This is a genomic window from Rhodococcus sp. S3 (assembly GCF_058211795.1).
In genome coordinates, this window is record NZ_CM177074.1 from 3,276,789 (window position 1) to 3,334,459 (window position 57,671).

47 protein-coding genes and 3 tRNA genes (2 of these 50 cut by a window edge) are annotated in these 57,671 nt (G+C 68.1%); 15 read left to right on the forward strand and 35 right to left on the reverse strand.

From position 1 onward, the window contains the following. The 3 genes in view from cofC to AC0LPE_RS15360 are tightly spaced (at most 23 nt apart) and all read left to right on the forward strand, a layout consistent with a single transcriptional unit that may run on beyond the window. Positions 1 to 665 carry the 3' portion of a 2-phospho-L-lactate guanylyltransferase gene (gene cofC / locus AC0LPE_RS15350; protein ID WP_088897191.1) on the forward strand. Its footprint begins 37 nt before the window's first position, so the window shows 665 of its 702 coding nt (coding positions 38-702); the start codon falls outside the window, past its left edge; the stop codon is at positions 663 to 665. A gap of 23 nt (positions 666 to 688) precedes the next feature. Then, positions 689 to 2,857: an RNA degradosome polyphosphate kinase gene (locus tag AC0LPE_RS15355; protein ID WP_202399896.1), complete on the forward strand. Its 2,169-nt coding sequence runs from the start codon at positions 689 to 691 to the stop codon at positions 2,855 to 2,857. Positions 2,858 to 2,870: 13 nt separating this feature from the next. Beyond that, positions 2,871 to 3,827 carry an NUDIX hydrolase gene (locus tag AC0LPE_RS15360; protein WP_026061542.1) on the forward strand — a complete coding sequence of 319 codons (957 nt, stop codon included), beginning with the start codon at positions 2,871 to 2,873 and terminating at the stop codon, positions 3,825 to 3,827. 95 nt (positions 3,828 to 3,922) lie between these two features. On the opposite strand, the gene AC0LPE_RS15365 is transcribed toward AC0LPE_RS15360, so the two are convergent. The 3 genes from AC0LPE_RS15365 to leuC form a co-directional block, all read right to left on the reverse strand. Continuing rightward, positions 3,923 to 4,654 (reverse strand): HU family DNA-binding protein, encoded by a 732-nt coding sequence (locus tag AC0LPE_RS15365; protein WP_490604772.1) that lies wholly within the window; start codon positions 4,652 to 4,654, stop codon positions 3,923 to 3,925. A 148-nt stretch (positions 4,655 to 4,802) separates the two neighbouring features. Beyond that, on the reverse strand, positions 4,803 to 5,399 hold the full coding sequence (leuD, locus tag AC0LPE_RS15370) for a 3-isopropylmalate dehydratase small subunit (RefSeq protein ID WP_016935315.1): 597 nt from the start codon (positions 5,397 to 5,399) through the stop codon (positions 4,803 to 4,805). Between the two features lie 28 nt (positions 5,400 to 5,427). Further along, positions 5,428 to 6,855 (reverse strand): 3-isopropylmalate dehydratase large subunit, encoded by a 1,428-nt coding sequence (gene leuC / locus AC0LPE_RS15375; RefSeq protein WP_088897188.1) that lies wholly within the window; start codon positions 6,853 to 6,855, stop codon positions 5,428 to 5,430. Positions 6,856 to 6,971: 116 nt separating this feature from the next. On the opposite strand from leuC, the gene AC0LPE_RS15380 reads away from it, so the two are divergent. Continuing rightward, entirely contained in the window at positions 6,972 to 7,673 is a 702-nt protein-coding gene (locus AC0LPE_RS15380) for an IclR family transcriptional regulator (protein ID WP_026061810.1), read from the forward strand. Between the two features lie 68 nt (positions 7,674 to 7,741). Beyond that, positions 7,742 to 8,254: a pyridoxamine 5'-phosphate oxidase family protein gene (locus tag AC0LPE_RS15385; RefSeq protein WP_088897289.1), complete on the forward strand. Its 513-nt coding sequence runs from the start codon at positions 7,742 to 7,744 to the stop codon at positions 8,252 to 8,254. 53 nt (positions 8,255 to 8,307) lie between these two features. Here AC0LPE_RS15385 and AC0LPE_RS15390 read toward each other — a convergent pair. The 5 genes from AC0LPE_RS15390 to AC0LPE_RS15410 form a co-directional block, all read right to left on the reverse strand. Beyond that, positions 8,308 to 8,380 (reverse strand) — tRNA-Glu (locus AC0LPE_RS15390). Between the two features lie 83 nt (positions 8,381 to 8,463). Further along, a tRNA-Glu gene (locus AC0LPE_RS15395) sits at positions 8,464 to 8,536 on the reverse strand. A gap of 86 nt (positions 8,537 to 8,622) precedes the next feature. Next, positions 8,623 to 8,694: transfer RNA gene (locus tag AC0LPE_RS15400), tRNA-Gln, on the reverse strand. Between the two features lie 205 nt (positions 8,695 to 8,899). Next, positions 8,900 to 10,372, reverse strand: a complete 1,473-nt coding sequence (gene gltX / locus AC0LPE_RS15405; RefSeq protein WP_088897187.1) for a glutamate--tRNA ligase — start codon at positions 10,370 to 10,372, stop codon at positions 8,900 to 8,902. Positions 10,373 to 10,438: 66 nt separating this feature from the next. Then, positions 10,439 to 11,215, reverse strand: a complete 777-nt coding sequence (locus tag AC0LPE_RS15410; protein WP_060651453.1) for a fumarylacetoacetate hydrolase family protein — start codon at positions 11,213 to 11,215, stop codon at positions 10,439 to 10,441. Between the two features lie 110 nt (positions 11,216 to 11,325). Between AC0LPE_RS15410 and AC0LPE_RS15415 the strand changes: the two genes are divergently transcribed. Beyond that, positions 11,326 to 12,522, forward strand: a complete 1,197-nt coding sequence (locus tag AC0LPE_RS15415; RefSeq protein WP_088897186.1) for an MFS transporter — start codon at positions 11,326 to 11,328, stop codon at positions 12,520 to 12,522. Between the two features lie 76 nt (positions 12,523 to 12,598). Here the strand turns inward: AC0LPE_RS15415 and AC0LPE_RS15420 are convergent, their stop codons facing one another. The 6 genes from AC0LPE_RS15420 to AC0LPE_RS15445 all read right to left on the reverse strand — a co-directional run bounded on the left by AC0LPE_RS15420 (position 12,599) and on the right by AC0LPE_RS15445 (position 20,795). Continuing rightward, positions 12,599 to 13,609, reverse strand: a complete 1,011-nt coding sequence (locus tag AC0LPE_RS15420; protein WP_026061914.1) for a 3-isopropylmalate dehydrogenase — start codon at positions 13,607 to 13,609, stop codon at positions 12,599 to 12,601. Between the two features lie 80 nt (positions 13,610 to 13,689). Continuing rightward, complete coding sequence (gene serA / locus AC0LPE_RS15425) at positions 13,690 to 15,282, reverse strand: phosphoglycerate dehydrogenase (RefSeq protein ID WP_088897185.1); 1,593 nt, start codon at positions 15,280 to 15,282, stop codon at positions 13,690 to 13,692. 128 nt (positions 15,283 to 15,410) lie between these two features. Then, a complete protein-coding gene (locus AC0LPE_RS15430; protein ID WP_490604773.1) occupies positions 15,411 to 17,183 on the reverse strand; it encodes a SulP family inorganic anion transporter in 1,773 nt (590 codons plus the stop codon). A gap of 119 nt (positions 17,184 to 17,302) precedes the next feature. Further along, positions 17,303 to 18,304 (reverse strand): ketol-acid reductoisomerase, encoded by a 1,002-nt coding sequence (ilvC, locus tag AC0LPE_RS15435; RefSeq protein ID WP_016691198.1) that lies wholly within the window; start codon positions 18,302 to 18,304, stop codon positions 17,303 to 17,305. A gap of 50 nt (positions 18,305 to 18,354) precedes the next feature. Beyond that, positions 18,355 to 18,858 (reverse strand): acetolactate synthase small subunit, encoded by a 504-nt coding sequence (gene ilvN / locus AC0LPE_RS15440; protein ID WP_006554535.1) that lies wholly within the window; start codon positions 18,856 to 18,858, stop codon positions 18,355 to 18,357. Beyond that, a complete protein-coding gene (locus AC0LPE_RS15445; protein WP_026060943.1) occupies positions 18,855 to 20,795 on the reverse strand; it encodes an acetolactate synthase large subunit in 1,941 nt (646 codons plus the stop codon). Before AC0LPE_RS15445 ends, ilvN begins: the two co-directional genes overlap by 4 nt. A 266-nt stretch (positions 20,796 to 21,061) precedes the next feature. Between AC0LPE_RS15445 and AC0LPE_RS15450 the strand changes: the two genes are divergently transcribed. Next, positions 21,062 to 21,583, forward strand: a complete 522-nt coding sequence (locus tag AC0LPE_RS15450) for a PH domain-containing protein (protein ID WP_088897182.1) — start codon at positions 21,062 to 21,064, stop codon at positions 21,581 to 21,583. A gap of 140 nt (positions 21,584 to 21,723) precedes the next feature. Next, positions 21,724 to 23,565, forward strand: coding sequence for a dihydroxy-acid dehydratase (gene ilvD, locus AC0LPE_RS15455; protein WP_016691195.1), 1,842 nt, complete (start codon positions 21,724 to 21,726; stop codon positions 23,563 to 23,565). Positions 23,566 to 23,644: 79 nt separating this feature from the next. Here ilvD and AC0LPE_RS15460 read toward each other — a convergent pair whose 3' ends face one another. Continuing rightward, positions 23,645 to 24,403 carry a DoxX family protein gene (locus tag AC0LPE_RS15460; protein ID WP_016691194.1) on the reverse strand — a complete coding sequence of 253 codons (759 nt, stop codon included), beginning with the start codon at positions 24,401 to 24,403 and terminating at the stop codon, positions 23,645 to 23,647. 77 nt (positions 24,404 to 24,480) lie between these two features. Between AC0LPE_RS15460 and AC0LPE_RS15465 the strand changes: the two genes are divergently transcribed. Next, on the forward strand, positions 24,481 to 25,626 hold the full coding sequence (locus tag AC0LPE_RS15465) for a PQQ-dependent sugar dehydrogenase (protein ID WP_088897181.1): 1,146 nt from the start codon (positions 24,481 to 24,483) through the stop codon (positions 25,624 to 25,626). On the opposite strand, the gene AC0LPE_RS15470 is transcribed toward AC0LPE_RS15465, so the two are convergent. The 7 genes from AC0LPE_RS15470 to AC0LPE_RS15500 all read right to left on the reverse strand — a co-directional run bounded on the left by AC0LPE_RS15470 (position 25,627) and on the right by AC0LPE_RS15500 (position 33,975). Next, positions 25,627 to 26,832: a cation:proton antiporter gene (locus AC0LPE_RS15470; RefSeq protein ID WP_490604774.1), complete on the reverse strand. Its 1,206-nt coding sequence runs from the start codon at positions 26,830 to 26,832 to the stop codon at positions 25,627 to 25,629. Positions 26,833 to 26,856: 24 nt separating this feature from the next. Next, the gene (gene gatB, locus AC0LPE_RS15475; protein ID WP_088897180.1) at positions 26,857 to 28,365 is read right to left on the reverse strand and encodes an Asp-tRNA(Asn)/Glu-tRNA(Gln) amidotransferase subunit GatB; all 1,509 of its coding nucleotides are present in this window, start codon (positions 28,363 to 28,365) and stop codon (positions 26,857 to 26,859) included. A 42-nt stretch (positions 28,366 to 28,407) separates the two neighbouring features. Continuing rightward, positions 28,408 to 29,436: a 6-phosphofructokinase gene (locus AC0LPE_RS15480; RefSeq protein WP_019288390.1), complete on the reverse strand. Its 1,029-nt coding sequence runs from the start codon at positions 29,434 to 29,436 to the stop codon at positions 28,408 to 28,410. 53 nt (positions 29,437 to 29,489) lie between these two features. Then, complete coding sequence (locus AC0LPE_RS15485; RefSeq protein WP_490604775.1) at positions 29,490 to 30,695, reverse strand: SNIPE associated domain-containing protein; 1,206 nt, start codon at positions 30,693 to 30,695, stop codon at positions 29,490 to 29,492. Further along, on the reverse strand, positions 30,692 to 31,960 hold the full coding sequence (locus tag AC0LPE_RS15490) for a hypothetical protein (protein ID WP_490604776.1): 1,269 nt from the start codon (positions 31,958 to 31,960) through the stop codon (positions 30,692 to 30,694). Before AC0LPE_RS15490 ends, AC0LPE_RS15485 begins: the two co-directional genes overlap by 4 nt. A gap of 96 nt (positions 31,961 to 32,056) precedes the next feature. Beyond that, on the reverse strand, positions 32,057 to 32,734 hold the full coding sequence (locus AC0LPE_RS15495) for a response regulator (RefSeq protein WP_016691187.1): 678 nt from the start codon (positions 32,732 to 32,734) through the stop codon (positions 32,057 to 32,059). An 11-nt stretch (positions 32,735 to 32,745) separates the two neighbouring features. Next, positions 32,746 to 33,975: a sensor histidine kinase gene (locus AC0LPE_RS15500; protein ID WP_490604777.1), complete on the reverse strand. Its 1,230-nt coding sequence runs from the start codon at positions 33,973 to 33,975 to the stop codon at positions 32,746 to 32,748. A gap of 104 nt (positions 33,976 to 34,079) precedes the next feature. Here AC0LPE_RS15500 and AC0LPE_RS15505 point away from each other — a divergent pair, with 104 nt between their 5' ends. After that, positions 34,080 to 34,691, forward strand: coding sequence for a hypothetical protein (locus tag AC0LPE_RS15505; protein WP_059380766.1), 612 nt, complete (start codon positions 34,080 to 34,082; stop codon positions 34,689 to 34,691). Further along, complete coding sequence (locus AC0LPE_RS15510; protein WP_490604778.1) at positions 34,688 to 35,968, forward strand: alpha/beta-hydrolase family protein; 1,281 nt, start codon at positions 34,688 to 34,690, stop codon at positions 35,966 to 35,968. The genes AC0LPE_RS15505 and AC0LPE_RS15510 overlap by 4 nt, the downstream gene beginning before the upstream one ends. A gap of 84 nt (positions 35,969 to 36,052) precedes the next feature. Here the strand turns inward: AC0LPE_RS15510 and gatA are convergent, their stop codons facing one another. Continuing rightward, on the reverse strand, positions 36,053 to 37,528 hold the full coding sequence (gatA, locus tag AC0LPE_RS15515; protein WP_088897174.1) for an Asp-tRNA(Asn)/Glu-tRNA(Gln) amidotransferase subunit GatA: 1,476 nt from the start codon (positions 37,526 to 37,528) through the stop codon (positions 36,053 to 36,055). After that, a complete protein-coding gene (gene gatC, locus AC0LPE_RS15520) occupies positions 37,525 to 37,824 on the reverse strand; it encodes an Asp-tRNA(Asn)/Glu-tRNA(Gln) amidotransferase subunit GatC (RefSeq protein ID WP_006554549.1) in 300 nt (99 codons plus the stop codon). Before gatC ends, gatA begins: the two co-directional genes overlap by 4 nt. 366 nt (positions 37,825 to 38,190) lie before the next feature. On the opposite strand from gatC, the gene AC0LPE_RS15525 reads away from it, so the two are divergent. Next, positions 38,191 to 38,841 (forward strand): ACT domain-containing protein, encoded by a 651-nt coding sequence (locus AC0LPE_RS15525; protein ID WP_088897173.1) that lies wholly within the window; start codon positions 38,191 to 38,193, stop codon positions 38,839 to 38,841. A gap of 23 nt (positions 38,842 to 38,864) precedes the next feature. Here the strand turns inward: AC0LPE_RS15525 and AC0LPE_RS15530 are convergent, their stop codons facing one another. From AC0LPE_RS15530 to AC0LPE_RS15550, 5 genes are all read right to left on the reverse strand, one after another. Further along, entirely contained in the window at positions 38,865 to 41,348 is a 2,484-nt protein-coding gene (locus tag AC0LPE_RS15530) for a LuxR C-terminal-related transcriptional regulator (RefSeq protein ID WP_490604779.1), read from the reverse strand. Positions 41,349 to 41,574: 226 nt separating this feature from the next. Continuing rightward, positions 41,575 to 42,966: a glutamate decarboxylase gene (gene gad, locus AC0LPE_RS15535; RefSeq protein WP_490604780.1), complete on the reverse strand. Its 1,392-nt coding sequence runs from the start codon at positions 42,964 to 42,966 to the stop codon at positions 41,575 to 41,577. Positions 42,967 to 43,020: 54 nt separating this feature from the next. Continuing rightward, the gene (locus AC0LPE_RS15540) at positions 43,021 to 45,006 is read right to left on the reverse strand and encodes a YhgE/Pip domain-containing protein (RefSeq protein WP_088897171.1); all 1,986 of its coding nucleotides are present in this window, start codon (positions 45,004 to 45,006) and stop codon (positions 43,021 to 43,023) included. Positions 45,007 to 45,009: 3 nt separating this feature from the next. Beyond that, complete coding sequence (locus AC0LPE_RS15545) at positions 45,010 to 45,885, reverse strand: hypothetical protein (RefSeq protein WP_490604781.1); 876 nt, start codon at positions 45,883 to 45,885, stop codon at positions 45,010 to 45,012. 58 nt (positions 45,886 to 45,943) lie between these two features. Next, positions 45,944 to 47,179: a metal-dependent hydrolase family protein gene (locus AC0LPE_RS15550; RefSeq protein ID WP_423661092.1), complete on the reverse strand. Its 1,236-nt coding sequence runs from the start codon at positions 47,177 to 47,179 to the stop codon at positions 45,944 to 45,946. A gap of 219 nt (positions 47,180 to 47,398) precedes the next feature. On the opposite strand from AC0LPE_RS15550, the gene AC0LPE_RS15555 reads away from it, so the two are divergent. Then, entirely contained in the window at positions 47,399 to 48,040 is a 642-nt protein-coding gene (locus AC0LPE_RS15555; RefSeq protein ID WP_490604782.1) for a hypothetical protein, read from the forward strand. 37 nt (positions 48,041 to 48,077) lie between these two features. Here the strand turns inward: AC0LPE_RS15555 and ligA are convergent, their stop codons facing one another. The 6 genes from ligA to AC0LPE_RS15585 all read right to left on the reverse strand — a co-directional run bounded on the left by ligA (position 48,078) and on the right by AC0LPE_RS15585 (position 55,517). Continuing rightward, on the reverse strand, positions 48,078 to 50,186 hold the full coding sequence (gene ligA / locus AC0LPE_RS15560) for an NAD-dependent DNA ligase LigA (protein ID WP_490604783.1): 2,109 nt from the start codon (positions 50,184 to 50,186) through the stop codon (positions 48,078 to 48,080). A gap of 37 nt (positions 50,187 to 50,223) precedes the next feature. Then, positions 50,224 to 51,249 (reverse strand): methionine synthase, encoded by a 1,026-nt coding sequence (locus tag AC0LPE_RS15565; RefSeq protein ID WP_490604784.1) that lies wholly within the window; start codon positions 51,247 to 51,249, stop codon positions 50,224 to 50,226. Then, positions 51,246 to 52,325, reverse strand: a complete 1,080-nt coding sequence (gene mnmA, locus AC0LPE_RS15570) for a tRNA 2-thiouridine(34) synthase MnmA (protein WP_229565128.1) — start codon at positions 52,323 to 52,325, stop codon at positions 51,246 to 51,248. The genes AC0LPE_RS15565 and mnmA overlap by 4 nt, the downstream gene beginning before the upstream one ends. Then, positions 52,322 to 53,557 (reverse strand): cysteine desulfurase family protein, encoded by a 1,236-nt coding sequence (locus AC0LPE_RS15575; protein ID WP_490604785.1) that lies wholly within the window; start codon positions 53,555 to 53,557, stop codon positions 52,322 to 52,324. The genes mnmA and AC0LPE_RS15575 overlap by 4 nt, the downstream gene beginning before the upstream one ends. A gap of 172 nt (positions 53,558 to 53,729) precedes the next feature. After that, a complete protein-coding gene (locus AC0LPE_RS15580; RefSeq protein ID WP_016696288.1) occupies positions 53,730 to 54,686 on the reverse strand; it encodes an electron transfer flavoprotein subunit alpha/FixB family protein in 957 nt (318 codons plus the stop codon). A 45-nt stretch (positions 54,687 to 54,731) separates the two neighbouring features. Beyond that, the gene (locus AC0LPE_RS15585; protein ID WP_016696287.1) at positions 54,732 to 55,517 is read right to left on the reverse strand and encodes an electron transfer flavoprotein subunit beta/FixA family protein; all 786 of its coding nucleotides are present in this window, start codon (positions 55,515 to 55,517) and stop codon (positions 54,732 to 54,734) included. A gap of 223 nt (positions 55,518 to 55,740) precedes the next feature. Here AC0LPE_RS15585 and AC0LPE_RS15590 point away from each other — a divergent pair, with 223 nt between their 5' ends. Continuing rightward, positions 55,741 to 56,541 carry a class I SAM-dependent methyltransferase gene (locus tag AC0LPE_RS15590; protein WP_229565131.1) on the forward strand — a complete coding sequence of 267 codons (801 nt, stop codon included), beginning with the start codon at positions 55,741 to 55,743 and terminating at the stop codon, positions 56,539 to 56,541. Between the two features lie 26 nt (positions 56,542 to 56,567). Continuing rightward, positions 56,568 to 57,671, forward strand: partial view of a glycoside hydrolase family 57 protein gene (locus AC0LPE_RS15595; protein WP_258261008.1) — the 5' portion only. Its footprint extends 417 nt past the window's final position; only the first 1,104 of its 1,521 coding nucleotides appear in the window; the start codon lies at positions 56,568 to 56,570; its stop codon lies off the right edge, out of view.

The window sequence follows — 57,671 nt, forward strand, 5'->3', positions numbered from 1 at the left end:
TCGGCCTGGCGAAGTCGCGGCTCTCGCACGTCCTCGACCCGGCGGCGCGGGAATCACTGGTGCTCGCGATGCTGCAGGACACCGCGACGGCGGCGCTGTCCGCCGGAGACGTGACGGTCACCGTCGTCACCGCCGACGAGCGGGTCGCGGCCGCGGCGCTGGACTGCGGCGCGGACGTCCTCCCCGATCCGGTCGGTCCCGACTCCCCCGACCCATTGAACTCCGCACTGCTCGCAGCGGCCCGCCGGGCGCGGGAGCATGCACCCGGCGCCGAACTCGTGGCACTGCAGGCCGACCTGCCCTCCCTGCGGCCCGAGGAATTCGCGCTCGCACGCGAGACTGCGCGGCGGACGGGAACGGCCGTGGTCGTCGACCACACGGCGAGCGGTACGACGGCGTTGCTGCACTGCGTGAGCGGCACCCTGCCGCCCCTGTCGTTCGGACCGGGATCGGCCGGTCGCCACATCGATGCCGGCGCGTATCCGGTACCTGACGCGCTCCCCGGACTGCGACTCGATGTGGACACACCGGACGATCTCGCCGCCGCACTGCGACTCGGCGTCGGACCGGCCACCGCGGCCGTGCTCGACACGGTCGAGTTCCCGCTGCGCCACCGGTGCGACAGCGCTGCAGGGAGCCGTCGCTCTGCCACAATGAACTGGTGACCAACGGCGATTCCCCCGATCCCATGAGTTCCGAGCACGCGGCACCGTCCGGCGTCGCCCGACCTGCCGGTCGCGTGGCGACCGCCACCAGCGCGCCTCCGGCCGCGACGGGACTGCAGTCGAGGACCGATCACGACAACACGCTTCCCGTCGACCGCTACCTCAATCGCGAACAGAGCTGGCTCGATTTCAACGCCCGCGTTCTCGCGCTCGCGGAGGACACCTCGCAGCCGTTGCTCGAACGCGCCAAGTTCCTCGCGATCTTCGCGTCGAATCTCGACGAGTTCTACATGGTGCGGGTCGCCGGGCTGAAACGTCGCGCCGAGACGGGATTGTCGGTCCGGTCCGCGGACGGACTGACCCCGCGTGCCCAGCTCGCGCTCATCGCGTCGAGCACGCGCGAACTCGCCGGTCGCCAGGCGCAGGTCTTCCTCGACTCGGTCATGCCGGCCCTGGCGGACGAAGGCATCTCGATCATCCGATGGGCGGATCTGACGGAGGACGAACGCCGACGACTGACACAGTATTTCGCCGACCAGGTCTTCCCGGTCCTGACGCCGCTCGCGGTCGATCCCGCACACCCCTTCCCCTACATCAGCGGCCTGTCCCTCAACCTCGCTGTCACGGTCAAGGATTCGCAGTCGTCCGGTGAGCACTTCGCGCGCGTGAAGGTGCCCGACAACGTCGAACGGTTCGTCCGGGTCGATCGCGCGGGTTCGTCGCACGGACTGCCGGCCTTCCTCCCGCTCGAGGAACTGATCGCCGCCCACCTCGACGTGTTGTTCCCGGGCATGGAGATCGTCGAGCACCACGCCTTCCGCGTCACCCGCAACGCCGACTTCGAGGTCGAGGAGGACCGCGACGAGGATCTCCTCCAGGCCCTCGAACGCGAACTCGCCCGGCGGCGCTTCGGTTCTCCCGTGCGGCTCGAGGTGTCGGACGACATGACCGAGCACATGCTCGACCTGCTGTTGCGCGAACTCGACGTCGACCGGGTCGACGTCGTCCAGTTGCCCGGCCTGCTCGATCTGTCGTCGCTGTGGCAGGTGCACGCCGTCGACCGTCCGGATCTGAAGGACGCCCCGTTCGTGCCGGCGACCCATCCCGCCTTCGGCGAGCGCGAGACACCGAAGAGCGTGTTCTCCACTCTGCGCGAGGGCGACATCCTCGTCCACCATCCGTACGACTCGTTCTCGACGAGCGTGCAACGGTTCATCGAGCAGGCCGCCGCCGACAGTCAGGTCCTCGCCATCAAGCAGACGCTGTACCGGACGTCGGGCGACTCCCCCATCGTCAACGCTCTGATTGCTGCTGCCGAAGCGGGCAAGCAGGTCGTCGCGCTCGTGGAGATCAAGGCGCGCTTCGACGAGCAGGCCAACATCAAGTGGGCACGCAAACTCGAACAGGCCGGTGTCCACGTCGTATACGGACTCGTGGGTCTCAAGACGCACTGCAAGACCTGTCTGGTCGTGCGGCGCGAGGGTTCGACGATCCGGCGCTACTGCCACATCGGCACCGGAAACTACAACCCGAAGACCGCTCGTCTCTACGAGGACGTCGGCCTGCTCACGTCGTCGCCCGAGATCGGCGCCGACCTCACCGACCTGTTCAACACCCTCACCGGGTACTCCCGGAAGGCGCAGTACCGCAATCTGCTCGTCGCGCCGCACGGAGTCCGCAAGGGCATCATCGAACGCGTCGAGCGTGAGATCGAGCACCACGAGGCCGGTCGCCCCAGCGGGATCCGGCTCAAGGCCAACGCCCTCGTCGACGAGCAGGTGATCGACGCGCTCTACCGCGCGTCGCGGGCGGGGGTGCGCACCGAGGTGGTCGTGCGCGGGATCTGCGCCCTCAAACCCGGCGTGCCCGGGCTGAGCGAGAACATCACGGTGCGCTCGATCCTGGGGCGGTTCCTCGAACACTCGCGGCTGTTCCATTTCCGGGGCAGCGACGAGTACTGGATCGGCAGCGCCGACATGATGCACCGGAACCTCGACCGTCGCGTCGAGGTGATGGTGCAGGTGAAGAACACCCGGCTCGCAGCGCAGTTGGACCGCATCTTCGATTCCGCGCTCGACCCGGTCACCCGCTGCTGGACGCTCGAGGGCGACGGCACGTGGACGGCGTCCCCCGAGCCGGGAACCGCTGCCCGCGACCACCAGGTCGAACTCATGCGTAGCCGCGCGTCCTGAGGTGGAGGGAACGTTGACCGAATCACGCGACAAGCCCGTGAAGGCCAACATCTTCGCGGCGGGCGCCGTCCTGTGGCGCCCTGCGGCCGACGACGCTCCGCACGATGCGCAGGTCGCGCTCGTGCATCGTCCGCGCTACGACGACTGGTCCTTTCCGAAGGGCAAACTCGACCCGGGTGAGACGGCGGTGGTCGCCGCGGTGCGGGAGATCGAGGAGGAGACCGGATTCCGCGCCGCGCTCGGCAGCAGTCTCGGGAAGGTCGTCTACCCCGTTCCGGGTCACCGCAAACTCAAGCGGGTGGACTACTGGGCCGCGCGGTGCCTCGACGGGCAGTTCGCGCCCAACGACGAAGTGGACGAATTGCGTTGGGTGTCCCCCGAAGAGGCATTCGACCTGTTGTCCTATCCGATGGACCGCAGTGTCCTCCGCCGCTTCCGCCGGGTGCCGCTGGACACGACCACGGCGCTGATCGTGCGGCACGCCAAGGCGGGTAGTCGGAAGAAGTACAAGGGCGACGACCGTTACCGGCCCCTCGATGCGTCCGGACGGGCGCAGGCGGAGGCTCTCGTTCCGCAGTTGACGGCGTTCGGCGGCGACAGTGTGGTGTCCGCCGACCGCACGCGGTGCATCGCGACGGTCGAGCCCTTCGCCTCCCGGCACGGGCTCGAGATCGCGATCGAGCCGTCGCTGTCGGAGGAGGAGTACCGGGCCGATCCGGACCGCGGCCGCAAGCGGGCGCTGGAGATCGCGTCGGGTCCCGGCACTCCCGTGATCTCCAGTCAGGGCAAGGTGATCCCGCCGCTGCTGGAATGGTGGGCCGAGCGCGACGGTCTCGTGCTGCCTCCGGCGCGGAACCGGAAGGCGAGCATGTGGGTGTTGTCGCTGCGCGGCGATCGCCTCATCGCGGCCGACCACATCGACAGCCCTCTTCCCACGGGCCGTCCGCCGGCGGACGACGAGAGCATCTGACCCGAGTACGCACGACGGCGGCCACCGGATGTCCGGTGGCCGCCGTCGTCTCACCTGTGCGGCTCGCACGTGGCGAGCCGCATCGCGGGTGGGTGTTACTTCTTGGTGCTCTTGCGGGCCGTGGTCTTCTTGGCCGGGCTCTTCTTCGCCGCGGTGGTCTTCTTCGCCGCGGTGGTCTTCTTCGCCGCGGTCGACTTGGTGGCGGTGGTCTTCTTCGCCGGAGTCGACTTGGCCGCCGTGGTCTTCTTGGCCGCGGTGGTCTTCTTGGCCGCGGTCGACTTGGTGGCGGTGGTCTTCTTCGCCGGAGTCGACTTGGCCGCCGTGGTCTTCTTGGCTGCCGTGGTCTTCTTCGCCGGAGTCGACTTGGTCGCCGTGGTCTTCTTCGCCGCCGTGGTCTTCTTCGCTGCGGTGGTCTTCTTCGCCGCGGTCGACTTGGTCGCTGTGGTCTTCTTCGCCGCAGTCTTCTTGGCCGCCTTCTTCGCTGCCGCGGTCTTCTTGGCCGCTGCGGCTGCACCGCGCTTCACGGCCGGACCCGAAGCCGGAAGCTTCTGGGTGCCCGCGATGATGTTCTTGAAGGACTGGCCGGGACGGAAGGCCGGCACCGAGGTCGGCTTGACCTTGACCGTCTCACCCGTGCGCGGGTTCCGCGCGACACGAGCGGCCCGGCGACGCTTCTCGAAGACACCGAATCCGGTGATGGTGACGCTCTTACCGTCGTGCACGGCGCGAACGATCGCGTCCACGATGTGCTCGACGGCCGCGGTGGCGGTGCGCCTGTCCGAACCGAGTTTCTCGGTCAGAACGTCGATCAGTTCTGCCTTGTTCATTGATTTCCTCCGCACATACACGGTCCACCGTCAGACCGACTCCAGTCCACGGTAGACCCGCAAACGGGCAAGAGTCTATGTGCCACGCGGATTCTCATGCAAATAACCTCCGGGCCCGGCCCGGAGAAGGCGCGTTCGAGGGGTGTTTTCAGGGCGCCGGAAGGGTACTCGGTTTCCATGACGGCCTTGACTTTTCGTACTCGGAAATCGCGTCTACCTGGCGCAATGTCAATCCGATGTCGTCGAGACCCTCCAGAAGACGCCACCTCGTGTAGTCGTCAATGGTGAACGGCACCACGGTGGTTCCGGCGGTCACCGTCCGGTTCTCGAGATCCACTTCCAGTTCGAGTCCGGGCTGCTGCTCGATGAGCTTCCACAGCAGTTCGACGTCGTCCTGCGAGACCTGAGCGGCGAGCAGACCGGCCTTTCCGGCGTTGCCGCGGAAGATGTCGGCGAAACGGGACGAGATCACGACCCGGAATCCGTAATCCGACAACGCCCACACGGCGTGCTCACGCGAGGAGCCGGTGCCGAAATCCGGTCCGGCGACGAGAACGCTGCCGCGGTCGAAGGGCGGAGTGTTGAGGACGAAGGACGGGTCGTTGCGCCATGCGGCGAACAGACCGTCCTCGAATCCCGTACGGGTGACGCGCTTCAGGTACACGGCCGGGATGATCTGGTCCGTGTCGACATTGGAGCGGCGCAGCGGGACGCCGATGCCCTTGTGAGTGGTGAAGGCTTCCATCGAAAATTCTCCTCGTCGGTCCTGTGGTCTAGTCCAGATCCGCCGGTGCGGAAAGCGTTCCCCGCACCGCGGTTGCGGCGGCCACGGCCGGCGAGACGAGATGCGTCCGTCCGCCCTTGCCCTGCCGTCCTTCGAAATTCCGGTTGGAGGTCGACGCGGAGCGTTCGCCCGGCGCCAACTGGTCGGGGTTCATGCCCAGGCACATCGAGCACCCGGCCTGACGCCACTCGGCGCCTGCGGCGGTGAAGATCTCGCCGAGACCCTCGTCCTCCGCCTGCGCGCGCACCCGCATCGAACCCGGCACGACGAGCATCCGGACGCCGTCGGCGACCTTGCGGCCCTTCAGGACATCCGCCACGGCGCGCAGATCCTCGATGCGACCGTTGGTGCACGAGCCGACGAAGACGGTGTCGATCTTCACATCGCGCAGCGGCATGCCCGGTTCGAGATCCATGTAGCGCAACGCCTTCTCCGCTGCAGACCGCTCGGTTTCGTCGGCGATCTCCGCGGGTACCGGAACCCTGGCCCCGAGCGGAGCGCCCTGGCCCGGGTTGGTGCCCCACGTGACGAAGGGCGTCAGAGCGCTGCCGTCGATGTGGACCTCGGCGTCGAAAACCGCGTCGTCGTCGGTCTTCAGCTGCTCCCAGGCCTCCACGGCGGCGTCCCAGTCGGCGCCCTTCGGGGCGTGCGGGCGACCCTCGATGAACTCGTAGGTGGTCTCGTCGGGGGCGATCATGCCGGCGCGGGCGCCCGCCTCGATCGACATGTTGCAGATGGTCATCCGCGCTTCCATCGACAGCGCGCGGATCGCCTCCCCGCGGTATTCGAGGACGTAGCCCTGTCCGCCGCCGGTGCCGATCTTCGCGATGATGGCGAGGATGAGGTCCTTGCTCGTCACTCCCGGCGCGAGAGTGCCGTCGACGTTGATGGCCATCGTCTTGAAGGGCCGCAGCGACAACGTCTGCGTCGCCATGACGTGTTCGACCTCACTGGTACCGATGCCCATCGCCAGCGCACCGAAGGCGCCGTGGGTGGAGGTGTGGCTGTCGCCGCACACCACCGTCATGCCGGGCTGCGTGAGACCGAGCTGCGGGCCGACCACGTGGACGATGCCCTGATCGAGATCGCCCATGGGGTGCAGACGGACACCGAACTCCTCGCAGTTGCGGCGCAGGGTCTCGACCTGCGTGCGCGAGACCGGGTCGGCGATCGGCTTGTCGATGTCCACCGTGGGGACGTTGTGGTCCTCGGTGGCGATCGTGAGATCGGGACGCCGCAGCCGGCGTCCGGCCAGCCGCAGACCGTCGAAGGCCTGCGGGCTGGTCACCTCGTGTACGAGATGCAGGTCGATGTAGATCAGGTCCGGCTGTCGCGCCGATCCCTGTCCTTCACCGCGCACGACCACGTGCTGGTCCCACACCTTTTCCGCCAGAGTCTTTCCAGCCATCTTCTCCACCTTGTCGTACGTGACGAACGCGGGATCCCGGGGGCTGTCCGGCCGCGTATGGCGTCGTCCCCACCGTTCTCGGCATGCGATATGCTTCCCATTATGCGAGACGGAGGTATCGACCTATGAGACAGCATAGCGGGATCGGAGTGCTGGACAAAGCGATGACAGTCCTCCATGCGGTTGCCGAACAGCCGTGCAACCTCAACGAGTTGTGCGCGCGGACCGGCCTGCCCCGCGCCACGGCGCACCGTCTCGCCGTGGGCCTCGAGGTCCACCGTCTCCTCATGCGCGACAGCGACGGACAGTGGCGTCCCGGCCCCGGTCTGGCCGAATTGTCCGCGGGCGCAGGCGACACCCTCGTCGAGGCCGCCTCGCTCGTCCTCCCCCGCCTGCGCGAAATCACCGGCGAGAGCGTGCAGTTGTACCGCCGCGAGGGCACCCAGCGGGTCTGCGTCGCGGCTCTCGAACCGCCGACCGGTCTGCGCGATACCGTCCTCGTCGGCGCGCGCCTTCCGATGACGGCCGGCTCCGGCGCGAAAGTTCTGCTCGCGTGGGCCGATACGGCGACCCAGCGCGCCATCCTTCCCGACGCCGCCTTCGGTGAACGCGTGCTCGTCGAGGTCCGCCGCCGCGGCTGGGCGCAGAGCGCCGCCGAACGCGAACCCGGTGTGGCGTCGGTCGCCGCACCCGTGCGCGACAGCACCGGTGCCGTGATCGCCGCCATCTCCGTATCGGGTCCCATCGACCGCATGGGCCGCCGACCGGGCGCCCGCTGGGCCGCCGACCTCCTCGCCGCCGCAGAAGCGCTCCAGAAGCGTCTCTGAGCCGACTGCCCGCAGGGCGGCGGGAGGAACACAGCGGCGTGGTCCCACGCTGTGCCAGAGTGCTTCGCATGGGAACCAACCGCCGCGCAGACATCACGATGACGGACTCGGAGATCGACGAGTTCCTCCGCCGCAGCCGGGTCGCGAACCTGGCGACCCTCGGACCGACGGGCACCCCGCATCTCGTCGCCATGTGGTACGCCGTGCTCGACGGGGAGATCTGGTTCGAGACGAAAGCGAAATCACAGAAGGTCGTCAACCTCCGGCGCGACGATCGCGTGACCGTCCTCGTCGAGGCCGGCGACACCTACGACCAGTTGCGGGGCGTCTCGATCGAGGGGCGCGCGGAGATCCTGGACGACCACGACCGCCTGTTCGAGGTCTGCCGAGACGTGTGGGAGCGGTACACCGCCCCGTACACCGACGAGGCGCTCCCTGCGGTGGAGCAGATGATGCACAAGCGGGTGGCCGTCCGCGTGGTGCCCGTCCGGGTGCGTTCGTGGGATCACCGCAAGCTCGGGATGCCCGCCATGGAGATCGGCGGCACGACGGCCGCCTACCTTCCGTCCGCCGCGCACTGACCGCACATACGCGAAAGGCGCTCCGATCGAGGATCGGAGCGCCTTCGTTGTTGTACCCCCGATGGGATTCGAACCCACGCTACCGCCGTGAGAGGGCGGCGTCCTAGGCCGCTAGACGACGGGGGCCTGGAACTTTCCGAGGAATCGACGAGTCGATGCCTCCGAGAGAAGAACACCCACCGACCCGGAGATCGATGGGTAGTCCGTTGTACCCCCGATGGGATTCGAACCCACGCTACCGCCGTGAGAGGGCGGCGTCCTAGGCCGCTAGACGACGGGGGCCTATGGAACTTCTTCTCTTCGCTTCCCGAAGGAAGCTCAGCCAGCATAGCTGGCTCAGACGTTGCGGGCAAACCGCCGCGTCTCAGCTGGGGTACCAGGACTCGAACCTAGAATGGCTGAACCAGAATCAGCTGTGTTGCCAATTACACCATACCCCAATGGTTTGTTCCTTCGGCCTGCCCTGCGGGCGTTGTGGCCTCCGTTCCGAACCGAGAAGAAGATTAGCACCAACCCCGCCACCAACTACAAATCGGCTGGTCAGAAGCATGAAATCGAGCTCGGGACGAGCTCGGCGGGTCTGAAATCGAGCTCGGCCCGTCACCGGCGGATGCCGACGACGGGCCGAGAGCGACCGGCGAAGGGTCAGGCGATACGCGCCCGCCCGGCACGCAGTCGCGCGAGGGTGCGCTCACGGCCGAGCAGTTCCATCGACTCGTAGAGCGGCGGGCTGATGTGCGAGCCCGTCACCGCGACCCGTACGGGAGCGAAGGCCTTCCTCGGCTTGAGTTCGAGCCCCTCGATCAGCGCGCTCTTGAGCGCCTCCTCGATCGACGGCGTGGTCCACTCGTCCAGGCCCTCGAGGACGGCGACGGACGCGTCGAGCACGGGCGCGGCATCCTCCTTGAGGTTCTTCGCCGCGGACGCCTCGTCGAGCGTGAAGTCGGCATCATCGACGAACAGGAACTTCAGCAGATCCCACGCGTCCCCGAGGACGACGATGCGGGTCTGCACGAGGTCGGCGGCCGTCCGGAAGAGCGCCTCGTCGACGTCGTCCCCGATCCGGCCGTGCTCGACGAGGTACGCCTTCAGCCGGGTCGCGAACTCGGCCGGCTCGAGCAGGCGGATGTGCTCGGCGTTGATGGCGTCGGCCTTCTTCTGGTCGAACCGGGCCGGGTTCGAGTTGACCTTGGAGATCTCGAAGGCCGAGACCATCTCGTCGAGGGAGAACACGTCGCGGTCGTCGGCGAGACCCCAGCCGAGCAGGGCAAGATAGTTGAGCAGGCCCTCGGGGATGAACCCTCGATCGCGGTGCAGGAAGAGGTTCGACTCCGGGTCGCGCTTGGAGAGCTTCTTGTTGCCCTGTCCCATCACGAACGGCAGGTGGCCGAACTCGGGCGTGAAATCGGTGACGCCGATGCGCTGCAGCGCCGCATACAGCGCGAGCTGACGCGGGGTCGACGACAGCAGGTCCTCACCGCGCAGGACGTGTGTGATCTTCATCAACGCGTCGTCGACGGGATTGACGAGCGTGTAGAGCGGGATGCCGTTGCCGCGGGTGAGCGCGAAGTCGGGCACCGAGCCCGCCTTGAAGGTGGTCTCGCCGCGGACGAGGTCGTTCCAGGTGAGGTCCTCGTCGGGCATGCGCAGTCGCACGACCGGCTTGCGGCCCTCGTCGAGGAAGGCCTGCCGCTGCTCCGGAGTGAGGTCGCGGTCGAAGTTGTCGTAGCCGAGCTTCGGGTCGCGACCGGCGGCCTTGTGGCGCTCCTCGACCTCCTCCGGCGTCGAGAACGACTCGTAGGCCTCACCGGCGTCGACGAGCTTCTGCACGACCTCGAGGTGCAGGTCGCGTCGCTGCGACTGCCGGTACGGCTCGTACGGTCCGCCGACCTCCGGGCCCTCGTCCCATTCGAGACCCAGCCACCGGAGGGCGTCGAGGATCGCCTGGTACGACTCCTCGGTGTCGCGTGCGGCGTCGGTGTCTTCGATGCGGAACACGAAGGTGCCGCCGTGATGACGCGCGAAAGCCCAGTTGAACAGGGCGGTGCGCACCAGACCCACGTGCGGGGTTCCGGTCGGTGACGGGCAGAAACGTACGCGTACTTCGCTGGTGGTCATGACTCGCTCAGGGTTGAGGATCGACGGGAGACCATCCCAGGCTATCCGCCCCGCTGCGAGCTCCGGTCAGGATCCCTTGGCGACGACGGGGTTCGTGAGCGTTCCGATGCCCTCGACGGTGATCGAGACGGTGTTGCCCGGCTCGATCGGCCCGACACCCTCGGGGGTGCCGGTGAGGATGATGTCGCCCGGCAGCAGCGTCATGACACCGGAGATCCACTCGACGAGCTTCGGGATGTCGTGCACCATCTTCGAGGTGCGGCTGCGCTGACGGGTCTGTCCGTCGACCTCCGCCGAGATCTCGAGATCGGAAGCGTCGATGTCGGTTTCGATCCACGGTCCGAGCGGGCAGAAGGTGTCGTGGCCCTTGGCCCGTCCCCACTGACCGTCCTTGCGCTGGTGGTCGCGCGCGGACACGTCGTTGGCGATCGTGTAGCCGAGGATCGCCTCCCGGGCCTTCGCGGCGGGGACGTCCTTGCAGGGGCGTCCGATGACCACGGCGAGTTCGGCCTCGTGGTGGACGAGCGAGGTGGTGGGCGGAATCACGATGGGAGCGCCCGGGCCCACGATCGACGTATTGGGCTTGAGGAAGATCATCGGCTCGTCGGGGACCTCGTTGCCCGACTCGGCGGCGTGGGCGGCGTAGTTGCGGCCCACCGCGATCACCTTGGTGGCGAGGATCGGAGCGAGAATCCGCACGTCGGCGAGGGGCCAGCTGCGACCTGTGAAGGTGGGGTTCCCGAAGGGATGCTCGGCGATCTCCTTCGCCGTCGCGGACTCCCCCTCCCCTTCGATGCTCACGAACGCGACACCATCCGGGCTGGCAATTCGACCAAGGCGCATGTCCGGAGTCTAACGGTGCGCGCTCACTGCGATCGACGCCCGGGTGCCGCGGGTATAGAGTCCGACTGGTATTTCACATAACGGTACGACTTTCTCAGATAGTGGGACTCATGGACACTCCGGACATCGGTCGGCGTCGATGGTTGATCCTGGCCCTCGGCGTCGTCGCACAGGCCTCCCAGGCCACCGTCATCAACGGCATCGCCTTCCTCATCCCGACGCTGAACCAGGAGGGCGGTTTCACCCTCGCCCAGGCCGGAACCCTCGCCGGCGCACCGATCCTCGGCGGCGTGTTCACGCTCGTCGTGTGGGGCGCGATCGCCGACCGGTTCGGCGAACGTCTCGCGCTGGCTGCCGGGCTCGGAATCGCGGCCGTCGCGATGGGGCTCGCGAGCGCGACCACCTCGCTGGACCTGTCCCCCACCGCCTCCGCCGCACTGCTCGGCCTGTTGCTGATGTGTGCGGGAGCCGGCGCCGTGAGCGCCAACTCGGCGAGCGGACGCGTGGTGGTCGGATGGTTCCCGCCGCACCAGCGCGGCCTCGCGATGGGCATCCGGCAGATGTCGGTGCCGCTGGGTGTCGCCGCGGGCGCACTCGTCATCCCGACGCTCGCGGGCGACCACGGGATCGCCTGGGCACTCGCGTTTCCCATGCTCGCGTGCGGGCTGGCAGCGGTCGCCTGCGCGGTCGGGGTGGTGGATCCGCCGCGACCCGGACGGGCGGAGGCCGAGCGCGCGGGCGTGCTCGGCAATCCCTACCGGAGTTCGATGTCGCTCACGCGGATCCATCTCGCGTCGATCCTGCTCGTGGTGCCGCAGTACGTCGTGTGGACCTACGCCCTGGTGTGGCTCATCGCCGACCGCGGCTGGGACGAGGTCGGTGCCGGTCTCGTCATCACCGCCGCCCAGATCCTCGGCGCCCTCGGACGTGTCGTCACCGGGGCCTGGTCCGATCGGGTGGGCAGCCGGCTGGGACCGATGCGCGTCGTCGCCGTATCTGTCGTCGTCTCGATGGTCGCGCTGTCCGTCACCGCGTGGACGGATTCGACGATCGCGGTGGGTGTTCTGCTCGTCGCGTCGATCCTGACCTCGGCGCCGAACGGGTTGGCGTTCACCGCCGTCGCGGAGATCGCGGGCCCGTTCTGGGGTGGTCGCGCACTCGGCATCCAGAACACCGGGCAGTTCGTGTTCGCCGCGGCCGTCGGACCGGTCTTCGGCGGGCTCATCGCCGCGGTCGGATTCCCCGCGGCCTTCGCCCTGGCCGCGATCGCTCCCGCCGCGGCGGTCCCGGTGGTGCCGAAGGACTGATACGCGAAACGCGCGTGGCGCCGGACGGGACGTACCCGCCGGCGCCACGCGCGTTCTGCGCCGAAGAACTCCGTGCTCAGAGAGAAGCAGCGATCCGATCGCCGATCTCGGTGGTCACGATCGGACCGGTGCCACGGTTGGCGAGGTCGGCCTCGACGGCCCGCTCGACGCGTGCAGCGTCCTCCTCGCGCCCGAGATGGCGCAGCAACAGGGCGGTGGACAGGATCGCCGCGGTGGGGTCGGCGATGCCCTTGCCGGCGATGTCCGGCGCCGAGCCGTGGACGGGCTCGAACATCGACGGGTTGGTGCCCGAGGCGTCGATGTTGCCGCTCGCCGCCAGGCCGATACCACCGGTCACGGCGCCGGCGAGGTCGGTGATGATGTCGCCGAACAGGTTGTCGGTGACGATGACGTCGAAGCGCGACGGGTCGTCGACCATGTAGATGGTCGCGGCGTCGATGTGGCAGTAGGCCGTGGTGACCTCGGGGAACTCCTTGCCCACGGTCTCGACGGCGCGGGTCCAGATGGCGCCGGCGTTCGATAGCACGTTCGTCTTGTGGATGAGCGTGACGTGCTTGCGGCGGGTCTGCGCGAGCTCGAAGGCGTAGCGGACCACGCGCTCGGCGCCGAACCAGGTGTTCACCGAGACCTCGGTGGCGATCTCGTGCGGGGTGCCGACGCGGATCGCTCCCCCGTTGCCGGTGTACGGGCCCTCGGTGCCCTCGCGGACGACGACGAAGTCGATGTCGTGGTCGGCGGCGAGCGGCGACTTCGCGCCCGGGTACAGGCGCGACGGACGCAGGTTGACGTGGTGGTCGAGCGCGAACCGCATGTTCAGGAGGAGACCGCGTTCGAGGACGCCGGGCGTGACCGACGGATCGCCGATGGCGCCGAGGAGGATCGCGTCGTGCTCGCGGATCGCGGCGAGATCGGCATCGGGCAGGAGTTCGCCGGTCGCGTTGTACCGGCGGGCCCCGAGGTCGTACTCGGTCGTCTCGAGATCCGGGACGAGGGCACGGAGCACCTTGAGCGCTTCCGCCGTGACCTCGACACCGATGCCGTCACCGGGGATGACCGCAAGTTTCATGAGCACTACTCACTTCCTGTGCGACGGTGGCCGCGACCGTGCAGACGGTCGCGGCCACCGGATGATGGAGAACCGAAGGATCAGGACAGGTCGACCTGGGCGACGCGCGCGTCGAGCGCCTCGGTGATCTGTCCGACCTCGGCGTCGCCGACGACGCGGTCGACACGCAGGATCACAGTGGCGCCGGGGCCCTCCGCGTCCTGGCTCAGCGCCGCGGCCTGGATGTCGATGCTCGCGTTGCCGAGCACGGTGCCGAGCGTTCCGAGGACACCCGGACGGTCCTGGTAGTGGACGATCAGGTTGTGGCCCTCGGCGCGGAGGTCGAAGCTGCGGCTGTTGATGTTGACGATCTTCTCGACCTGCTGCAGGCCGGTGAGCGCACCTGCGACGGAGGTGACGTGTCCGTCCGGCGCCACCGCGCGGACCTCGACGGCGCTGCGGTGCGTGGTGGCCTCGCTGACCTTCTCGACCTCGACGGTCACGCCGCGCTGCTCCGCGAGCTTGGGGGCGTTGACGAAGGTGACGGGCTCGTCGCTGCTCGCCGAGAACAGGCCGCGGAGGGCGGCCAGGCCGAGGATGTCGGTGTTCTCGGCCGAGAGCTCACCGCTGACGACGACCTGCACGTTCTGCACGGCCTCGGGCGAGAGGGTGCCGGCGAGCAGACCGAGCTTGCGGACGAGCTCGAGCCACGGTGCGACCTCCTCGCCGACGGGGCCACCGGAGACGTTGACGGCGTCGGGCACGAACTCACCGGCGAGGGCGAGCAGCACGCTCTTGGCGACGTCGGTGCCGGCGCGGTCCTGGGCCTCGGCGGTGGATGCACCGAGGTGCGGGGTGACGACGACGTTGTCGAGGTCGAACAGCTTCGAATCGGTGCACGGCTCGGTCTCGAAGACGTCGAGGCCGGCGGCGTGGACCTTGCCCTCGACGAGTGCGTCGTAGAGCGCGTCCTCGTCGATCAGGCCACCGCGGGCGGCGTTGACGATGATGACGCCGTCCTTGGCCTTGGACAGACGCTCGGCGTTGATCAGGCCGGCGGTCTCCTTGGTCTTGGGCAGGTGCACCGAGATGAAGTCGGCGCGGGCGACCAGCTCGTCGATGTCGACGAGCTCGATGCCGAGCTGTGCGGCGCGGGCGGCCGGCAGGTAGGGGTCGTACGCGATGACGTGGGTCTCGAACGCCGCGAGACGCTGGGCGAACAGCTGGCCGATGCGGCCGAGGCCGACGACGCCGACGGTCTTGCCGAGGATCTCGGTGCCGTTGAAGCTCGACCGCTTCCAGGTGCGCTCACGCAGGGTGCGGTCGGCGGCGGGGACCTGACGCGCCGCGGACATGAGGAGCGCGACCGCGTGCTCGGCGGCGGAGTGGATGTTGGAGGTGGGCGCGTTGACGACCATCACGCCGCGCTCGGTGGCAGCGGCGATGTCGACGTTGTCGAGGCCGACACCGGCGCGACCGACGATCTTGAGGTTGGGCGCCGCAGCGAGCACCTCGGCGTCGACGGTGGTCGCGGAGCGGACCAGCAGCGCCTGGGCCTCGGGCACGGCCGCGAGCAGGGCGGGGCGGTCGGGGCCGTCCACCCAGCGCACCTCGACACCGTCACCGAGCGCGTCGACGGTCGACTGCGCAAGCTTGTCGGCGATCAGGACTACTGGACGGCCATTCTGGCTCACGTGCGGACTCCCTGTGTCGTGAATGTGTGAGTGGTCGACGGCGCTCGCGCCCGACAGCATGCGTGGGCACCCGCGACCGCCCACAGTTTAGTGCCCCAGCCCTTCCCGCGGGGCCACCGGGATCGGGATCACGGTGGTGCGGGCCCATCCTTCCGCGGGGGCGGGACGACGTCCCGCGGGGGTGCGTCGAGCACACTGCGCTCGATGCCGGGCTGGTTCCGGTGCCGGAAGGCCACCACGGCGGTGCGGACGGTCGGGTGGAATCGACCGTCCCGGAAGCGATTCCCGGTCTGCATCCGGTGCAGCTTATCCTTGACCGGACCCTTCATCGCGGCGAAGGCGAGCCGTATCCCCCGGTGGGCGAGATAGTCGTCGAGACGTTCGATCTCCTCGACGGCGCTGATGTCGAGGTCCGTGATCGGTTCGGCCGCGAGGACCACCCACTCGATGCGGTCCTCGCGTTCGCGGACGAGTTCGCGGACGAACTTCGTGAGGATCACGCCGTTCGCGAAGAACAGCGGGGCGTCGAACCGCACGAGCACGAGACCCGGGATCCGGTGGCCCTCGGGATGCCGTTCCCGGTCGTGATATCCGGCGACGTCCTCGAGTTCGACGAGTTCGGTCCGGTGGGGTTGCCAGGCGCGTACGACGACGGCGGCCAGCGACAACGCGATCGCGACGAGCACACCCTTCAGCACACCCGCGAGGCCGACCGCCACGAATGCGGCGAAGGACAAACAGAATTCGATCTTGTTGACCCGCCACAGGCGACCGAGCGCCCTCACGTCGACGAGGGCACTCGCCGCGACGATCACGACGGCACCGAGCGCCGCCTGCGGCAGGTACGCCGTCGCTCCCGGGGCCACCAGCAGGAAGATCGCGACCGTCACCGCTCCGACGGCGCCCGCGAGCTGGGTACGCGCTCCGGCCTGTTCGAGGACGGGCGTGCGACTGCCGCTGCCGCAGATCGGGAATCCGCCCGTGGCACCGGCTGAGATGTTCACCACACCGAGGGCACGCATCTCGGAGCTGCCGTCCACGTCCTCGCCCCGTCGCAGCGCGAACGAGCGCGACAGCACCGCGGTGTCGGCGAACGCGATGACGGCGACGGCGACGGCGGGTGCGAGCAGTTCGATCACGTCTCCGCGTTCGATCCCACCGAGAACGGGTGCGGGGATCCCGGAGGGCAACGCCCCCACCATCTCCACGTGCTCGGTGAGCCCGAACACCGCGACCGCCGCGGAGGCGGCGATCACCGCGACGAGCACCGCGGGTATGCGGGGAACGACCTTCTGCAGCACGAGGATGAGGGCGAGGGTGCCGACGCCGACGAGGAATCCGGCCGGCTCGACACCGTCCTCGAAGACGTCGTCGACGATGTCGAGAACCTCGGCGACGACACCGGATTCGTCGGCCGACGTGCCGAGCAGGAGCGGAAGCTGCCCGACGATGACGATGATCGCGATCGCGTTGAGGAAACCGAGCCGGATCGGTGTGGAGAGCAGATAGGTCAGGAATCCGAGGCGGAGTATTCCGCCGACGAGAAGGATGGCTCCGACGAGGAGCGCGAGCACACCGGCGAGGGCGACCGCGCGCTGCGGATCACCGTCGGCGGCGAGCGGGATCACCGCGGCCGCGATGAGCGGGGCGAGCGCGGAATCCGGTCCGAGCACGAGGATCCGGGACGGACCGACCACCGCGTACACGAGCATCGGCACGACGGTCGCGTAGAGACCGGTGTAGGGCGGCAGTCCCGCGGCCTGGGCGTATCCCATGCCGGTGGGGACGAGCAGTGCACTGAGCGCGAGGCCCGCCGTGACGTCGCTCCGCAGCCACCCCCGCCGGTAGGACCGGGCGGTGGCGACACCCGGGAGCCGCCCGAACGCGGCGAGTGGCCACATCAGCCAAGTATCCTCCGCGGCCTCGGCTCGTGGATGCGACATCGCTCACGCCGCACCGACGACGACGGCCCGGCACCCCCGTAGGGGTACCGGGCCGCCGTGACCGGATCAGGTGATTATCAGGCCGTCTCGGTGATGGGGCGATCGACCCAGCTCATCAGGTCGCGCAGCTGCTTGCCGACGACCTCGATGCCGTGCTCGGCGTTCTGCTTGCGCAGACCCTCGAGCTCCTTGTTGCCGCCCTCGACGTTGGCGACGAGACGCTTGACGAAGGTGCCGTCCTGGATGTCCTTCAGGATCTCCTTCATGCGCTCCTTGGTGCCGGCGTCGATGACGCGCGGGCCGGAGAGGTAGCCGCCGAACTCCGCGGTGTCGGACACCGAGTAGTTCATGCGGGCGATGCCACCCTCGTACATGAGGTCGACGATGAGCTTGAGCTCGTGGAGAACCTCGAAGTAGGCCATCTCGGGGGCGTAGCCCGCCTCGACCATGACGTCGAAGCCGGTCTTGACGAGTTCCTCGGTGCCACCACAGAGCACGGCCTGCTCGCCGAAGAGGTCGGTCTCGGTCTCTTCCTTGAAGGTGGTCTTGATGACGCCGGCGCGGGTGCCGCCGATGCCCTTGGCGTAGGACAGCGCGAGCGCCTGGCCCTCACCCTTGGGATCCTGGTGGACGGCGATGAGTGCGGGAACGCCCTTGCCGTCGACGAACTGACGACGCACGAGGTGGCCGGGGCCCTTGGGGGCGACCATCGCGACGGTCACGTTCTCGGGAGCCGTGATGAGACCGAAGTGGATGTTGAGGCCGTGGCCGAAGAACAGCGCGTCGCCGTCCTTCAGGTTGGGCTCGATGTCGTTGGTGAAGATCGACGCCTGGGCGGTATCGGGAGCGAGGACCATGATGACGTCGGCCCACTCGGAGACCTCGGCGGGGGTGCCGACGGTGAGACCGGCTTCCTCGGCCTTGGCCCGCGACTTCGAGCCCTCCTTCAGACCGATGCGAACGTCGACGCCCGAGTCGCGCAGGCTCAGCGAGTGCGCGTGTCCCTGACTGCCGTAGCCGATGACGGCGACCTTACGACCCTGGATGATCGACAGGTCGGCATCGTCGTCGTAGAACATCTCGACTGCCACAGTGATTACCTCTTTCAGCAAGTATGGGTGTGTTAAGGCTAACGGGTAGCCGTGATGGACTTCGGACCGCGTCCGACGGCGACGACACCGGACTGGACGATCTCGCGGATTCCGTACGGTTCGAGCATGCGCAGCAGCGCGTCGAGCTTGGACCGCGTACCGGTCGCCTCGATGGTCAGCGACTCGGGCGAGACGTCGATCACCTTGGCGCGGAACAGATTCACCGTCTCGATGACCTGGGTGCGCACGCTTGCGTCGGCACGCACCTTGATGAGCACGAGTTCGCGGGCGACGGACGCCTCGTCCTCCTGCTCGACGATCTTGATGACGTTGACGAGCTTGTTGAGCTGCTTGGTGACCTGCTCGAGCGGGAACTCGTCGACGGTCACCACGATCGTCATCCGCGAGATGTCGGGCACCTCGGTGCCACCGACGGCAAGGGATTCGATGTTGAAGCCGCGTCGCGAGAACAGCGATGCGACCCGGGCGAGCACGCCCGGCTTGTCCTCGACGAGAACACTGAGGGTGTGGCTCGTGCTCACTTGGTCTCCTCCTCGGCCGCGGCGTTCTCGCTGCGGGCTTCGAGCGCGTCGATGGTCTCGTGGATGACGGCGGGGTCGTCGGCAGCGGCGTCGTCGTCGAACAGCGGCCGGATGTCGCGGGCCGCCATGATCTCGTCGTTGCTCGTGCCGGCGGCGACCATCGGCCACACCTGCGCGTCCTTGCCGACGATGAAGTCGATCACCACGGGACGGTCGTTGATCTCCTGCGCCCGGCGGATCGCCGGCTCGACGTCCTCCTCGCGCTCGACGCGGATGCCCACGCAGCCGAGGGCCTCGGCGAGCTTGACGAAGTCGGGGATGCGCAGCGAGTGCGTCGCCAGGTCGGTGTTCGAGTACCGCTCCTCGTAGAAGAGGGTCTGCCACTGCCGGACCATGCCGAGATTGCCGTTGTTGATGAGCGCGACCTTGATCGGCACACCCTCGACGGCACACGTCGCGAGTTCCTGGTTGGTCATCTGGAAGCAGCCGTCGCCGTCGATGGCCCACACCTCGGTGTCGGGGCAACCCATCTTGGCGCCCAGAGCCGCGGGCACCGCGTAGCCCATGGTGCCGAGACCACCCGAGTTGAGCCACGTGCGGGGCTTCTCGTAGTCGACGAACTGCGCCGCCCACATCTGGTGCTGACCGACGCCCGCGCAGTAGATCGCGTCGGGACCGGCGAGCTTGCCGACAGCCTGGATGACGTACTGCGGCGACAGGGTGTCGTCGGTGGGACGGTCGTAGCTCAGCGGGTAGGTGCGACGGATGTCGTCGAGGTAGGCCCACCATGCCGAGTAGTCGAGCTTCGTGCCGGTCGCCAGGTCGGCGCGGATGGCCTCGAGCAGCTCGACGATGACCTCTTTGCAGTCACCGACGATCGGCACGTCGGCGTGCCGGTTCTTGCCGATCTCCGCCGGGTCGATGTCGGCGTGGATGACCTTGGCGTCGGGCGCGAAGGAGTCGAGCTGACCGGTGACGCGGTCGTCGAAGCGGGCACCGAGGGTGACGAGCAGGTCGCTCTTCTGCAGGGCGGCCACCGCGGCGACGTTGCCGTGCATGCCGGGCATGCCGCAGTGCAGGTTGTGGCTGTCGGGGAACGCGCCGCGGGCCATGAGCGTCGTGACGACCGGGATGCCGGTCAGCTCGGCGAGCTCGAGCAGCTCGGCCGACGCCTCGGCCTTGATGACACCGCCGCCGACGTACAGGACGGGGTTCTTCGCGTCGGCGATCAGTCGCGCGGCCTCGCGGACCTGCTTGCCGTGCGGCTTCGTCACCGGGCGGTAGCCGGGCAGGTGCATCTCCGGCGGCCAGCTGAAGGTGGTCTGAGCCTGGAGGATGTCCTTGGGGATGTCGACGAGGACCGCGCCCGGGCGGCCCGAGGAGGCGAGGTAGAACGCCTCGGCCAGGATGCGCGGGATGTCGGCGCCGTCGGTGACCAGGAAGTTGTGCTTCGTGATCGGCATCGTGATGCCGGAGATGTCGGCTTCCTGGAAGGCGTCGGTGCCGATGAGCGGGCGACCGACCTGGCCGGTGATCGCGACGACGGGCACGGAGTCCATCTGCGCGTCGGCGAGCGGGGTGACGAGGTTCGTCGCGCCCGGACCCGAGGTGGCCATGCAGACGCCGACCTTGCCGGTGGCCTGGGCGTAACCGGTGGCAGCGTGCCCGGCGCCCTGCTCGTGACGGACGAGCACGTGGCGCACGCGTCGCGAATCGAAGAGCGGGTCGTAGACGGGCAGGATCGCGCCGCCTGGAATGCCGAATACCGTGTCGACCTCGAGTTCCTCGAGTGCGCGGACCACCGACTGGGCGCCGGTGACCCGCTCGGGGGCGACCTGGCGTCGGTTGGCGGGCTGCGTTGCGGCAGCTGCGGGAGTCGGGGTGGCGGACCCCGGCTTTCGCGGCGAGGGTTGAGGCCGTGCGGTTGGTGCGCTCACTGCGAATTCCTCTGATTCTGGCTCCGGGCAACAAAAAACCCTCGTCAGCAAGTCTGCTGTACGAGGGTGGCGCGTCGTGGGCGAGTTGCGAAATGCGGCTCAGGCGACGACGCGCCGGCCGATTACGAGCAACCCATTCTGATTCACGCGCTCGACGGTAGGCGCATGGTGTCCAGACAGTCAACTTGGTGCGGTCCACTGTCCCAGAATGTGAGATGCCGCGGCTGCAGTGCGAAGATGTAGAGGTGTCATCTTCCCAGCAGCCCGTGCCACCGATTCCATCATCCCACACGCCCGATTCGGCGACGCAGGTCATCCAGATCTCGCGACTGTCGTTCCTCGCGTGCGCTCTGCTCCTCCTCGCCCTCGCCTCCCCCGCGCTGGCGTGGCCGGAGGCCTTCGCATGGACGCTGATCATTCCGTTCCTCGTCGCCGCCTGGATCGTGCGGGTACGCACCGTCGTCGGCCCCGAGGGCATCGTCGCGCGGGCGACCTTCAAGACCACGAGTCTCGAGTGGGATCAGCTCGACGGCCTCCGGTTCCCGAAGCGGGGCTGGGCCCGCGCACGGCTCACCGACGGCAGCGAGGTCGCACTGCCGGTCGTCACCTTCGGCCGGCTGCCGCAACTGTCGGAAGCAAGCGGAGGCCGCATCCCCGATCCGTACGCGGCAGCACAGCGCGCGGAGGAGAAGGCACACCGCGAGGAGGCGGCCGCCGAAGCCGGTTCGGACGCCGAAACCACCGAGGACGCAATCACCGTCGAGAAGAAGGACGACCGCTCCTCCTGATCCTCGCGACCGGGTGCGAATAGGTGCATCCGGAAGCACGCGAGTAGATTCGTCGGTGCCGTTGCCCGGATCCGCACAGCCCGGCGACCGGACGCGGCCCGGCCGATTGCGCACACAGCCACCGTCAAGGAAGTCAGCCCATGCCCCCGTTGAGGTCACGCACCACCACCGTCGGACGAAACGCCGCGGGAGCGCGCTCCCTGTGGCGCGCCACCGGCCTGACCGATTCCGACTTCGGCAAGCCGATCGTCGCGATCGCGAACTCCTACACGCAGTTCGTACCGGGTCACGTCCACCTCAAGGACGTCGGTGAGATCGTCGCGAAGGCCGTGCGCGAAGCAGGCGGCGTGGCGCGCGAGTTCCACACCATCGCCGTCGACGACGGCATCGCCATGGGCCACGGCGGCATGCTCTACTCGCTGCCGAGCCGCGAGATCATCGCCGACTCCGTCGAATACATGGTCAACGCGCACACCGCCGACGCGCTGGTGTGCATCTCGAACTGCGACAAGATCACGCCCGGCATGCTCAATGCCGCGATGCGCCTGAACATCCCGACGATCTTCGTCTCCGGCGGTCCGATGGAGGCCGGCAAGGCCGTCGTCGTCAACGGTGTCGCCCACGCGCCCACCGACCTCATCACCGCCATCTCGGCCTCCGCCAGCGAGGCCGTCGACGACGCGGGTCTCGACGAGGTCGAGCGCAGCGCGTGCCCGACCTGCGGTTCGTGCTCGGGCATGTTCACCGCCAACTCGATGAACTGCCTCACCGAGGCCCTCGGTCTCGCGCTGCCCGGCAACGGTTCGACCCTCGCCACCCACGAGGCGCGACGCGCACTGTTCGAGACCGCCGGCACGACCATCGTCGAAGCGGCCCTGCGCTACTACCGCGACGACGACGAGTCGGTGCTGCCGCGCAACATCGCCACCCCGGCCGCCTTCCGCAACGCGATGGCGCTCGACGTCGCGATGGGTGGTTCCACCAACACCGTGCTGCACACCCTCGCGGCCGCACAGGAGGGTGAGGTCGACTTCGACCTGACCACCATCGACGAGATCAGCCGCCGGGTGCCCTGCCTGGCGAAGGTCTCCCCGAACTCCGACTACCACATGGAGGACGTGCACCGCGCCGGTGGCATCCCCGCGATCCTCGGCGAGCTGCGCCGCGGTGGCCTGCTCGAGACCGACGTCTCGACGGTCCACACGAAGAGCTTCGACGAGTGGCTCGACACCTGGGACATCCGTTCCGGCAAGGCGTCCGAGACGGCCCTCGAGCTGTTCCACGCCGCCCCGGGCGGTGTGCGCACCACCGAACCGTTCTCGACCGACAACCGCTGGTCGTCGCTCGACACCGATGCCGCGAACGGCTGCATCCGCGACATCGAGCACGCCTACACCGTCGAGGGCGGCCTGTGCGTGCTGCGCGGCAATCTCGCACCGGACGGCGCGATCCTCAAGACCGCCGGTATCGACGAGGACCTGTTCCACTTCGAGGGCCCGGCCTATGTCGTCGAGTCCCAGGAAGAGGCCGTCTCGGTCATCCTCGGCAAGAAGATCAAGGCCGGCGACGTCGTCGTCGTCCGCTACGAGGGCCCCGCCGGCGGCCCCGGCATGCAGGAGATGCTGCACCCCACCTCCTTCCTCAAGGGCATCGGCCTGGGCAAGGTGTGCGCCCTGATCACCGACGGCCGCTTCTCCGGCGGCACGTCCGGTCTGTCCATCGGGCACGTCTCCCCCGAGGCCGCGTCCGGTGGTGTGATCGGCCTGATCGAACAGGGCGACCGGATCCGCATCGACGTCGCGACCCGCACCCTCGAGGTGCTCGTCGACGACGAGGTGCTCGCCGATCGTCGCGCGAAGATGGAGGCCTCCGAGCGTCCGTGGCAGCCCGTCGACCGTGAGCGCACGGTCTCGAAGGCACTGCGCGCCTACGCCGCTCTGGCGACCTCCGCCGACAAGGGTGCCGTGCGGCGCCTGCCGTAACACCTCACGACAACAAGAGCGAGGGCCCCGCGATCATCCCGATCGCGGGGCCCTCGCCCGTTGTCCGTTCTTACGTATGTCAGCGTCCGAAGATCCACAGGCACACGCCGGCCGCCACACCCAGCAGCAGCACGACGAACGAGCCCAGGAACGGACGTGTCGCCCAGCCTCGTCGCCCGTCGATCGCGATGCGTCCCGGTCCGGTGAGGGTGATCGCCACCGCGCAGGCGACGAGGAGCGCCTCGAACTCGAAGCCCGACGATTCGGCTGCGAAGAACTGGACGCCCGGTTCGAGTTCGTGTTTGAACAACACCGCGTTGACCATGATCGCGACGACCGCGGCAGCGGCGAACGGGGTGAGCAGACCCAGGACGAGCAGTCCTCCGGCCGCGATCTCACCGACCGCGCCGACGATCGCGAGCACGGCGGGCTGCTGGTATCCCGCATCGCGGAGCAACGACTCGAAACCGTCGAGACCCGGTCCGTTCCACAGGCCCACCAGTTTCTGCAGTCCGTGGGCGACGAGGATCGCCCCGACCGCCGCCCGCAGGACGAACAGACCGAGGTCGAGGGTTCCGCGGCGCACCTTCGGGGTCTGCTCACCGACGGCCACCGCGCCGCCCGCATCCGCACCGTAGACCGGTTCCGGCCGGTACATCTGCTCGGTGGGAGCGGCGTAGGCGTCGCTGCCGAGGGGGGTTCCGCTCGCGCTGAAGTCGTCGTCGGATCCGAGATACGACTCACGTGGTCGGCGCATCTCGAGTGTGCGTTCGTCGGGCTGGTCGCCGTAGGGATTCGAACCCGCGTCCGGTATGCCACCGTTCTTGTTGTCGGCCACGCCCCCAGCCTAGGCCCGGGACCGCCCCCGTACCCGGCATCCGCGGGTGCGCGCGTCGTGCCGGTAACGTTTGCGGCATGACACGGGGTGCGCGGTGGACCGGTTCGTGGGGCGTACGGGCGGCAGCGACGGCGCTCGCCGTCGGAGTTCTCGCCGTTCCCTCCTGCGCCCGCTTCGACGACTCCGCGTCGACCCCGTTCACCCCCGAACCCACCTTCGATCCGGGACCGGGCGTCGGCCCCCAGGACCCCACCGAGACGACGACGCCGAGCGCCTCCCCCAAGCCACCGGGGCCGTGTGTCGATCCGGATCCGTCCGTGATCGCGACCTGCCTCGACGTCACCGGCGGCCTGGTGACGATGCCCGACGGCAACTCCGCGCTCGTCACCGAGCGTCGGACGGGTCGGATACTGCAGGTCGCGCCGGAGACCGAACCGGTGGAGATCGCGACCATCCCCGTCGACGGTTCCGGGGACGGTGGGCTGCTCGATGTGGCGCTCTCCCCCACCTTCGCCGAGGATCGGCTGCTCTACGCCTACATCACCACGGCTTCCGACAACCGCGTCGTCCGCATCGCCGCGGGTGACACGCCCAAGGATGTGCTGACGGGGATCCCCCGCGGCGCGACGGGCAATTCCGGCGCCATCGAGTTCGTTTCGCCCACCGAACTCGCCGTCCTGACCGGCGACGCCGGAAACGCAGCGGCCGCAAACGATCCGAACGCCCTGTCCGGCAAGCTCCTGAACCTGCCGCTCCCGGCACCCGGCGCGGCACCCGCTCCCTCGGTGATGCTGTCGGGCATCGGCACCGCAGGCGATGTGTGCCGCGATCCGAACGGCAATCTGTGGGTCACCGACCGCACTCCCCTCGAGGACCGGCTCCAGCGGGTCGGGGTCGACGGCTCGACCGGCACCGGCCCGGCCTGGACGTGGCCCGAGCGGCCCGGTGTCGCCGGGTGCGCAGCAGCTCCCGACGGGATCGCGATCTCGCTCACTGACGCGAAGGCCGTCGCGGTCGTCGCCACCGACCCGGGCACCGGAGCGGTCACGGCGTCGCCCGTCCTCGCGGCGGAGGACCGCTACGGCATGCTGCGCGGCGCCGCTTCGTCGCCCGACGGACTGCTGTGGGTCTCGACGGTCAACAAGTCCGGTTCCGAACCGGGACCGAACGACGACCGCGTCGTCCGCATCCAGTTCCCGGCCGGTGGCGGCGGATTCGACTGATCACGCCCGCTCCGGCGTCTCCGCCGGTTCGGTGCGGTGGAGCAGTCCCGCGAGCATCGGGAGCACGAGGACGGTGACGGCACCCGCCGCCACGAGGATCGACGCGCTCGCGTTCGTCATCTGATCGGCACTCACCGCGACGCCCGTGACCGCGACGATCAGGGGCAGACCCGTCGTCGAGTACAGGGCGATCTGCACCTGTTCGGAGGTTCCGAACATCCGGTTCCCTGTCTCGTCGCGTTCGAGGCGCGACGCGACGAACACCGGCACACCCCGTACCAGGACGAGCAGTCCGAGGAATGCCAGCAGGATCCCCGGTGCGCGCACGACGGCACCGACGTCGATCGCCATGCCCGAGGTGACGAAGAAGATCGGGATGAGGAAGCCGTATCCGAGACCGTCGAGCTTCTTCTCGAGCCGCTCGTCGCCCGCCGGGATCGTGCGACGCAGGATGAAGCCGGCCGCGAAGGCACCGAGGATGATGTCGAGGTCGAAGACGGCGGCGACGGCGATGAGTCCGACGAGCAACAGCATCGTCAGTCGCACCGGCACCTGGGCGGTGGTGTCGGAGCCGAGCCGGACGAACTGGGTGAACCGTGAACCTTCCCGCAGGATCCAGGTCGGCAGCACGGCGACGACGACGGCCACGACCGCGAACGCCAGCAGGACGATCAGCGAGCCGAGTGCGCCGCGTGCACCGAGCAGGGTCGCCATGGCCACGACGGGCAACAGCTCGCCGAACGCACCGTGGTTGAGCACCGAGCGTCCGAGTGGGGTCGCGACGAGCCCGCGGTCGGCAAGGATCGGCAGGAGCGTCCCCAGCGCGGTGGACGTCAGGGCGATCGCCACGGCGATCTCGGCGTGCACCTGACCTGCAGCTCCGAGCGCGGCGACGGTGCCGAGCGCCAGCAGCATGCACACGCACCAGGTGAGCATCGCGCGGCGCCCACCCCGCCCGCGCAACTCGGCCGGGTCGATCTCGTATCCGGCGAGCAGGAAGAGCATCCCCAGGCCGAGTTCGCGCAGGATGCCGATCTCGCTGCCCGTCTCCGCGAGGTCGAGCGCGTAGGGGCCGATGAGGACACCGGCCACCAGCAGCAGCACGACCTCGGGGACCAGCCGTCGCGGAACGGCGCCGGCGATCAGCGGTGCCAGCACCGCCGCGACGGCGATCCAGAACAGCGAGGTGGCTACAGCAGCGTCCATCGCCGCTACTCTAGCCGCGCAAGATCAACTGCACGCGGCGATGACGAGTTCCTTCACGCGCGCCGGATCGGCCTGTCCGCGAGTGGCCTTCATGACGTCGCCGACGATCTTGCCGGCCGCCTGGACCTTGCCGGAGCGGATCTTGTCGGCGATGTCGGGGTTGGCGGCCAGAGCGGCGTCGACCGCGGCCTGCAGCGCCGAATCGTCGCGCACGACCTCGAGACCACGCGCGGCGACCACTTCGTCGGGCTCGCCCTCACCGGCGAGCACACCGTCGACGACCTGACGGGCCAGCTTGTTCGTCAGCTTGCCGTCGGCCACCAGCGCGATGACGCGAGCGACCTGCTCGGGTGTGATGGGCAGTTCGACGAGTTCGACACCGCGGGTGTTGGCCTGCTGGGCCAGGTAGGCGACCCACCACGAGCGGGCCTCCGAGGCGGGAGCGCCGGCCTCGGTGGTCGCGATGACGAGATCGAGCGCACCGGCGTTGACGAGGTCGCGCATCTCCTCGTCGGAGACACCCCAGTCGGCCTGGATGCGGGCGCGACGCAGCCACGGCAGCTCGGGCAGCGTCGCGCGCAGCTCCTCGACCCAGGCGGCGTCGGGCGCGATCGGCTCGAGGTCGGGCTCCGGGAAGTACCGGTAGTCCTCGGCGGTTTCCTTGCGGCGACCGGGCGAGGTGGTGCCGTCGGCCTCCTGGAAGTGCCGGGTCTCCTGGATCACCTCACCACCGGAGACCAGCACGGCAGCCTGGCGCCGCATCTCGTAGCGGACCGCGACCTCGACGGACTTGAGGGAGTTGACGTTCTTCGTCTCGGTGCGGGTACCGAACTCCTTCGCGCCGATGGGCATCAGCGAGATGTTCGCGTCGCACCGCATCGAGCCCTGGTCCATGCGGACGTCGGAGACGTCGAGGGCCTTGAGCAGGTCGCGCAGGGCGGTGACGTAGGCGCGGGCGACCTCGGGGGCACGCTCGCCGGCACCGACGATCGGCTTGGTGACGATCTCGACGAGCGGAACCCCGGCACGGTTGTAGTCGAGCAGCGAGTGGCTCGCACCGTGGATGCGACCGGTGGCGCCACCGACGTGCAGCGACTTGCCGGTGTCCTCCTCCATGTGCGCGCGCTCGATGTCGACCCGCCAGGTGGTGCCGTCGTCGAGCACGACGTCGAGATATCCGTCGGTGGCGATCGGCTCGTCGTACTGCGAGATCTGGTAGTTCTTCGGCTGATCGGGGTAGAAGTAGTTCTTCCGCGCGAAGCGACCCCACGGGGTGATCGAGCAGTTCAGCGCGAGGCCGATGCGGATCGCGGACTCGACCGCGGCCTGGTTGACGACGGGCAGTGCCCCCGGCAGACCGAGGCAGACCGGGCACACCTGCGTGTTGGGCTCGGCGCCGAAAGCCGTCGGGCAGCCGCAGAACATCTTGGTGGCGGTGTGCAGCTCGACGTGCACCTCCATGCCCATCACGGGCTCGAACTTCGCGAGCACGTCGTCGTAGGCGAGCAGGTCAGCGGACACGGAGGCAGTCATGGTGTCGATTTTAGACGGCGCCGACAGTGCCGCCGCGCGGCCTCACCCGAACAGGATCCGCATCTCCTGATAGCGCTCGTCGGGCACGTACTTCGGTTCGGCGAGCTCGTCGAAATCGACCCGGGCGATGTCGGTGCCGTGCAGCGCGACCATGTGCCCCCAGTCCTCCTCGGCGACGAGATCGGTCACCGCCATACCCAGTCGCGTGGCGAGTACCCGGTCGAATGCCGTGGGGACACCGCCCCGTTGGATGTGGCCGAGCACCGTCGCGCGGGCCTCGACACCGGTGTGCTTCTCGATGAGCGGCGCGAGCACCTCCGCGATCCCGCCGAGGCGCGGCCGGTCGAATCCATCGAGTCCCTTGGTGGAGTACGCCTCCTCCATCTCGGGGAGCGTGAAGCCCTCCGCGACGACGACCATCGGCGAACGTCCGCGGTTGCGGACACTCGTCACCCACTCGCAGATCTGTTCGAGGCTCTCGGGGTGCTCGGGGATGAGGATGGCGTGTGCGCCGCCGGCGGTACCGGCGTGCAGCGCGATCCATCCGGCGTGCCGGCCCATGACCTCGAGCACCATGCAGCGTTTGTGGGAGTTGCCGGTGGTCCGGAGGCGGTCGATCGCCACCGTCGCGATCTCGACGGCCGTGTCGAAACCGAAGGTGTAGTCGGTGTGGCTGAGGTCGTTGTCGATCGTCTTCGGCACACCGACGATGCGGATCCCTTCACCGAACAGTCGCTTCGAGGCGGCAGCGGTGCCCTCGCCCCCGATGGCGATCACGGCGTCGATCCCGAGGCGGTCGAGGGTCTTCTGGATGTTCTGCGCCCCACCGTCGGGTCCCTGGTACGGACCGAACCGGCTCGTACCGAGGATCGTGCCACCCTGTTGGGCGAGACCGCGAACACGGCTGCGGTCCAACGGGATCACATCGCCCTCGACGAGACCGCGCCAGCCGTCGAGGAATCCGACGAACTCCTGTCCGTGGACCTCGGTCCCCTTGAGCACCGCACCGCGGATGACCGCGTTGAGACCGGGGCAGTCCCCGCCACTGGTGAGAATTCCGATCCTCGTCATCCATACCTCCATGGACTCGACTTCGTGCCGGTGCCAATCCTGCCTTTCGAGAGCTAGGACCGCAGTGGAGACTCGGGCCAATATCGCACGGATTGGAAGTACTGGGTTGCTTCGGGTTCGGTGGTGTACTCGAGCAGGTTACCGACCTTGGTCGCGAGTACATCGCGGACTTGTTCCGGGCTCGCGAAGAAGAACTCGCGGCGCACGTTCGCATGGTTGACCCGGTACTTCGAGAACTCCTTGTGGAGTTCGTTCTCCAACGCGACGGCATCGTCCGAGAAGTACAGAGCGTGTACATCGAACGGAAACGGTACCGAGGCACCGCTCAGTTCTCGGATTCTGTCGATGGGGTCGAGCCGACGCGTGAGTCCGATCTTGACGACGTTTCGTCCGAAAGCACCGATGTTCGAGATCACGTACACATAGCCGGCCCGGATATTCGCCGCGCGGTAGTCGTTGTCGGCTATCGCTGCGTCCAGCCGGGCGATCTCTCGCTCGGCATCGGCACGCTGGGCCGGATCCTGGATGCGAGCAAGCACGTTTCGATAGTGTTCCCGCTCCTTGTCGAGTTCCTGCCTCCTGCGAGCGAGTTCCTGCTCGACCTTGCGTTCTTCGCGAAGTCGTTCGCGCTCTTCTCGTGCGGCCTCGCGTTCCTCGCTGAGTCTCGTCTGATGGTCGGCCGTCAGTTCGATCTCGGTGATGCGGAGACGGTGATATGCCGGGTCGATCCGCATCTGCATCGAGGCGCCCAACTTCTCGATATCGGTAGCGGCCTTGTCCAGGCGCTTGATCGCGGTCTGCAGATTCCCCGCCCGGATCGCGCGGACACAGTTCTCGGCCTCTGCGTTGTATGCGCGCAGCATCAACTTGCCGAGATCACGAGTGAGGCGACGGCCTTCTGCGAGGGAATTGTTGAAGCTGAACTGTTTGCCCACCTCGATGGCACGACCGTCTGTGATCGACGACCGGATCTCGTCCCGCAGATCCTTCAATCGCTCCTGGTAGGCAGCGGCGTTCTCCAATGGGTGGTGATATTCGTAGAGACCGACCTCCTGAAGCACGAGGGCGTCTTCGACGGTGATCAACCGATCGTCCGAGGGAAGATCCCTTCCGACCGGTGCGCCTTGTGGTGGGGAAATGGGCCGCGCCGACAATTGAGCGGTCAACTCCGCCACCCGGTCGACGAGTTCGGCCGCCTCCCGCTCCTTGGCGATCAACGTGCGACGGAGAGCAGTGATCGTTTCCTGAGCGTCGGTCATCCTCGAACTCCTGTCCCGGCCAAGGGCACCAGCCCGTACGGATTCTTCGACACTGCGGCAGACAGATGCTTCAACGTCTGGGCGGGCTCCACGCGTGACAGATCCAGAGCCATGAACGTTTCTCGGTCCACAGCCAATTGCAGGAGTGCCACTGTGGCATCACGCCCGGTAGCGGGGTCCACGGCATCCGCCACAACGGTGAGCGACACGGCGTCGATCACGGCTTCACGGTCTGCCTCGAACACTTCGTGTGCGGTTCGCAGCGCCACTTGATTCACCGCGTTGTTGTACCGCCGCTTCAGGTCGGTCGCGGAGAGCGGAGTCCGAACGATCTCGTCGCTCGCCTTCACATATCGAACCGATTTGGTGGACGGAAACTCCTCAGGTGCAGGAACGGCAACCGAAACCTTCAGTTCCCGATCCTCGGAGTTGTAGCTGTACTCGTGCACTACGTCGAAGCATTCGGGATAAGCCGAATTCGCCAGAACGATACCGACGTACTCCTCCAGCGCGGCAGGTTCGCGACGGCGCAACCCGGCGATCAATCTGTCGAGTTTCTCGTTGGCAACCTCCACATCGCGTAGACGGCGTTCTTCTGCGGCCTCGTGCACGCGCATCGACTGTTCGAGCCGCCGGTAGCGTTCGCGTTCGTAGGTGCGCCAGCGGTCACGTAGAACTGCGTTCTGTCGGAATGTCTCCTGGAAGGCATCCCACCAGCCACGCATGTGCTCCCTGTGGACTTCTGCAGCCGCGGAGAGTTCAGCGTTGTATCGGCGATTTCCTCCCAACGCGGCGCCGAGTCCCGACGGCTTGCTCGGCGGCACGAAGCGCGGTTGATCGGGTAGTGCGAAGTACTGAGGTTGCTGCGTGGGCGTCTGCAATTCGCCCGGAGGGTGAAAGCTTCGCCTTTCGACCGACTGTTTCAGCGCTTCGAGATCGACCCGATCGTCCACGTCGAGGGTGGCTGCCAGCAAGTCCTCGATGTCCTGGAGTTGCGTGGCGATCAGTGCGTTCTCCTGGGCTGCCTCCGCCTCTCGCTGCGCTACGTATGCGGCCTTCGCTTCCTTCTCCAACCTGGCACGATCGGCAGCTGCCGCACGCTGTGCTGCTGCCTCGGCGCGTTCTCGCTCACGTGCGGCTCGTTGCATGGCAGCAACGGTCCGGTTGTGCTCCCGGACTGCTGCCCTCTGCTGTTGCGCTTGTCGCTGCGCAGCCAGCCGCTGTTGATGCTGGAGTTCGGCGAAGAACCCACGTCGTCGTGCCATACCTCTTGATACACCACAAGATCGACGACGAATCCTGACAGGCACACCTACATCATCGAGTCTTCACTCCATGTCGACCGACCTGTATCGATGTCTCTAGCCGGGTGTGACGAGACCGGACTCGTAGGCGAGCACCACGGCCTGTGCCCGGTCGCGCAGGTGCAGTTTTGCGAGAACCTTGCCGACGTGGGTCTTCACGGTCTGCTCGGCGACGAACAATCGTTCTGCGATCTCGGTGTTCGACAGGCCGTGCGCGATCAGTTCGAGCACCTCGAGTTCGCGTGGGGTGAGCGGATCGAGGACGCGGTCGCGCCCTCTTGCCGGCCGGCGTCGGCTGGTGACGTCGGCGATCAGGCGGCGGGTGACGGTCGGCGCGAGCAGTGCCTGACCATCGGCGACCACCCTCACGGCTCGCACGAGTTCGTCGGCGGGGGCGTCCTTGAGCAGAAACCCGCTCGCTCCCATCCCGAGCGCTTCGTAGACGTAGTCGTCGAGGTCGAAGGTGGTGAGCATGAGCACCTTCGACCGCGGCTCACGGGTGTCGGCAAGGATGTGCCGCGCCGCGTCGAGGCCGTTCATCTCGGGCATGCGCACGTCCATGAGGACGACGTCGGGCCGCAGTCGCGCGACCTCCGAGACGGCCGCTCGACCGTCGGGGGCATCGCCGACGACGCTGATGTCGGGCTGGGCTCCGAGCAGCGCTCCGAAGCCTTGCCGGACCATGGCCTGGTCGTCGGCGATGAACACGGTGATGGGAGGGTGCGGTTCGGTCATCGGCACCCACCTTAGGCCCCGGTCAGCACCGGGAGAACCGCTCGGACCTCGAAACCGCCGCCGGGGCGGGGATGGGCGACGAGCTGCCCGCCCACGACGGACGCGCGTTCGACCATGCCGAGGATTCCGTTGCCGCCGCTGCGGTCCGACGGCCGAACGGTGGTGTCGACCTGACCGGCCGAGGCCGGCCCGTTGGTCACCTCCACCGTGACGCTCGCCGGCTCCCACTGCAGCCGTGCGCACACGCGGGCATCGGGTGCGTGCCGGGCCGCGTTCGCCAGGGACTCCTGCAGGATCCGGTAGACGGTGAGTCCGACACCGTCGGAGACAGGTGTGGGGACGCCGACCGTCTCCGTCTCGAGCGTCATACCGGCTCGGCGGGACGACTCGAACAGTTCGCCGATGCGGTCGATGCCGGGCTGCGGTTCGTGTTCGGGGAGTTGCCCGTCGCTGCGGAGCACGCCGAGCAGGGTGCGGACCTCGTTCAGCGCTTCCCGTGCGGTCGCACCGAGGGCGTCGAATTCGGCGCGCACGTCGTCGTTCACGTCCGGAAGCCGATAGGGAGCGCTCTGCGCCTGGACGACGATCATCGACATGTGGTGGGCGACGATGTCGTGCAGGTCGCGTGCGATGTGCGCCTTCTCCTCGAGGATGGCGCGACGCGCACGTTCGAGCTCGCTGACCTCCTCCTCCTGGGCGAGTTGCCGTCGGGAGATCACCAGCCAGCGCACCAGCAGCCCGAATACCACCAGGGCGCTGATCCCGATCCCCCAGCCCCAGCCGTCGCTGCCGGGGACGAAGGCCGCGAAGAGCAGAACCGTCGAGACCCAGACGACGAGGACGATCCGGATCTCCTCGCGGATCGCAACGGCGAACACCAGCGCGAGCATCACCAGGATGTGCACGACCTGCCACGGATAGTCGTAGCCGGGAACGAGGTCGAACGCTATCGGGATGACGAGTCCCGCCGCCGCGACCACCGCCCATCCGAGAGCCGGCCGGACGAGCACGAGGAGGAACGGGAACACCGCCATCCCCGAGATCAGCGGCAGGAGGGGTGGGGAGATGTCGTGGGTCAGGGGCAGCGTCGGCCACGCGATCGCATAGAGGATCAACGTCACGGTGACCACGGTGACTACGCTCCACCGTCCCCGTCCCAGGCGTCCCGCGGTTCTCGCGCCGGACTTCGCAAGCTCTTTCACCTCACCCACGCTAGGAGCCGGGGTCTCGACTGTCCTCATACCTGGGGGTGAGATCCGCCTGGCTCTGCAGGTGGTGTCGGCCTCCGCGAGATCGCTCCGTCGCGGGGTCCGGTGCAGGGCTGTGCGTTCCTAGCGTCGCCGGCATGACAGTGAGATCCGCAGCGGTCCGAGTCGCGTCGGTCGTCTTCCTCGCCACCGCAGCATATGCCGCCGTGCCGGGGGCGCTCGCCCACTCCGCCGCGCCCCCGACGGAGGACGCCGCGGCCGCAGCGACGGTGACGGCGCTCGTCGCCGACGACGCGGAGGGAGCACTGTCGTCCCTGCCGGCCGATTTCACCGCCGTGATGGGGTATGCGCCGATCGTCGAACAGTGGGCGGACGGGACGACGGTGCTCGCCGACCCCGAAGGTGACTGCTCCGCCCCGGTGCCGCTGCCGGCGGCGTTCGAATCGGCCTGCCGGGTGCACGATCTCGGGTACGACCTCCTGCGGTACGCCCACACCACCGGTGGCGAGCTGGGCACCGGTGCCCGCCGCGACCTCGACGGGTTGTTCGCGCGGCATCTCGACACCGTCTGCCGTTCCGAACCCGACATCACCTCCTGCACGCCGATCGCAGGGATCTCTTCTGCAGCAGTGGAATTCAACTCGTGGCGACAGGGCCACCGGACGCCTGTCGCGGAATCGCCGTGGGCCCTGGCCGTCGCTGCGGGCTCGGTCGCTCTGGGCTTCACGGCACGAAAGGTACGGCGATGACGATCCTCACGGTGGTTCTCGCGACGGTGATCTCCCTCGCCCCTCCCCTGCTGCCGCGACAGTCGGTCGTGCAGGGCGTCGTCACAGGTTTGTTCGTCGTGATCGCGCTGACGGTGCTCCGTCTCGTCGTGGTCGCGCGGCGGCGGACCGGGCGACCTCCACGGCCCGCGAGGCCGGAACTGCGTGTGCCCGTCGCGCTCGTCGGCGGGTCCGTCGTGCTGGTCGCGGCGGCCGGTGCACATCGGTGGCAGAACGGTCTGCGGGAGGCGATGTCGGTCCCCGCTGTGGATGTGTGCTGGTGGCTCGAGGCACTGGCGGTCGCGATCGTGGTCGTCGCGGCGCTGCTCGCCCTTCCGCGCCTCGTGCACCTCCTGTCGCGACGCGGGGTGGCGGTGGCCGTCGCCGCGACGCTGGGAATCGGCGCCACGGTTGGGATCGGCGCCACGGCGGCCTTCTCACCCGGAGGGGCGATCGACACGGTCGCCTCCCCCACCGCGCTCTCGGTGGGACTGTCGGGTGGCGTGGGATCGGCGGTGTCATGGAACCGGTTGGGTCGAGAGGGGCAGAAGTTCGTGTCCCTGCCTGCCGAGGGGTCACCGATCCGGATCTACGTGCCGTTGTCGGCCGCACCGGATCCGTCTGCGCGCGCCGAGTTCGCGGTGGACGAACTCCGCCGGGCGAGAGCCTTCGATCGACCGCATCTCGTGGTGGCCGTGCCGACCGGTTCGGGCTGGGTCGATGCCGCTGCGGTCCGCGGTTTCGAGAACCGGTGGGGTGACGACGTCGCCATCGTCGCCCAGCAGTACTCGGACATGCCGAGCTGGGCGACCTTCGTCCTCGACCGCGGTGCCGCGGAGGAGGAGGCCCGCGCCCTGGTCACCGCACTGCGAGCGCACCTGTCCACGCTGCCCGACGAGCGACGCCCCGCTCTGCACGTCTACGGGCAGTCCCTGGGCGCGACCGGCGCGAGCGCCGTCTTCGACGACGAACCGGAGCCGTGTGCACTGTTCCTCGCGGGGCCACCCGCGGGGGTCCGCACCGACGGTGCGAGTGTCCGGGCGAACACCTCCGACCCTGTCGTGTGGTGGCAGCCGTCGCTGCTGTGGTCGCCACCGGATCTGTCGCATGCGCGCGCCGATGCCCCCACCCCACCGTGGCTGCCGCTGGTGTCGTTCGTGAACACGACGGTCGACCTGCTCACCTCGCTCGAGGCGGCACCCGGTCACGGCCATCGCTACGGCGACGACCAGGCGCGGTGCACCTCCGCCGACGGGTAGATCGCGCCCACACGGATCGGCGCCCGGATACACCGCGACCCGCCGGCCGACGAACGGCACGACGGGTCGCGGTGTGGGAAGGGATCAGGCGACGATGGGTCCTCGTGCCGCCTCGAAGGCCGCACCCACCCGGTACAGACGCTCGTCGGCGAGAGCCGGGGCCATGATCTGCAGGCCGACGGGGAGACCGTCGTCCGCCGAGAGGCCGGACGGCACGGACATCGCGCAGTGCCCCGCGAGGTTGGTCGGGAGCGTGCACAGATCGGACAGGTACATCGCGAGCGGATCGTCGACCTTCTCGCCGAGCTTCCACGGCGTGAACGGGCTCGTGGGCGAGACGAGCACGTCGACCTGCTCGTAGGCCTTGTCGAAGTCCTGCGCGATGAGGGTCCGGACCTTGAGGGCCTGACCGTAGTAGGCCTCGTAGTAGCCGGAGGACAGCGCGTAGGTGCCGATCATGATGCGGCGCTTGACCTCCTTGCCGAAACCGGCGGCGCGGGTCGCGGCCATGACCTGCTCGGCGCTCATCGTGCCGTCGTCGACGCGCATGCCGTACCGCATCGCGTCGAAGCGGGCCAGGTTGGAGGAGACCTCCGACGGCAGGATCAGATAGTACGAGGCGAGTGCGTATTCGAAGTGCGGGCACGAGACCTCGACGACCTCCGCGCCGAGCTTCGTGAGCGTCTCGACGGCGGCATCGAACGACGAGAGCACGCCGGGCTGGTAGCTGTCGGAGTGCAGCTCCTTGACGACACCGACCTTCAGGCCCTTCAGGTCGCCGGCCGCACCCTGGCGCGCCGCCTCCACGACGGGACGCACGGCGGCGTTCACCGACGTCGAGTCGCGCGGGTCGTGCCCGGCGATGACCTCGTGCAGCAGTGCCGTGTCGAGGACGGTGCGGCCGCAGGGGCCACCCTGGTCGAGCGACGACGCGCAGGCGACCAGGCCGTACCGCGAGACCGTGCCGTAGGTGGGCTTGGTGCCGACGGTGGCGGTGACGGCGGCGGGCTGGCGGATCGAGCCACCGGTATCGGTGCCGATCGCGAGCGGTGCCTGGTACGACGCGAGCGCCGCAGCGGAACCGCCACCGGAGCCACCCGGGATGCGGCTGGTGTCCCACGGGTTGCGGGTGGGGCCGTATGCCGAGTTCTCGGTGGACGACCCCATCGCGAACTCGTCCATGTTGGTCTTGCCGAGGATGGGGATGCCGGCCTCGCGCAGCTTCGTGGTGAGCGTCGCGTCGTAGGGCGAGACCCAACCCTCGAGGATCTTCGAACCGCACGTGGTGGGCATGTCCGTGGTGGTGAACACGTCCTTGAGCGCGAGCGGCACACCGGCGAGCGCCGAAGCCGGCTTCTCGCCCGCGGCGACGGCCCGGTCGACCTCGGCCGCGGCGGCGAGCGCCTGCTCGGATGCGACGTGCAGGAAGGCGTTGTACTCGCCGTCGACCTCGGCGATGCGATCGAGGTGGGCCTGGGTGACCTCCACCGAGGACAGCTCGCCGGCGTGGATCTTCGACGCCAGGGTCGCGGCGTCGAGGCGTGTCGTATCCGTGCTCATTCGCCCTCTCCCAGGATCTGCGGGACCGAGAAGCGGTCCTCCTCGACGGCCGGCGCACCGGAGAGCGCCTGCTCGGGCGTGAGACCGGGGACGACGACGTCGGGTCGCGTCACGTTGGTGACGGCGTTCGGGTTCGCCATGGGAGCCACATCGTCCGCGGCCACCTCCGACACCGCCTTGACGTGGTTGAGGATCGAATCCAACTGACCGGCGAACTCGTCGAGTTCGGCATCGGTCAGCGCAAGCCGGGACAACCGGGCGAGATGCGCGACCTCGTCACGGGAGATGGCAGGCACCGTGAATGGCCCCTTTCCGATGGTGAGTGAACGTCCTGTCCAGGGTAATGCGTCCTGGAAGCGACGGCGCACGCGGTTCGGTGACATCACTCGTCGCCCGGTCGGCGTCGCGTCCACCCGCCGATGTTGCGAGCTTCGCAACGCTGTGTTGCGTTCGTGTGACATGCCCCGTCGCGACCGGGGATTTTCGGTGGGGTCGGCATATTTTCGGGTCTGCACCGTCCCTGACGCCGTCGACGAGGTGCAAGGATGTGGTCTGCCAGAGGTCGACACGGGCCCCTGGGCCGGCATGCGGATGCCGGCGCACCACGTGCCGTCGACGCGGCGTTCGTCGACGGCACGAAACCGACTGGGGAAAGGACTCACGTGTCGTACCTCTTGCGTGTCAGGCTCCCCGATCGTCCCGGTAGCCTCGGCTCGCTCGCCCTGGCGCTCGGTTCGGTCGGCGCCGACATCCTGTCGCTCGACGTCGTCGAACGCGGCACGGACTTCGCGATCGACGATCTCGTCGTCGACGTCGAACCGGGCAAGCTCCCCGACACGCTCCTCACCGCGGCCGAGGCACTGCCCGGTGTGACGGTCGACTCCATCCGGCCCTACGCCGGAATCCTCGACACCCATCGCGAACTCGAACTGATCGATCACGTCGCCGCCGCCCGCGACGACCGCATCCAGATCCTCGTCGACGGCGCTCCCCGGGTGCTCCGGGTGGGTTGGGCGACCGTGCTCGGGGTCGGCCCGAACGGCATCTTCCGCATCGCGGGGAGCCCCGGTTCGCCGGAGACCCACCTCAACGGCGTGCCCTGGATGCCGCTCGCCGAGGCCACCCTGCTCGACCACGACGGTGAGTGGGTGCCGCAACTCTGGCGCGACATGGACACGATGCTCGCGGCCGCACCCCTCGGCTCGCCCGAACGCGTCCTCGTCCTCGGCCGTCCCGGCGGACCGGAGTTCCGTCCCTCCGAGATCGCACGCGTCGGTTACTTCGCGGGCATCGTCGGCACCGTCCTCCGGTAGTCCCCGACGCTCGGACGCAGGCCTCAGCCGACGACGAGCCTCTGTGCCTGCGCGATCGCTTCCTCACGTGAATGCACACCCAGTTTCCTGTAGAGGGAACGCAACTGGGTCTTGACGGTGTTGAGGGTGACGAACTGTTCTTTGGCGATCGTGCTCGCCGTGCCGCCGGCGAGCAATGCGTCGAGGACCGCGCGCTCGCGTGGGGTCAGCCGTACGGCGACACGGATCTCGCGGAAGATGCCGTACTCGGCCATCGCCGAGTCGAGATCGATCGGCAGGTCGACACCCAGGGACAGGACGTCGCGCACTGCCGACGGTGGGACACCGACGAACGGCCGCGTCACCCCGGCATGTTCCGCCAGCACCACTGCCCGCTGGAGCCGTCGTCGCGCATCGGTGCGGCGACCGAGTCGCAGCGCCGCCACCGATCCGATCAGGGCGAGTTCCGCACCGACGGCCGGACAGTGCTCACGGGCGGCATCCCAGCGATGCACGATCACCTCGGCACCTCCGGGATCGCCGCCGAGCAGACGCAATCGCGCACGGGCCGGAACGGTGAGGGGGTGCGTCGAGCCGTCGAGCAACTCGCGCGCCGCGCGGGCCTCGCCGAGCGCGAGGTGCAGATCGGCACGCGCGGCATCGACCAGCACCGCGGAGATACCGGTGAGGCGATGGGAGAAGTGCTGCAATTCCGAATCGATGTACAGGAGGCCGTCGGCAGGCACACCGCTCAACAGCGCCAGTCGTCCCCGCACGTACATGACGGCCGCCCACAGCTCCTCCGTGTGGCGGAGAGTGCCGAGCTCGGAGAGCGCACGGAAGGCCGTGCCGGTGTCGAGCCGATCGAGTGCCACGAGCGCGGTGGCCGCCAGACCCGCCGTACGGACGAGGGCCTCGGCTTCTCCCAGGATCGGCGGATGCCGGCGTTCCTCCTCGATCCACCGGGTGGCCTCGTGGGTCCGGCCCCGGAGCGCTTCGAGGAGCGCGAGTTTGCCTGCGGCCTCCCGCTCGACGAACACCCCTCGCCCCGCCGTGTGGGCGTGGCGCAGCATCGTTCCGGCGTCGGTGGTGCGGCCGCCGAGGAGGTAGACGGTGCCGAAGTTGAGGTATTTCAGCCCGTGGGCGTGCCGGGCCGTGGTGTCGAGCGTCTCGAAATCCGGCACGGGTTCGGTGGCCAGGCCATCGCACACCTCCATCGCCTCGTCGTAGGAACCCTGCATCCGGAGACTTCCGAGGCGGAGGACCGCTTCGAAGGATTGCGGGAAGGACCACTCCCTCGGCTCTTCCGGGCCGTTCCGGGCCCGGGTGATCGTCCGCAGCGACGCGACGGTGCGATCGTCGGTCGCCATGCAGTCGGGGAGCAACTCGAGCAGCACGATCCCCAGGGAGCGGAGCGATCCGCTCCCGTACAGTGCCACCCAGTTCTTCTCGACGATGTCGATCGCGCATCGCCGGTCGCGCCGCTCCACGGCGTGTTGGAGGGCGATGTCCGGACGTGAGCGCTGCAACCAGTAGTCGATGAGAGCCGACCGCGCATCCCCCAATTCCTCCGGGTATTCCGCGCCGCCGACCCGCAGGAGTGATCTTCCGACGACTTCGGGATAGCACCGGGTGGTCCGGCCGCTCGCGGGGTCCGCGTCCGTCGAACAGGTCTCGATCAGTCCCGACTCGGCCAGCGCGGAGAGAAAGGCCTCGCTGTCGTCGATGTGCGGCAGGGCCGAGATCGACGACCGTGTCACCATGTTCGGTGCGGCGGAGACGAGGACCGAGCGGGAGGGCAGTGCCAGAGAGGGATCCGCCGCCACGACGTGCATGACGACGAGATCGACGGCCGAGTCGACGAGGACGTCGAGGGCGTCGGTGCCGTAGACCCGGTGCGGCTTCTCGGCGCGCAGCGTCGCACACACGGCCGCGACGAAAGCGGCGAATCCTTCGGTGCGGCGGGTGATCCACTCGATGGTGCGTTCGTCCCGTGCGAGTCCGAAGAGGCGGCACAGTGCAGCGGTCTCGTCCACGGTGAACGCGAGGTCGTCGTCGCCGACGATAGTCCTGTGCGGGTGTCCGTCGACATGTTCGGCCCACGACCCCGCAGCCCTGCTGGTCACCACGACCCGCACCTGCTGCCCGATCTGCAGCAACTGCCCGACCCGGTCTTCGATCGCTTCGACCGACCGGACACCGTCGAGCACGAACATCACCGGTCGGGCGTGCCGGACCAGTATCGAACACACCGCGTCGAAGGAGCCTTCCGTTGCAACGGGTTCGTCGATTCCGAGGGAGGTGCACAGCGACGATGCCACCGTCGCCCAGTAGTTCTCGGGTGTGACGTCGTGCGCGGGTTCGGGAATCACCACCGGCGCCCACTCGGGACACGGGTCGGTCGCCAGCCACGTGTCGACGAGGGTCGTCTTGCCGGAGAAGGGGCCACCGAGGATCACGGCGAGTTCGGAATGTGCAGACAGAACGGAGAACAATCGGCGACGGGACAAAGGCAGTGTTCTCGGCACGTCCACTATCCCTTTCGCATCCGGGCAGCATCGTCCCCGAAACGGACTCACAAGTATGTTCAAATATTAGCAGCCGGCGGGGGAAATGACGGATTTCGCCGGGATTCCGATCGCGCGCCAGGAATCACATCGAAGTAGTCCCGTACCTCCATTCACACGGTCCACGAACGGATCTCACGTCGGCGGTGGAGAAACTCGGTGAGCTTCTCCCCCGCTGCGACTTCGTTCAGTGTGCGAATGCCTGGTCGGTGTGGCCGCGACCGACACCCTCGCGGAGATATCCGACTACATCGGCGATGTCTTCACCGAGCTTGTGGGCGATGTCCCGGCTGAAGCCCTCGCGAAGCACGATGCGCAACACCGCGACGTCCTCCGCGTCGGCCGGCATCGTGTAGGCCGGAACCTGGAATCCGCGGGCCCGCAATTCGTGGGAGATGTCGAACACCGTGAAGCCGGGGTCGCCCGTCACCTCGAAGGAGATGACCGGGATGGCGGAGCCGTCCGTGATGATCGCCATGTTCTCGATCTCGGAGATATGCTTCGACAGCATGAGTGCGGTGTCGCGCAGGGTCTCCATGATCTGCGTGTAGCCGGCGACACCGAGCCGGATGAAGTTGTAGTACTGGCCGATGACCTGGTTACCAGGACGCGAGAAGTTCAGTGTGAACGTCGGCATGTCGCCACCGAGGTAGTTGACCCGGAAGACCAGGTCCTCGGGCAGATGTTCCTTCGAACGCCAGACGACGAAACCGATGCCCGGATAGGTCATGCCGTACTTGTGACCACTGACGTTGATGGACACGACCCGCGGCACACGGAAGTCCCATTCGAGGTCCGGATGGAGGAAGGGCACCACGAAGCCACCGGAGGCGGCGTCGACGTGCAACGGGACGTCGGGACCGCCGGAGGCCGCGAGCTCGTCGAGCGCGGCGGCGATCTCCGCGACGGGCTCGAGTTCACCGGTGAAGGTGGTGCCGAGGATCGCGACGACGCCGATGGTGTTCTCGTCGACCGCGTCACGGACCTGCTCGGGGGTGATGACGTAACGGCCGGGCTCCATCGGCAGGTACTTCGGCTCGACGTCGAAGTAGCGGCAGAACTTCTCCCACACCACCTGCACGTTGCTGCCGAGCACCAGGTTCGGCTTCGACGCGTCCTTGCCGGCGGCCTTGCGGGCCTCACGCCAGCGCCACTTGAGCGCGAGCCCACCGAGCATGACGGCCTCGGACGAACCGATCGTCGAGACACCGGTGGCCGAGGACGGATCGGCCGGATCGAGGTCGTCCGCGTTGAACAGGTCGGCGACCATGTTGACGCAGCGGGTCTCGATCTCCGCCGTGGCGGGGTACTCGTCCTTGTCGATCATGTTCTTGTCGAATGCCTCGGCCATGATTCGGCCCGCCTGCGGATCCATCCACGTGGTGACGAAGGTCGCCAGGTTGAGCCGCGAGCTGCCGTCGAGCATCAGCTCGTCGTGGATGAACTGGTAGGTCGCCTCCGGATCGGTCTCCGACTTGGGAAGCCGCAGAGCAGGAATCGGTTCGGTACCGAGCCTGCCGGTGAAGGCAGGTGCGAGTGTCTCGCCTGGAGCGTCGGACTCTGACATGGTTTCCTCCATTTCCCGCATCGAACACTCGTCGATCCGGTGACATCGGGACATACGGGGCGGTTCTCACACCTCGATCGGCGGGTACAGCCTCTCCATCGTGTAGCGGCGGTTGCGCCGGACCGACAGGGCACTCAGAGTCAACGATACGAGCAGGATTCCGGCCAGGACAGCGATTGCGATCCACAACCGCGAATCGATGTGCCCGGCGACGGTGAGCTGCCGCAGACCGTTGACGGTGTAGGTCATCGGGTCGAACGGATGGATGTACTGGAACGGCTTGGCGGTGGTCGGCACGGGGTAGATACCGCCCGCCGAGACCAGTTGCAGCATCAGGAAGGCCAAGGTCACCACACGGCCGACGGCGACACCGAAGATCGCGTTGAACGCCTGGATCATGGCCAGATACGTCGCGGAGATCAACATCAGGAACAGGATCGTCCCCACCACATGCTTCACGTCCAGTCCGACACCGAAATGGACGACCGTGTACATCACGACCACCTGCAGGATGCCCACCAGCAGCGCCGGCCAGTACGACGCGAGGACCGTACGGTAGGCGCCCAGTCCCGCGACGGTGGGCCGCGACTGCAGCGGGGTGAGCAGCATCCAGGTGATGATGCCGCCGACGAACAGGGCGAGCGACAGGAAGAACGGCGCGAAACCGGTACCGAAGGTGGGCGCCTCGTTGGTGTAGTTCTGTTGCAGTGCAACCGGAGTCGACAACGTCTCGGCGGTGGCGGTGCGCTGTTCGTCCGTCCAGCTCGGCACCTGGGTGGCGCCCTGGCTCAAGGCCTGCGCGAGTTCCTGCGAACCCGATTGCAACTCGACCATGCCCGAGGACAGTTCTCCCGCCCCGTCGGCCAGCTGGAAACTACCGTCGGTGAGTTGGACGAGACCGGAGTTCAACGTGGCGGCACCGGAGCTCAGTTCGTCGACACCGCTGCGGAGTTGGTTCACCTCCGCCGCCAGACCGCCGCTCGACAACGTCGCCAGGGCGCCCTGCAGCGGACTGTTCGGATTACCGAGTTGATATTCGAGTTGTTCGGCGTCGGCCTGCAGACGCACGATCTCTGCGCGCAGGGCGTCGGCATCGGAGGCCGCCTGCTGCGCCGTCAGCGGTGTCAACGCGGTGATCGCCTGCTGCACGACCGGATCGGAACTCCGGTTCAGGATGTCGACGACCTGCTGCACGGCCTGGTTCACCGTCGACTGCGTGGTCTGCGGGACCCGGGATTCGAGAGCGTCGAGCGAGGCCCGCAGCTCCGCCGCCTGCCCCGCGACACCCGAGAGGGCACCACTGTCGAGCGCGCTGAGCAGCGGACCGGTCACGCCGTCGATCGCGGTCGCGAGTTCGTTCGCGCCGGCGGCGAGCTGCGCCGACCCGTCCCGCGCCGTGACCATGTTCGTCGCGAGCTCCTGCGATCCCGAGGCGAGCTGGTCCGCTCCGCTCTTGGCCGTGTCTATGCCGTCGGCAAGTTGCCCGGCACCGTCGGCGGCCTGCTTCAGACCCGAGCCGGCACTCTCGAGACCCGTGAGCACGGTCCCGACACCTTGGGCCCCGATCGTGGAGTTCACCTGCCCGATCACCTGTTCGGACGCATCCTGCCCGATGATCGTCGCGAGATAGTTGTTCGCGTCGTTGAAGGTGAAGACCAGATTCGCCTTCTCCGGGTTGTCACCGTTGGGGGATTCGACCGCTTCGGTGAAATTCTCCGGAATCGTGATGGTGTAGTAGTACTTTCCGTCGGCCAGACCCGAGACGGCATCCTCCTCCGACACCTCTGCCAGATCGAGCTGACCGGATGCGATGAGAGACTTCACGACCTGATCGCCGGCATCGACCTGTTCCCCCGTCGACGAACGTCCGGTGTCGTTGTTGACGATCGCCGCGGGGATCTTGTTCACCGCCCCGAACGGATTCCAGAAGGCCCACAGGTACATGGCGCCGTACAGCAACGGCATGAGGATGATCGTTGCGATCGCGATGCGCGGCATCGTGCCGCGGAAGTATCGCTTCGAGTCGCTACCGAGAGAGACGCCTGCGAGCACTCGTCACTTCCTCTTCGTCAGGACGCCGATGTCACCGGGTCCGAGCAGATCGTGCATGTCCACCACGGCCCGTACCCCGATGCCGGGGTCGACGGGGTTCACGTCGCCGATGATCACCGACTGGTTCTCACCGAGCGCGACGAGCCGGTCGAGAAGCGTGGCGCGTTCGACGTCGTCGGCGATCCGATCGATCCGGCCCACCACCAGCAATGGAGGACGCCGGGTGTTCGCCACCGAGATCCGCAGCAGCAGTTGTTGGAGTTCGGGGAGGTCGTCGACGAACGCCTCGAGCGGTGGCAGCGGTACGTCGCCGAAGATCTCCTCGCACATCTCGGCGACACCGTCCTCACGGACCGGCGGAACGAACTTGTACCACGGGGAATCCCACCGCTTCTGCTCGGTGACGAGGTCGCGCACGGTGACCGAGGGGCGTACCTCGTCGAGCTCGTTCATGCAGGCGATCGCCGACCGCGCGATGATCTTCTGCGGCCTGTCCTCGCCGAGAACCGTCAGCGACCCCCGGGTCAGCCGCATCCGACCGCACAGAGCCATGAGCAACGCGGTCCGCGCGGCACCGGCCTGCGCGGCCAGGACCGTCACTCCCCCGGCGTCGAGATCCAGGTCGAGTGGGCCGAAGACATGCCCCCAGGGCCCGTGGAGTTCGATTCCGCGTGCCGACACGAGCGAGCCCGGGGTCTGCCGGGCAACCGCCTGCTGCACGACCGGAGTGCCGTACGGCGGAGTTTCGAGATCGTCCGGTTCGACTGTGCCCAGCGGTGTTCCGTCGTAGTTTCCGTCCGCGACGAAGGGCTCCTCGGGTTGCTCGTCCGACAACTCGTCCCATGCTTCTGCGTCGCTGTGCTGTCCGTAGTGAGTCACCGACCGTCCTTGCGCCGAACGAGTAGGGCGTGGTGTCGTGTCCGCTGCGCCGCCACGGTCACAGGCTGTTCTTGACGACGTGGCCGTTCTTCACGATGACCGACAGGTTCTTTGCCGGATCGGCGATCAGGCTCAGGTCCTCGAGCGGGTTGCCATCGACGAGGAGCACGTCCGCCCAGGCGCCCTTGTCGATCACACCCCATCGGGCCTGCCGGTAGGGATCGCGTTCGCCGGCGAGCCGGAACAGTTCGGCGTTGCCGGAGGTGAGCATCCGCAGCGCGTCGAGGTTGCTGTAGTGGTCGCCGAGCCGCGCGGCCATCTCGCTCTGCCGTGGCGCGATCTGCGGTTCGAGCAGCAGATCGGTTCCCCAGGCCGTCTTCACGCCGTGCTTCTGTGCCCACTCGTAGACGTGGTCGGTGCCGGTGCAGATCTGCTTGTCCTTCTCCGCACGGTCCGGATCGGGATAGTGGTGATCGCCGAGCGCGAAGGGCTGCATCGACAACCACACCTCCTTCTCCGCGAGCAACGCGACGGTCTCCTCGTCGGCGAGGTGGCCGTGCTCGATCGACTTCACCCCGGCCGCGACCGCGCGGCGGATCCCGGTGACGTTGTAGACGTGGGTGGCCACATAGGTGCCGTAGTCGGACGCCGCCTGGACCGCGGCCCGCAGTTCCTTGTCGATGAACTGGACGGTGTACAGCGGGTCGTACATGGACGCGGCTCCGCCGCCGACCATCAGCTTGATCTGCGATGCGCCCTTCTTGAGCTGCTCGCGCACGGCTGCGAGGACCCGGTCCTCACCGTCGGCGACCCGCATGAAGCCGATCTGTTCGGCGCGGGCCTGATCCCCACCGAGGGCTGTGGGGCATTCGTAGACGAAGCCGAAGTCGCCGTGCCCGGCCGTCTGCGAGATCGCGGCCTGGGACGGGTAGATCCGGGGTCCGTCGAACAGTCCTCGGTCGATCACCGACTTGATGCTGCCGGTGTCGCCGGCCATGTCGCGGACGGCGGTGAAACCGCGCAGCAGCATGTTGCGGGCCTCCGCGAGGCCGTTGAGCGCAATGTGCGCTTCGCTGCCCATCACCATGTCGATATAGGAGTTCGCGTTGCCGACGAGGTGGACGTGCGCGTCGGACATGCCGGGCATGAGAACCCGCCCGCCACCGTCGATCACGTCGGTTTCGCGGCCGGGTTCGTCGCCGATCGGCGATGCGGACACGGCCAGGATGCGGTCTCCGTCGATCAGTACGTCGCCGGTGACGAGTTCTCCGGAAACTCCGTCGAAAACTCGCACATTACGAAAAAGGAGGCGATGTGTGGACTTACCGGTCTCCGTCATGGCTGGGACGCTAACGCGCATCGAACACGGTTTCTTACCAACCGACAAGTTTCCGGTCCAATTCACCCCGGCCATTCACCCTTCTTATGAAATATACTCTGACCTGCACCTATCTGATCGGACAGTTTCTTCCGAAAACGCACAAATTTCCAATCTCGGACTTATACTGCGCCAATGCTGATTCACCCGACATTGCGCATGCAGTCCTGGGGATTCGTCATCGGGGCCGTCCTGTTCGCATTGGGTTCGGCGCCCGGAATTGCGACGCTTCTCGGCACCGCCGGTGCAAATACTTCGTTCTTCGTGGGTTCCTGGTTCTTCACGGGTGCAGCATTCGTCCAATTGATGCTCAGTGGGCCGGCCACCGTCACGGACAAGGGCAGCCCGGCGATCCGCGCCGACTGGCTCGCGTCGCTGATCCAGTTCATCGGTACGCTGCTGTTCAACGTCAGCACGGGAGCAGCACTGCACGCCCACACCGTCAAGGGTGAGATGCACCTGGTATGGAACCCCAATCTCGAAGGTTCCCTGTGCTTCCTGGCGTCGAGCGCCATCGCGTGCGCGATCCTCTGGCGGTCCGGCTCGCATTGGACGCCGCGCTCGAAGGACTGGATCAGCGGATGGCTGAACATGCTCGGGTCGATCGCTTTCGGGGTCTCCGCGGTCGGTTCGTTCATCCTCGACGACGGAAATACTCTCGACCCGAGCCTGGCCAACGCCGGCACGTTCGTCGGCGCGATCTGTTTCCTCCTGGCCGCGGCGGTGTTCCTCGGTAGGCGAAGCGCCGAGGAACACGAGCCCGCTACGGCTCCTTGATAATCCGTCGACAGGACACCTGCCGGCGGGAGGCGTCTCAGTTCTCTCCTTCGCGCCCTTCCAGGTAGGCGCGAGTAGCATCGGGCCCCTCGTCGAGCAAAATCCGGAAACCGTCCTCGTCGAGCACAGGCACCCCGAGATCGGCCGCCTTGTCGGCCTTCGACCCCGGATTGTCGCCGATCACGACGAAGGCGGTCTTCTTCGAAACCGATCCGGCCGCCTTGCCGCCACGCGCGACGACGGCCTCCTTGGCCTGGTCGCGGGAGAATCCCGCGAGCGTGCCCGTGACCACGATCGACAGTCCTTCGAGGGTCCGCGGAATGGATTCGTCGCGTTCGTCGGCCATGCGCACGCCCGCTGTCGCCCACTTGTCGACGATGGCGACGTGCCAATCGACGGTGAACCAGTCGGTGACCGCCGCGGCGATCGTCGGTCCGACGCCCTCGACGGCCGCGAGCTCGTCGACGGACGCGGCCCGGATCCGGTCGAGGCTGCCGAACTCGGTGGCCAGCGCACGCGCAGCGGTCGGTCCGACGTGCCGGATGGACAGGGCGACGAGCACGCGCCAGAGCGGTTGTTCCTTCGCCTTGTCGAGGTTCTGCAGCAGGCGTTCGCCGTTCTTCGACAGCACGCCCTTGGTGGTGCGGAAGAACGGGATGCGTTCGAGGTCGTCCTTCGTGAGCGAGAACAGGTCGCCCTCGTCGACGATGATCTTCCCCTCGAGCAGTGCCGTGGCCGCCTCGTAGCCGAGCGCTTCGATGTCGAACGCTCCCCGGCCCGCGACGTGGAAGACCCGTTCGCGCAATTGCGCCGGGCACGACTGCGAGTTGGGGCAGCGCAGGTCGACGTCGCCCTCCTTCGCCGGGGCGAGGGTGGTACCGCATTCGGGGCACTGCGAAGGCATCTCGAAGGCGTACTCGGAGCCGTCGCGCAGGTCGACGACCGGGCCGAGCACTTCCGGGATCACGTCGCCGGCCTTGCGGATGACCACGGTGTCGCCGATGAGCACGCCCTTGCGCTCGACCTCGGACGCATTGTGGAGCGTCGCCAGCGAGACGGTGGACCCGGCGACGGTGACCGGTTCCATGTAGGCGAAGGGTGTCACGCGCCCCGTGCGCCCGACGCTGACGCGGATGTCGAGGAGCTTGGTGGTGACCTCCTCCGGCGGATACTTGTAGGCGATCGCCCACCGCGGGGCGCGGGACGTGGCACCGAGGCGGCGGTGCAGCCCCATGTCGTCGATCTTGACCACCAGGCCGTCGATCTCGTGTTCGATGTCGTGGCGGTGTTCGCCCCAGTAGCGCATCCGCTCGACGACCGCCTCGGCGCCCTGCACGCGAACGGTGTGCGGGGAGACGGGCAGGCCCCAGGCCGCGAAGGCCGCGTACGCGTCGGACTGCGAGCGGGGTTCGAAGCCCTCCATGCGACCGTAGCCGTGGCAGTACATGCGCAGACGCCGGCGCGCGGTGACGGCCGGGTTCTTCTGCCGGAGGGAACCCGCGGCGGAATTGCGGGGATTCGCGAAGGGCGGCTTGCCTTCGGCCACCAGCCCGGCGTTGAGGGTCTGGAAGTCCTCGAGCCGGAAGAACACCTCACCGCGCACTTCGAGCAACGTCGGAATCGGGTATTCGTCGCTGCCGGTGAGCTTTTCGGGAACGTCGTCGATCGTGCGGGCGTTGAGGGTGACGTCCTCGCCCGTGCGACCGTCGCCGCGGGTGGCCGCGCGGACGAGTTTGCCGTTCTCGTAGACGAGACTCAGTGCCACACCGTCGATCTTCACCTCGCACAGATAATCTGGGTGGGTGCCGGTCTCGACCTCCGCGCGCGAGAGCCACGCGCGCAGTTCGTCCTCGTCGAAGACGTTGTCGAGGCTGAGCATGCGTTCGAGATGCGCGACGGCACCGAACTCGGTGGCGAAGCCGCCGCCGACCAGCTGGGTGGGCGAATCCGGCGTGCGGAGTTCGGTGTACTGCTCCTCGAGTGCCTGCAGTTCGCCGAGAAGCGCATCGAACTGACCGTCGGAGATGATGGGGGCGTCGCGCACGTAGTAGCGGAACTGATGCTCGCGCACCTGTTCGGCGAGATCCTGCCAGCGCTCACGCGCCTCCGGAGGAGCGGTGATGGGTGCGTCCGTCGGTTCACTCACAGCCTGCAAGCCTAGTCGAGGGGACCGACCGGAATGCTCAGAGTGTGTCGGCTTCCTCGGCGAAGGCCGACGCGACGTCGCGCAGCGAACGCAGAGCGGCCCGTGCTTTCTCCGTGGAGGCCGAGGCCAGCCCGCAGACCGGGCTCACCACCACCGATTGCAGCACCTTCCGAGGGAACCCGAGCCGATCGATCAGCTCGACGGCCGGTGCCGCGTACTCGCGCCAGCCCGTCGAGGCCGACGCGGTGGCGGGCACGAGTCCCAGGATCGGGACCGTGCCGGAGTCGAACAGTTCGCCGAGTCCGTCCAGATCGGAGCGTCGTACGCGTCCGACGTCGAAGGCGACCGCATCGGCAGCGCTGCGCCGCAGGAAGTCGGCCGGGAAGGTCCCCGCGCAGCAGTGCACGGCGACGGAGAGCCCGGTGCCACGGATCGTCGTGTCGAGCACGTCCAGTGCTTCCGGGTCCGGCACGGCCGGGACGGTCTCGAGGACGGTCCGGCCCTTCAGCGTTCCGGCGAGCACGTCCGGCAGCGACGGTTCGTCGAGTTGCGCGACGACCCGGACCCCGAGCCGGCGGGTGATCTCGGCGGCGTGTCGTGCCAGGCCCTCCGCGAGCGATTCGGCCAGGTCGCGGACGGCGCCGCGGTCGGTGAGCACCCGTCGTCCGGTGGCGAGTTCGACGTGGGCCGCGAGGGTGAGCGGTCCGGCGGCCTGCACCTTCACGGGACGGTCGGCGTCCAGCCCGGCGCGTTCCCAGGCCTCCTCGAGAGCATCGAGGTCCTGGGCGAGCAGGTCGCGTGCCCGGGCGGCCACGCCGCCGCGTCGCGACACGAGGCGGTAGCCGGTGGTGGAGGTGTCGAGGTACATGTCGACGAGCAGGGCGCTGACCCGCCCGATCATGTCGGCACCGAGGCCGCGCGCCGGCAGTTCGACGAGGTGGGGCAGGTCGGTGAGTTCGCCGAGGACGACCGCCGCGGCCTCGCGCGGGTCCGTTCCGGGCCACGAACCGATGCCTGTCGCGAGACCGGACCACACCTCGCGGCCGGTGGCAGGTGCCGTCACCGGTCCCCTGCCGTGATGGTGCCGCTGCCGAGGACGATGTCGCCCGCAGCGTCGGGCCGGTACAGCACGGCGGCCTGACCGGCGGCGACACCGGTGAGTGGTTCGCGCAGCGAGATCTCGATGCCCGAACCCACCGCTTCGGCGACGGCCGGAGCCAGGCCACCGTGGGCGCGGACCTGGACGACGCACTCGATCGGTCCGATGGGGGCCGTGCCGGAGGTCCACACGGCGCGCTCGGCCCGGATCGACTCGACCTTCAGTTGTTCGGCGCTGCCGACCCTCACGGTGCCGCTCTCGGGTTCGATCGCGGTGACGTAGCGGGGGCGGCCATCCGGTCCGGGCCCGGCGATGCCGAGTCCCTTGCGCTGACCGATGGTGAAACCGTGCACGCCCTCGTGCTGCGCGAGCACCTCACCCGAACGGTCGTCCACGACAGCACCGGGACGCACGCCGATGCGGGCGCCGAGGAAGGCGCGGGTGTCGCCCGACGGGATGAAGCAGATGTCGTGACTGTCGGGCTTGTTCGCCACGGCGAGTCCGCGTTCGGCGGCCTCCTTGCGGATCCGGCTCTTGGGGGTGTCGCCGACGGGGAACACCGCACGCGACAACTGTTGCGCGGTGAGCACGGCCAGCACGTACGACTGGTCCTTGTCGGCATCGACGGCGCGGCGCAGCACTCCGTCGTTCAACTGCGCGTAGTGACCGGTGGCAACGGCGTCGAAGCCGAGCGCAACGGCACGGTCGGCCAACGCCGAGAACTTGATCTTCTCGTTGCAGCGCAGGCACGGATTCGGGGTCTCACCCGCGGCGTAGGACGCGACGAAGTCGTCGATCACGTCCTCCTTGAAGCGGTCTGCGAAATCCCAGACGTAGAACGGGATTCCGAGCACGTCGGCGGCGCGGCGGGCGTCGCCGGCGTCCTCCTTCGAGCAGCATCCGCGCGAACCGGTACGCAGCGTGCCCGGCGCGGTCGACAACGCGAGATGCACTCCCACCACGTCGTGTCCGGCCTCGACCATGCGGGCGGCGGCGACCGCCGAGTCCACACCGCCGCTCATTGCCGCAAGAATCCTCATCTCCGGTCACCTCCTCGTCCACCAGCGCTCGCCAGTCCGGCGGCGCGAGCCCTGTCCACCACGGAAGGGAGAGTTTCGATCAGTTTGTCGATGTCATCACGGGTTGTGGTGTGCCCCAACGAAAATCGGAGCGAACCGCGTGCCGTGATCGGGTCTGCCCCCATCGCGACGAGCACGTGACTCGCCCGCGCGACCCCGGCGGTGCACGCCGACCCGGTCGAGCATTCGATACCGGCCGCGTCGAGCAACATCAGCAGCGAATCCCCTTCGCATCCGGGGAAGGTGCAGTGCGCGTTGTTGGGCAGTCGCCCCGCCTCGCGAGGACCGTTGAGGATCGCATCGGGGATCGCCGCCTCGACACCGTCGACGAGAAGATCGCGCAGGTGCGCGAGTTCGGCGGTGCGGCCGGGCAGATCCGAGGTGACCTCGCGCAGAGCAGCGGCCATCGCCACGATGGACGCGGTGTCCTGCGTCCCGGACCGCACGTCGCGTTCGTGGCCCCCACCGTGGGCGAGCGGCACGCACGACACCTGCCTGCCGAGCAGCAGCGCTCCCACTCCCTGCGGCCCACCGAATTTGTGGGCGGCCAGGGTCAGAGCCGACAGTCCGCTCGCGGTGAAGTCGACCGGCAGATGCGCGACCGCCTGCACGGCGTCGCTGTGCATCGGGACGTCGAACTCGGCAGCGACCGCAGCGAGTTCGGCGATCGGCATGACGGTGCCGACCTCGTTGTTCGCCCACATCACGGACACGAGGGCGACCTCGTCGGCGTGGCGCGCGAGTTCCTCACGGAGCGTGGTGGGATCGACGCGGCCGGAGCCGTCGACCGGCAGCCACGTCACCTGGGCGTCCTCGTGCTCGACGAGCCATTCGACGGCGTCGAGCACGGCGTGGTGTTCGACCGCGCTCGCGAGGATCCGGCGACGCCGGGGGTCCTGGGCGCGGCGGCCCCAATAGATGCCCTTGACGGCCAGGTTGTCGCCCTCGGTACCACCGGAGACGAAGATCACCTCGGAGGGTCGGGCGCCGAGGGCGGCCGCGATCGACTCCCGCGACTCCTCGACGCGCCGGCGCGCTGCGCGCCCCGATCCGTGCAGGGAGGACGCGTTTCCGACGGTGGTGAGGACCGACGTCATCGCCTCGACGGCCGCAGGAAGCATCGGCGTCGTCGCGGCGTGATCGAGGTAGACGGTCGTGGAGGTACCGGAGGGACCGGCGGCGGGCGAGGTCATGACCGATCCAGGATAGCGGGTCGGCGCAGGTGCCCGCCGCGCTCAGGGGGTCGGCGAACGGGCGAGATCCGGCACACCCCAGGTCGAGCGGGTGGACACCCCCACCGAACGCACGCGGCCCCGCTCCTTTCGAAGGAGCGGGGCCGCGCAGGGATCGATCTGCCGGAGCGGATCAGCCCTTGTGCTTCTTGACCTCTTCGGTCAGCTGCGGAGCGACGTTGAACAGGTCGCCGACGACGCCGTAGTCCGCGATCTCGAAGATCGGGGCCTCTTCGTCCTTGTTGACGGCGACGATGGTCTTCGACGTCTGCATGCCGGCGCGGTGCTGGATGGCGCCGGAGATGCCGAGCGCGACGTACAGCTGCGGGGAGACCGTCTTACCGGTCTGACCGACCTGGAACTGGCCCGGGTAGTAGCCGGAGTCGACGGCGGCGCGGGAAGCACCGACGGCGGCACCGAGCGAGTCGGCGAGCTCCTCGACGACGGAGAACTTGTCGGCCGAACCGACACCGCGGCCACCGGAGACGACGATCGACGCCTCGGTGAGCTCCGGACGGTCGCCACCGACGATCGGATCGCGCGAGACGATCTTCACGGCGTTCTCTTCCTGGGCCGGAACCTCGACGGCCACGCGCTCGGCGGCCGCAGCCTCGGGCTTGGCCTCGATGGCGCCCGGGCGGACGGAGATCACGGGGACCTCACCGTTGGCCTTGGCGTCGACGGTGAACGCGCCACCGAAGATCGAGTGCACGGCGGAGCCGTCGGCCTTGACGTCGACGACGTCGACGAGCAGACCGGAGCCGATGCGGGCGGCGAGGCGGCCCGACACCTCCTTGCCCTCGACGGACGCGGCGGTGATGACGGCGGCGGGGCTGGTGGACTCGACGAGCGACGCGAGGACGTCGACCTTCGGGGTCACCAGGTAGTTGTCGACGTCTTCGGACTCGGCGGCGTAGACCTTGACCGCACCGGCGGCGGCGAGTGCGTCCTGCAGCGCGTCGGCGGTGCCGGGGGCACCCGCGACGACGGCGGAGGGCTCGCCGAGCACACGCGCGGCGGTGATGAGTTCGGTGCTGACCTTCTTGAGCGCGCCCTCGGCATGCTCGACGAGCACGAGTACTTCTGCCATTACTACTTCTCTCCTAGATATGTCAGATGTTGTCGCGGGGCGCGATCAGATGATCTTCTGGCCGACCAGGTACTGAGCGATCTTGCTGCCGCCGTCGCCCTCGTCGGTGACGCGCTCACCCGCGGTGCGCGGGGGCTTCGGGGTCACACCGGTGACGGTGGACGCGGCGTTGGCAACACCGAAGATCTCGGGATCGAGACCGATCTCGGCGAGGGTGAGGGTCTGAACTTCCTTCTTCTTGGCGGCCATGATGCCCTTGAAGGAGGGGAAGCGGGGCTCGTTGATCTTCTCGGTGACCGAGACGATGGCGGGGAGCGGAGCCTCGATGCCGAAGACACCCTCGTCGGTCTCGCGCTCGCCGGTGGCCTTGCCGTCCGCGATCGTGAGCTTGCGCAGGTGCGTCAGGTGGGGCAGGCCCAGGTACTCGGCGATGATCGCGGGCACGGCGCCCACGCGACCGTCGGTGGCCTCGTTACCGGCGATGACCAGCTCGACACCCTCGATCTGGCCGAGAGCAGCGGCGATCGCGTACGCGGTCTGGATCGAGTCCGAGCCGTGCATGGCCGGATCGTTGAGGTGGATCGCCTTGTCGGCGCCCATGGACAGCGCCTTGCGGATGGCGTCGGTGGCGCGGTCCGGACCGGCGGTCAGAACGGTGACCTCGCCGCCGTCGCGCTCCTTGATGAGCAGAGCTTCCTCGACGGCGCGCTCGTTGATCTCGTCGAGCACGGCGTCGGCGGCCTCACGGTCGAGCGTGTAGTCGCCGTCGCTGAGCTTGCGCTCGGACCACGTGTCGGGGACCTGCTTGATCAAAACGACGATGTTCGTCATGGGTCTGCGTCGACCTCCTGTGTGTAGCTGCCTTTGGTCGGCAAGGCGCTGCCTGAACCGAGCACTCGTGTCTTTCGCACGGCGTGTGCGATAGATTATCAGCCGCTAAGTTACCAGTCAGTAACTTGACGGGATTCCCGGTTCACCATAGCCGTACGGAAGGACGACGAAACCTGTGATCTGGAACACCGGAGACCACCCCTCCGGGGAGAGGTCTAATGTCGTGGCGGTGAGCGACACCCCCGCCCGCGCCGACGACGCGCACACCCTCCCCCTCACCGGCGAACGGACGGTCCCCGGCATCGCCGAGGAGAACTATTGGTTCCGACGTCACGAGGTCGTCTACCAGCACTTTCTCCCCCGTTGCGAGAACCGGACCGTGCTCGAGGCCGGTGCCGGCGAAGGCTACGGAGCCGACATGATCGCCGACGTGGCAACGCGTGTGATCGGCCTCGACTACGACGAGAGCGCCGTCGCACACATCCGCGCGCGCTACCCCCGCGTCGACATGCGGCACGGAAATCTCGCCGAGCTTCCCCTCGAGGACGAATCGGTCGATACGGTCGTGAACTTCCAGGTGATCGAGCATCTGTGGGATCAGACACAGTTCCTACGCGAATGTCACCGCGTTCTCACTCCCGGCGGCGAATTGCTCATCAGCACTCCCAACCGCATCACCTTCTCCCCCGGCCGCGACACCCCGCTCAATCCCTTCCACACCCGCGAGCTGAACGCCGCCGAACTGACCGAGCTTCTCGAGGACGCCGGCTTCCGCGTCGAACTCATGACCGGCGTGCACCACGGTCCCGCGTTGCGCGCACTCGATGCCAAGCACGGCGGATCGTTCATCGACGCCCAGATCGAGCGCGCCCTCGCCGGGCAGCCGTGGCCGGACGACCTCACCGCCGACGTCGCCATGGTCTCCACCGACGACTTCGCCATCGTCCCCGAGAACATCGACGCGAGCCTCGATCTCGTCGCGATCGCCGTGAAGGACCCCGCAGCGAAGGACACCGCTCCGTGAGTGCCGCCTCGTCCCGCGAACCCGGCATGTTCGCGCTCGTCCTGCACTCCCACCTCCCGTGGCTCGCCCATCACGGCCGCTGGCCCGTCGGCGAGGAATGGCTCTACCAGTCGTGGGCAGCGACCTATCTGCCCGTCACCGACGTCCTGCGGCGGCTCGCCGCCGAAGGCCGGACCCGGATGCTCACACTCGGCATCACCCCGGTACTGGCCGCGCAACTCGACGACCCGCACTGCCTCGCCGGGATGCACCACTGGCTCGGCAACTGGCAGCTCCGCGCGCACGAGGCCGCCGGCATGCGGGAGGAGTCCTACCGCGCACTCGGCGCCCGCGAGCACCGCGCCGCCACGGCGGCACTGGAGGACTTCGAAACCCATTGGCGCCACGGCGGATCCCCCGTCGTGCGGCAGCTGATCGACGCCGACGCGATCGAACTGCTCGGTGGGCCCCTCGCCCATCCGTTCCAGCCCCTCCTCGACCCGCGACTGCGCGCCTTCTCGCTGTCCGAGGGTCTCGCCGACGCGCACGCCCGCTGGAACCATCGCCCGCGCGGCATCTGGGGTCCGGAATGCGGTTACACGCCGGGCATGGAGAACGGTTACGCCGCAGCGGGAGTCGAGCACTTCATGGTCGACGGTCCCGCGCTGCGCGGCGACACCTCGCTCGGCCGCACGGTCCGCGACTCGGACGTCGTGTGCTTCGGCCGCGACCTGCAGGTCTCGTATCGCGTGTGGTCGCCGAAGTCCGGCTACCCCGGCCACTCCGCCTACCGCGACTTCCACACCTACTGCCACGACACCGGACTCAAACCGTCCCGAGTCACGGGCCGCACGGTGCCCTCGCACGAGAAGGCCCCCTACGACCCCGAACTCGCGTCGCAGGCCGTCGACCGGCACGTCGCCGACTTCGTCGAGACGGTCCGGCAGCGACTGCGCAGCGAATCCGACCGCATCGGCCGGGACGCACTCGTCGTCGCGGCCTTCGACACGGAACTGTTCGGCCACTGGTGGTTCGAGGGGCCGATCTTCCTCGAACGACTGCTCCGCGCGCTTCCCGAGGCCGGCATCGAGGTGGGAACGCTCGCCGATGCCCGCGACCGCGGATACGTCGGCGCTTCCGTCGATCTCGAG

Coding starts and splice junctions, on each gene's coding strand:
- AC0LPE_RS15355 (WP_202399896.1), top strand. CDS start 689: ATGAGTTCCGAGCACGCGGCACCGTCCGGCGTCGCCCGACCTGCCGGT.
- AC0LPE_RS15365 (WP_490604772.1), bottom strand. CDS start 4,654: ATGAACAAGGCAGAACTGATCGACGTTCTGACCGAGAAACTCGGTTCG.
- leuD (WP_016935315.1), bottom strand. CDS start 5,399: ATGGAAGCCTTCACCACTCACAAGGGCATCGGCGTCCCGCTGCGCCGC.
- AC0LPE_RS15380 (WP_026061810.1), top strand. CDS start 6,972: ATGAGACAGCATAGCGGGATCGGAGTGCTGGACAAAGCGATGACAGTC.
- AC0LPE_RS15385 (WP_088897289.1), top strand. CDS start 7,742: ATGGGAACCAACCGCCGCGCAGACATCACGATGACGGACTCGGAGATC.
- gltX (WP_088897187.1), bottom strand. CDS start 10,372: ATGACCACCAGCGAAGTACGCGTACGTTTCTGCCCGTCACCGACCGGA.
- AC0LPE_RS15410 (WP_060651453.1), bottom strand. CDS start 11,215: ATGCGCCTTGGTCGAATTGCCAGCCCGGATGGTGTCGCGTTCGTGAGC.
- AC0LPE_RS15415 (WP_088897186.1), top strand. CDS start 11,326: ATGGACACTCCGGACATCGGTCGGCGTCGATGGTTGATCCTGGCCCTC.
- AC0LPE_RS15420 (WP_026061914.1), bottom strand. CDS start 13,609: ATGAAACTTGCGGTCATCCCCGGTGACGGCATCGGTGTCGAGGTCACG.
- AC0LPE_RS15430 (WP_490604773.1), bottom strand. CDS start 17,183: ATGTGGCCACTCGCCGCGTTCGGGCGGCTCCCGGGTGTCGCCACCGCC.
- ilvC (WP_016691198.1), bottom strand. CDS start 18,304: ATGTTCTACGACGACGATGCCGACCTGTCGATCATCCAGGGTCGTAAG.
- ilvD (WP_016691195.1), top strand. CDS start 21,724: ATGCCCCCGTTGAGGTCACGCACCACCACCGTCGGACGAAACGCCGCG.
- AC0LPE_RS15465 (WP_088897181.1), top strand. CDS start 24,481: ATGACACGGGGTGCGCGGTGGACCGGTTCGTGGGGCGTACGGGCGGCA.
- AC0LPE_RS15470 (WP_490604774.1), bottom strand. CDS start 26,832: ATGGACGCTGCTGTAGCCACCTCGCTGTTCTGGATCGCCGTCGCGGCG.
- gatB (WP_088897180.1), bottom strand. CDS start 28,365: ATGACTGCCTCCGTGTCCGCTGACCTGCTCGCCTACGACGACGTGCTC.
- AC0LPE_RS15480 (WP_019288390.1), bottom strand. CDS start 29,436: ATGACGAGGATCGGAATTCTCACCAGTGGCGGGGACTGCCCCGGTCTC.
- AC0LPE_RS15485 (WP_490604775.1), bottom strand. CDS start 30,695: ATGACCGACGCTCAGGAAACGATCACTGCTCTCCGTCGCACGTTGATC.
- AC0LPE_RS15490 (WP_490604776.1), bottom strand. CDS start 31,960: ATGGCACGACGACGTGGGTTCTTCGCCGAACTCCAGCATCAACAGCGG.
- AC0LPE_RS15495 (WP_016691187.1), bottom strand. CDS start 32,734: ATGACCGAACCGCACCCTCCCATCACCGTGTTCATCGCCGACGACCAG.
- AC0LPE_RS15500 (WP_490604777.1), bottom strand. CDS start 33,975: ATGAGGACAGTCGAGACCCCGGCTCCTAGCGTGGGTGAGGTGAAAGAG.
- AC0LPE_RS15505 (WP_059380766.1), top strand. CDS start 34,080: ATGACAGTGAGATCCGCAGCGGTCCGAGTCGCGTCGGTCGTCTTCCTC.
- AC0LPE_RS15510 (WP_490604778.1), top strand. CDS start 34,688: ATGACGATCCTCACGGTGGTTCTCGCGACGGTGATCTCCCTCGCCCCT.
- gatA (WP_088897174.1), bottom strand. CDS start 37,528: ATGAGCACGGATACGACACGCCTCGACGCCGCGACCCTGGCGTCGAAG.
- gad (WP_490604780.1), bottom strand. CDS start 42,966: ATGGAGGAAACCATGTCAGAGTCCGACGCTCCAGGCGAGACACTCGCA.
- AC0LPE_RS15555 (WP_490604782.1), top strand. CDS start 47,399: ATGCTGATTCACCCGACATTGCGCATGCAGTCCTGGGGATTCGTCATC.
- mnmA (WP_229565128.1), bottom strand. CDS start 52,325: ATGAGGATTCTTGCGGCAATGAGCGGCGGTGTGGACTCGGCGGTCGCC.
- AC0LPE_RS15575 (WP_490604785.1), bottom strand. CDS start 53,557: ATGACCTCGCCCGCCGCCGGTCCCTCCGGTACCTCCACGACCGTCTAC.
- AC0LPE_RS15580 (WP_016696288.1), bottom strand. CDS start 54,686: ATGGCAGAAGTACTCGTGCTCGTCGAGCATGCCGAGGGCGCGCTCAAG.
- AC0LPE_RS15585 (WP_016696287.1), bottom strand. CDS start 55,517: ATGACGAACATCGTCGTTTTGATCAAGCAGGTCCCCGACACGTGGTCC.